The 55990-nt window shown below is 69.5% G+C and carries 54 protein-coding genes and 1 tRNA gene; 27 read left to right on the forward strand and 28 right to left on the reverse strand.

Annotation, left to right across the window (positions count from 1 at the left end; all coding sequences use genetic code 11):
- Positions 1-620: 620 nt before the first annotated feature.
- Positions 621-697: transfer RNA gene (locus tag MFF24_RS21530), tRNA-Arg, on the forward strand.
- A gap of 92 nt (positions 698-789) precedes the next feature.
- On the opposite strand, the gene MFF24_RS28885 is transcribed toward MFF24_RS21530, so the two are convergent.
- The 5 genes from MFF24_RS28885 to MFF24_RS21550 form a co-directional block, all read right to left on the reverse strand.
- A complete protein-coding gene (locus MFF24_RS28885) occupies positions 790-921 on the reverse strand; it encodes a hypothetical protein (protein ID WP_283214535.1) in 132 nt (43 codons plus the stop codon).
- Positions 922-1061: 140 nt separating this feature from the next.
- Complete coding sequence (locus tag MFF24_RS21535) at positions 1062-1607, reverse strand: hypothetical protein (protein WP_238227439.1); 546 nt, start codon at positions 1605-1607, stop codon at positions 1062-1064.
- The gene (locus MFF24_RS21540; RefSeq protein ID WP_238227441.1) at positions 1552-2322 is read right to left on the reverse strand and encodes an anti-sigma factor family protein; all 771 of its coding nucleotides are present in this window, start codon (positions 2320-2322) and stop codon (positions 1552-1554) included. The genes MFF24_RS21535 and MFF24_RS21540 overlap by 56 nt, the downstream gene beginning before the upstream one ends.
- A gap of 81 nt (positions 2323-2403) precedes the next feature.
- Complete coding sequence (locus tag MFF24_RS21545) at positions 2404-2976, reverse strand: sigma-70 family RNA polymerase sigma factor (RefSeq protein WP_108939375.1); 573 nt, start codon at positions 2974-2976, stop codon at positions 2404-2406.
- Positions 2977-3214: 238 nt separating this feature from the next.
- On the reverse strand, positions 3215-4519 hold the full coding sequence (locus MFF24_RS21550; protein ID WP_133087857.1) for a L,D-transpeptidase family protein: 1305 nt from the start codon (positions 4517-4519) through the stop codon (positions 3215-3217).
- Between the two features lie 342 nt (positions 4520-4861).
- Here MFF24_RS21550 and MFF24_RS21555 point away from each other — a divergent pair, with 342 nt between their 5' ends.
- The 8 genes from MFF24_RS21555 to MFF24_RS21590 all read left to right on the forward strand — a co-directional run bounded on the left by MFF24_RS21555 (position 4862) and on the right by MFF24_RS21590 (position 11210).
- A complete protein-coding gene (locus tag MFF24_RS21555; RefSeq protein WP_238227450.1) occupies positions 4862-5260 on the forward strand; it encodes a hypothetical protein in 399 nt (132 codons plus the stop codon).
- A gap of 49 nt (positions 5261-5309) precedes the next feature.
- Positions 5310-6323 (forward strand): copper chaperone PCu(A)C domain-containing protein, encoded by a 1014-nt coding sequence (locus MFF24_RS21560; protein ID WP_238227452.1) that lies wholly within the window; start codon positions 5310-5312, stop codon positions 6321-6323.
- A gap of 187 nt (positions 6324-6510) precedes the next feature.
- A complete protein-coding gene (locus MFF24_RS21565; protein WP_238227454.1) occupies positions 6511-7065 on the forward strand; it encodes a copper chaperone PCu(A)C in 555 nt (184 codons plus the stop codon).
- Positions 7055-7699: an SCO family protein gene (locus tag MFF24_RS21570; protein WP_238227456.1), complete on the forward strand. Its 645-nt coding sequence runs from the start codon at positions 7055-7057 to the stop codon at positions 7697-7699. The genes MFF24_RS21565 and MFF24_RS21570 overlap by 11 nt, the downstream gene beginning before the upstream one ends.
- 145 nt (positions 7700-7844) lie before the next feature.
- Positions 7845-8195, forward strand: coding sequence for a hypothetical protein (locus tag MFF24_RS21575; protein ID WP_238227457.1), 351 nt, complete (start codon positions 7845-7847; stop codon positions 8193-8195).
- A 42-nt stretch (positions 8196-8237) separates the two neighbouring features.
- Positions 8238-10412 carry a TonB-dependent receptor family protein gene (locus tag MFF24_RS21580; protein WP_238227466.1) on the forward strand — a complete coding sequence of 725 codons (2175 nt, stop codon included), beginning with the start codon at positions 8238-8240 and terminating at the stop codon, positions 10410-10412.
- 153 nt (positions 10413-10565) lie between these two features.
- On the forward strand, positions 10566-10808 hold the full coding sequence (locus MFF24_RS21585) for a type II toxin-antitoxin system VapB family antitoxin (RefSeq protein ID WP_108939381.1): 243 nt from the start codon (positions 10566-10568) through the stop codon (positions 10806-10808).
- On the forward strand, positions 10809-11210 hold the full coding sequence (locus tag MFF24_RS21590; protein WP_238227475.1) for a type II toxin-antitoxin system VapC family toxin: 402 nt from the start codon (positions 10809-10811) through the stop codon (positions 11208-11210).
- A 45-nt stretch (positions 11211-11255) separates the two neighbouring features.
- Here MFF24_RS21590 and MFF24_RS21595 read toward each other — a convergent pair whose 3' ends face one another.
- Together MFF24_RS21595 and MFF24_RS21600 are read right to left on the reverse strand one after the other, a co-directional pair.
- On the reverse strand, positions 11256-12743 hold the full coding sequence (locus MFF24_RS21595; RefSeq protein WP_238227477.1) for a carbohydrate porin: 1488 nt from the start codon (positions 12741-12743) through the stop codon (positions 11256-11258).
- A gap of 86 nt (positions 12744-12829) precedes the next feature.
- Positions 12830-13489 (reverse strand): GntR family transcriptional regulator, encoded by a 660-nt coding sequence (locus MFF24_RS21600; protein WP_238227480.1) that lies wholly within the window; start codon positions 13487-13489, stop codon positions 12830-12832.
- Between the two features lie 177 nt (positions 13490-13666).
- Here MFF24_RS21600 and dctP point away from each other — a divergent pair, with 177 nt between their 5' ends.
- The 7 genes from dctP to MFF24_RS21635 all read left to right on the forward strand — a co-directional run bounded on the left by dctP (position 13667) and on the right by MFF24_RS21635 (position 19279).
- Entirely contained in the window at positions 13667-14689 is a 1023-nt protein-coding gene (gene dctP, locus MFF24_RS21605; RefSeq protein ID WP_108939385.1) for a TRAP transporter substrate-binding protein DctP, read from the forward strand.
- Positions 14686-15411, forward strand: coding sequence for a TRAP transporter small permease (locus MFF24_RS21610; protein ID WP_238227481.1), 726 nt, complete (start codon positions 14686-14688; stop codon positions 15409-15411). Before dctP ends, MFF24_RS21610 begins: the two co-directional genes overlap by 4 nt.
- On the forward strand, positions 15408-16760 hold the full coding sequence (locus MFF24_RS21615) for a TRAP transporter large permease (protein WP_108939387.1): 1353 nt from the start codon (positions 15408-15410) through the stop codon (positions 16758-16760). Before MFF24_RS21610 ends, MFF24_RS21615 begins: the two co-directional genes overlap by 4 nt.
- A 180-nt stretch (positions 16761-16940) precedes the next feature.
- Positions 16941-17129, forward strand: a complete 189-nt coding sequence (locus MFF24_RS21620; RefSeq protein ID WP_108939388.1) for a hypothetical protein — start codon at positions 16941-16943, stop codon at positions 17127-17129.
- Between the two features lie 536 nt (positions 17130-17665).
- Positions 17666-17896, forward strand: a complete 231-nt coding sequence (locus tag MFF24_RS21625; RefSeq protein ID WP_238227483.1) for a hypothetical protein — start codon at positions 17666-17668, stop codon at positions 17894-17896.
- Positions 17897-17964: 68 nt separating this feature from the next.
- The gene (locus MFF24_RS21630; RefSeq protein ID WP_238227492.1) at positions 17965-19011 is read left to right on the forward strand and encodes a cysteine synthase A; all 1047 of its coding nucleotides are present in this window, start codon (positions 17965-17967) and stop codon (positions 19009-19011) included.
- A 112-nt stretch (positions 19012-19123) separates the two neighbouring features.
- The gene (locus MFF24_RS21635; RefSeq protein WP_108939392.1) at positions 19124-19279 is read left to right on the forward strand and encodes a DUF3309 family protein; all 156 of its coding nucleotides are present in this window, start codon (positions 19124-19126) and stop codon (positions 19277-19279) included.
- 16 nt (positions 19280-19295) lie between these two features.
- On the opposite strand, the gene MFF24_RS21640 is transcribed toward MFF24_RS21635, so the two are convergent.
- Positions 19296-20747, reverse strand: coding sequence for a S1 family serine peptidase (locus MFF24_RS21640; RefSeq protein WP_238227495.1), 1452 nt, complete (start codon positions 20745-20747; stop codon positions 19296-19298).
- A gap of 223 nt (positions 20748-20970) precedes the next feature.
- Between MFF24_RS21640 and MFF24_RS21645 the strand changes: the two genes are divergently transcribed.
- The 3 genes from MFF24_RS21645 to sugE all read left to right on the forward strand — a co-directional run bounded on the left by MFF24_RS21645 (position 20971) and on the right by sugE (position 28868).
- Positions 20971-26277, forward strand: coding sequence for an alpha-2-macroglobulin family protein (locus MFF24_RS21645; RefSeq protein WP_238227496.1), 5307 nt, complete (start codon positions 20971-20973; stop codon positions 26275-26277).
- Between the two features lie 4 nt (positions 26278-26281).
- Positions 26282-28396 carry a penicillin-binding protein 1C gene (pbpC, locus tag MFF24_RS21650; RefSeq protein WP_238227498.1) on the forward strand — a complete coding sequence of 705 codons (2115 nt, stop codon included), beginning with the start codon at positions 26282-26284 and terminating at the stop codon, positions 28394-28396.
- 151 nt (positions 28397-28547) lie between these two features.
- Positions 28548-28868, forward strand: a complete 321-nt coding sequence (gene sugE / locus MFF24_RS21655; protein ID WP_166058853.1) for a quaternary ammonium compound efflux SMR transporter SugE — start codon at positions 28548-28550, stop codon at positions 28866-28868.
- Positions 28869-28877: 9 nt separating this feature from the next.
- Here sugE and MFF24_RS21660 read toward each other — a convergent pair whose 3' ends face one another.
- The 3 genes from MFF24_RS21660 to MFF24_RS21670 are packed head-to-tail and all read right to left on the reverse strand — an operon-like array spanning position 28878 to position 32523.
- Positions 28878-29669, reverse strand: a complete 792-nt coding sequence (locus tag MFF24_RS21660) for a helix-turn-helix domain-containing protein (RefSeq protein ID WP_238227500.1) — start codon at positions 29667-29669, stop codon at positions 28878-28880.
- Between the two features lie 50 nt (positions 29670-29719).
- Entirely contained in the window at positions 29720-30355 is a 636-nt protein-coding gene (locus MFF24_RS21665) for a class GN sortase (RefSeq protein ID WP_238227502.1), read from the reverse strand.
- Positions 30352-32523: a marine proteobacterial sortase target protein gene (locus MFF24_RS21670; protein WP_238227515.1), complete on the reverse strand. Its 2172-nt coding sequence runs from the start codon at positions 32521-32523 to the stop codon at positions 30352-30354. The genes MFF24_RS21665 and MFF24_RS21670 overlap by 4 nt, the downstream gene beginning before the upstream one ends.
- A gap of 245 nt (positions 32524-32768) precedes the next feature.
- On the opposite strand from MFF24_RS21670, the gene MFF24_RS21675 reads away from it, so the two are divergent.
- Positions 32769-33377 (forward strand): histidine phosphatase family protein, encoded by a 609-nt coding sequence (locus MFF24_RS21675; RefSeq protein ID WP_238227517.1) that lies wholly within the window; start codon positions 32769-32771, stop codon positions 33375-33377.
- A gap of 87 nt (positions 33378-33464) precedes the next feature.
- Here MFF24_RS21675 and MFF24_RS21680 read toward each other — a convergent pair whose 3' ends face one another.
- From MFF24_RS21680 to MFF24_RS21715, 8 genes are all read right to left on the reverse strand, one after another.
- Positions 33465-34196: a hypothetical protein gene (locus MFF24_RS21680; RefSeq protein ID WP_238227519.1), complete on the reverse strand. Its 732-nt coding sequence runs from the start codon at positions 34194-34196 to the stop codon at positions 33465-33467.
- A gap of 64 nt (positions 34197-34260) precedes the next feature.
- Positions 34261-35274 carry a nickel/cobalt transporter gene (locus tag MFF24_RS21685; RefSeq protein ID WP_238227521.1) on the reverse strand — a complete coding sequence of 338 codons (1014 nt, stop codon included), beginning with the start codon at positions 35272-35274 and terminating at the stop codon, positions 34261-34263.
- Positions 35265-35930 (reverse strand): DUF1007 family protein, encoded by a 666-nt coding sequence (locus tag MFF24_RS21690; protein WP_238227522.1) that lies wholly within the window; start codon positions 35928-35930, stop codon positions 35265-35267. Before MFF24_RS21690 ends, MFF24_RS21685 begins: the two co-directional genes overlap by 10 nt.
- Positions 35931-36160: 230 nt before the next feature.
- Positions 36161-36628: a cytochrome c-type biogenesis protein gene (locus tag MFF24_RS21695; RefSeq protein WP_238227525.1), complete on the reverse strand. Its 468-nt coding sequence runs from the start codon at positions 36626-36628 to the stop codon at positions 36161-36163.
- A gap of 104 nt (positions 36629-36732) precedes the next feature.
- Positions 36733-38733: a heme lyase CcmF/NrfE family subunit gene (locus MFF24_RS21700; RefSeq protein ID WP_238227527.1), complete on the reverse strand. Its 2001-nt coding sequence runs from the start codon at positions 38731-38733 to the stop codon at positions 36733-36735.
- A gap of 58 nt (positions 38734-38791) precedes the next feature.
- Positions 38792-39313: a cytochrome c maturation protein CcmE gene (gene ccmE, locus MFF24_RS21705; RefSeq protein ID WP_238227529.1), complete on the reverse strand. Its 522-nt coding sequence runs from the start codon at positions 39311-39313 to the stop codon at positions 38792-38794.
- A gap of 160 nt (positions 39314-39473) precedes the next feature.
- Positions 39474-41024, reverse strand: a complete 1551-nt coding sequence (gene ccmI / locus MFF24_RS21710) for a c-type cytochrome biogenesis protein CcmI (RefSeq protein WP_238227547.1) — start codon at positions 41022-41024, stop codon at positions 39474-39476.
- Positions 41025-41171: 147 nt separating this feature from the next.
- Positions 41172-42587: an ATP-binding protein gene (locus tag MFF24_RS21715; protein ID WP_238227548.1), complete on the reverse strand. Its 1416-nt coding sequence runs from the start codon at positions 42585-42587 to the stop codon at positions 41172-41174.
- 92 nt (positions 42588-42679) lie between these two features.
- Here MFF24_RS21715 and MFF24_RS21720 point away from each other — a divergent pair, with 92 nt between their 5' ends.
- A complete protein-coding gene (locus tag MFF24_RS21720) occupies positions 42680-42916 on the forward strand; it encodes a type II toxin-antitoxin system VapB family antitoxin (RefSeq protein WP_133087883.1) in 237 nt (78 codons plus the stop codon).
- Positions 42916-43314: a type II toxin-antitoxin system VapC family toxin gene (locus MFF24_RS21725; protein WP_238227550.1), complete on the forward strand. Its 399-nt coding sequence runs from the start codon at positions 42916-42918 to the stop codon at positions 43312-43314. The genes MFF24_RS21720 and MFF24_RS21725 overlap by 1 nt, the downstream gene beginning before the upstream one ends.
- A gap of 4 nt (positions 43315-43318) precedes the next feature.
- Here the strand turns inward: MFF24_RS21725 and MFF24_RS21730 are convergent, their stop codons facing one another.
- The 5 genes from MFF24_RS21730 to MFF24_RS21750 all read right to left on the reverse strand — a co-directional run bounded on the left by MFF24_RS21730 (position 43319) and on the right by MFF24_RS21750 (position 45493).
- Positions 43319-43996 (reverse strand): response regulator transcription factor, encoded by a 678-nt coding sequence (locus MFF24_RS21730; protein ID WP_012453322.1) that lies wholly within the window; start codon positions 43994-43996, stop codon positions 43319-43321.
- Positions 43997-44045: 49 nt separating this feature from the next.
- On the reverse strand, positions 44046-44417 hold the full coding sequence (locus tag MFF24_RS21735) for a PepSY domain-containing protein (RefSeq protein WP_162940486.1): 372 nt from the start codon (positions 44415-44417) through the stop codon (positions 44046-44048).
- Between the two features lie 196 nt (positions 44418-44613).
- On the reverse strand, positions 44614-44841 hold the full coding sequence (locus tag MFF24_RS21740; protein WP_238227560.1) for a hypothetical protein: 228 nt from the start codon (positions 44839-44841) through the stop codon (positions 44614-44616).
- A 20-nt stretch (positions 44842-44861) separates the two neighbouring features.
- On the reverse strand, positions 44862-45215 hold the full coding sequence (locus MFF24_RS21745) for a hypothetical protein (protein WP_238227561.1): 354 nt from the start codon (positions 45213-45215) through the stop codon (positions 44862-44864).
- A gap of 62 nt (positions 45216-45277) precedes the next feature.
- Positions 45278-45493: a hypothetical protein gene (locus MFF24_RS21750; protein WP_238227563.1), complete on the reverse strand. Its 216-nt coding sequence runs from the start codon at positions 45491-45493 to the stop codon at positions 45278-45280.
- Positions 45494-45992: 499 nt separating this feature from the next.
- On the opposite strand from MFF24_RS21750, the gene MFF24_RS21755 reads away from it, so the two are divergent.
- From MFF24_RS21755 to MFF24_RS21765, 3 genes are read left to right on the forward strand one after another with little or no spacing between them, the layout of a single operon-like run.
- Positions 45993-46316, forward strand: a complete 324-nt coding sequence (locus MFF24_RS21755; RefSeq protein WP_238227565.1) for a hypothetical protein — start codon at positions 45993-45995, stop codon at positions 46314-46316.
- Between the two features lie 37 nt (positions 46317-46353).
- Complete coding sequence (locus MFF24_RS21760; RefSeq protein WP_238227567.1) at positions 46354-47337, forward strand: AAA family ATPase; 984 nt, start codon at positions 46354-46356, stop codon at positions 47335-47337.
- Between the two features lie 58 nt (positions 47338-47395).
- Positions 47396-49966 (forward strand): S8 family peptidase, encoded by a 2571-nt coding sequence (locus tag MFF24_RS21765; RefSeq protein WP_238227569.1) that lies wholly within the window; start codon positions 47396-47398, stop codon positions 49964-49966.
- A 12-nt stretch (positions 49967-49978) separates the two neighbouring features.
- Here MFF24_RS21765 and MFF24_RS21770 read toward each other — a convergent pair whose 3' ends face one another.
- Positions 49979-51385, reverse strand: a complete 1407-nt coding sequence (locus tag MFF24_RS21770; protein ID WP_238227571.1) for a CHAT domain-containing protein — start codon at positions 51383-51385, stop codon at positions 49979-49981.
- Positions 51386-51544: 159 nt separating this feature from the next.
- Here MFF24_RS21770 and MFF24_RS21775 point away from each other — a divergent pair, with 159 nt between their 5' ends.
- A complete protein-coding gene (locus MFF24_RS21775) occupies positions 51545-51790 on the forward strand; it encodes a hypothetical protein (protein WP_238227581.1) in 246 nt (81 codons plus the stop codon).
- A gap of 64 nt (positions 51791-51854) precedes the next feature.
- Here the strand turns inward: MFF24_RS21775 and MFF24_RS21780 are convergent, their stop codons facing one another.
- The 3 genes from MFF24_RS21780 to MFF24_RS21790 form a co-directional block, all read right to left on the reverse strand.
- The gene (locus MFF24_RS21780) at positions 51855-53219 is read right to left on the reverse strand and encodes a lipase/acyltransferase domain-containing protein (RefSeq protein ID WP_238227583.1); all 1365 of its coding nucleotides are present in this window, start codon (positions 53217-53219) and stop codon (positions 51855-51857) included.
- Between the two features lie 251 nt (positions 53220-53470).
- Positions 53471-53680, reverse strand: coding sequence for a hypothetical protein (locus MFF24_RS21785; protein ID WP_238227584.1), 210 nt, complete (start codon positions 53678-53680; stop codon positions 53471-53473).
- Positions 53680-55449, reverse strand: coding sequence for an AAA family ATPase (locus MFF24_RS21790; protein ID WP_238227596.1), 1770 nt, complete (start codon positions 55447-55449; stop codon positions 53680-53682). The genes MFF24_RS21785 and MFF24_RS21790 overlap by 1 nt, the downstream gene beginning before the upstream one ends.
- Positions 55450-55494: 45 nt before the next feature.
- Here MFF24_RS21790 and MFF24_RS21795 point away from each other — a divergent pair, with 45 nt between their 5' ends.
- Positions 55495-55827 (forward strand): hypothetical protein, encoded by a 333-nt coding sequence (locus tag MFF24_RS21795; protein ID WP_238227606.1) that lies wholly within the window; start codon positions 55495-55497, stop codon positions 55825-55827.
- The last annotated feature ends 163 nt before the right edge of the window (positions 55828-55990 follow it).

A 55990-nucleotide genomic window follows, 5' to 3' on the forward strand; every position in this document is an offset into this window, starting at 1 on the left:
TCACCCGGATCAGCTCCGCTCCACCAACAATCCCGAAGACCGCCAGAACCCCGCCCCACCAGCTGGTGGACCGCGGCGCCCGTCGGTGAAAATGGGTATAGGGAGCCCGGCGACCGACGTCAATCGGAAAATCGCGAAAAGCGCGGGGGACGCCGTCAGGAGGCGTTCTCGCCGCATGCAGAGCCCGGCTGCAGACGGAGTATGCCCCCCGGTCTGCGCATGGTGACGTTGTCTCGCGTTCAGACAGAGGCGTTGGCAGGCGCCCCTCTGCTGTGAGACGCTGATCGATACTGATAGGTAACAGCCTCCATCCTTGGCCCGGCCCTCGCCGACCCTGTGCTCGAGCACGCTCCGAGCGTCTTGCCCGCCGTAGCGGAGCGCGTCTCAAGCGGCCCCCTCGCATCGCGTCAGGCCGCTTGCCCATGCCCCACGATGCCGGGCGGATCGTTCGAACAGGCAGGCGTCGCCACGGCCAGAGGGTTGGCGAGGACGCTGGGCGTTGTGTCGTCGAGCTGGCCCGCGAGCCTGACTTTTCGGACTCGTTCCGGAGGAGAAAGCACGAGCCGGCAGTAAGGCTTGACCACGGCCCAGTCCCGTGCCTTTTGGCCCTCGTGGCGCCAGACTCCGTAGCTCAGCTGGATAGAGCAGCCGCCTTCTAAGCGGCAGGTCGTAGGTTCGAGCCCTACCGGGGTCGCCAAATTCAGCAGCCCACGACGGATCCCAGCCGACGCTTCGAGCGATGGGCGCCGGTGAAGCGGCAGACTGATCGGCCCGCGCCGCTTCGTCGTCTTACGGCGCGAGCAGCCGGTCGTAGAGGGCGATCAGATCCTCGCCCGGATCCGCAGCGGCCCGGGGCGGATGCGAAGGCTGCGGCGGGCTCGCACGGAACCGCTCGGGATCGGCATCGATGCGCTGGAACATGGCGCGCAGCCGATCCGGAGATCGGACATCGACCCGGAAGCCACTGAAGCCCTGGCCGATCGCTTCCTTGTGCGCTGTACGGCCGCCGATATGGCCGGGGCGGACGCGGCCCGTTGCACTCTCTTGCCGCGCAACCGGTGTCAGGCGCGGGACGCCGTTCGAAATCGCAACCGTCTACGGAAAGCTCGCCTTGCGAGAGATCTCGGTGAAGGGCTCCGATACCGCTGCGGCGGCCCATGCCGCGTCAAGCACCCGCGCCAGCCCGCGATGGAGCCTGTCGGGGTGACGGAGCAGCCCGTCGCATCAGCGAGGATGTCGGGCGTCGGCATCTGCACCAGCCCATCCTCGTCGATGAGGGAGTGAAAGTCCGAGATCCACCACACGTCGTGGACGGTGACGGTGTCGGGAATTTTCCTGTCCCGTACTGCCTCGACCGCGCTGGCGGTCAGTTGCTGCACGCAATGGACATAAACGAGGTCGGGCTCGAAGCGATCGAGCAAGGACTCGAATTGCGAGCGGGCGCTCGGGTTGAACGAGCGCCAGCCCATGTTCCGTTCGCGCGGCCTGGCGATGCGGAAGACGGGGATGCCGCGATAGGCGTCGATGCGGGACTGATAGGGAGGCTCGGCCTTATTCCCGGATTGCTGCGAGCCGGGCGGCGGCGGCGTGGAGGGCCGGATCGTCACGCGAGCCGCTCAGCGCGTAGGCCGTCTTGCCGTTGCGCCAATAGGCGGTCGTCCCATCGCTCGAACGGGCCACCGGCTCGCTCCCCTCAGCCAGCGCCAATCCGCTGCTGTTCTTGGCAAACAGAGCCAGCTCGCCGATCTCGGCCGATTGGATCGACACCTCGATCCCGGTGCCCTTGCGGCTCGGGAAGATTTGCACGTCCCGGACCACCCAGCCTGCCGGAAGCGGCGGCAGATCGACACCGGTCGCGACTTCGAGGTCTGCGGGATCATAGACAGAGGCGACGGGCTGGCTGGTCACGCGGGCGCGGATCTGAACCGCCTCGCGGGCCTGCTTCGCTTCCTCGGCGAGCGACGGATCGATCGGCGAGGCGAAGGAGCCGGGTACGCCGAAGCTGCCGCTCTCGGTATGAGCGAGCCAACCCGCCCCGACCAGCACCACGACCGCCGCCGCCCGGCGCAGTCGAGAGCGAACCCTCTGCCACGCGAAGGCGCGATCGATCCGGCGCGCACCCGCGCGCAGCCGCTCCGGCGGCAGGCTCGGCACGGACAGGAAGGCTTCGCGCAGGGCATCGCGGTCGCGCAGATCGGCCATGACCTGCAGCGCATCCTGGGGATTGCGCGCGAGATGCGCCTCGACCTCGACGCGACGCATCGGGTCGAGTTCGCCATCGACATACGCGATAAGATCGGTTTCCGTGACTGGATCGACCATCAGCCCACTCCGACTGCCCTGCCCACCACCGTCCAGCCCGTCGCTCGCCGGTGATAGCTTGTTAACGGTTTGCCCGGCCCATCAATTCCCACCGACGACGCGCAGATGCGCACGGCCGCGCTCGGGACCGTCGTCGGAAGAACTCGCCTTGCCCTTCTGGTTGCCTTCCTCGAAGGCGCGCAGGGCGGCCCGGCCGCGACCGAGCCGCGACATCAGGGTGCCGATCGGAATGCCCAGCACGGCCGCCGCATCGGCATAGGCCATACCTTCCAGGGTCACGAGGTGAAGCGCGGCGCGCTGCTCCTCGGGCAGGCTCTCGAAGGCCTTGCGGATCTGCATCAGCCGCACCTGCCCTTCCTGGGCGGGCGGAGCCACCTCTTCGGAGAGCTGCACCAGCACGTCGGCGTGGCGCGCCTCCACCCGCTTGCGGCGCTGCTCGTCGATGAAGACGTTGTGCAGCACCGTCATCATCCAGGTGCGCAGGTTCGTGTCGGGCCTCAGGTTCGCGCGCGATTCGAGGGCGCGAACCATGGTATCGTGAACGAGGTCATCCGCCTTGAGCGAATCCCGCGTCAATGACCGGGCGTAGCGCCGCAAGGGCACCAGCAGGTCGACGATCTCGGAGCGTTTTGAGCGCGTTCTATCGAGCACCATAAACCGTTGACGTCTGCCTGAAGCCTTTAATCCGCCCGGCCCGCTCCGAAGGCGATAATTCTCGAAAAAATTTCGGCCGGCCGAGCCTTCCGGATATCCCCTGCCCCCCTGACGAACCGGCCCGCCAAAAAGAACACGGCCCCGCCCCGGATGTCGAATCCGGGCCGGGGCCGTGTTCTTTCCGGCTCGCCTCGACCGGTCATGCCGGCGAGGCCGCAGCGTGAGAGAGAGTGCGCTCTCAGTTCTCCTCGTCGCCCGGCTCGAACACTTCGGGCTGGGTCGAGGCCGCGCTGGCGACCGGCGTCGGCGCCTCAATGGTCGAGGGCACGTTCACGCCGTCGCGCTTGTAGATGTCGTCACGGAACTGCACCGTGCCGTCCGGTGTCGCCCAGGCGGTGATGTAGGTCCAGTAGACCGGCACGGGCTGCGTCATGCGCGCGTCGATGCGCTGGCCGCTCTCCACCGCGCGCTCGACCGCGGCGCGGTCCCAGCCGGGCGTGTCCTTCAAGAGCCACGTGATGTACTCGCGCACGTTCTGCACGCGCACGCAGCCCGAGGAGATGAAGCGGAAATCGTCGCCGAACACGCCGCGGGAATTGGTGTCGTGCATGAACACGCCGTGCGGGTTCGGGATGTTGATGCGCACGACACCCATCGAGTTGAAGTCGGCGCCCGAATCCTGGCGGTAGGTGTAGCGGGTGCCCTCGTCCGAGTTCCAGTTCACGGAGCGCGGCGAAATCTCCTGCCCCCCCGAGAGGATGCGGATCTTGTTGTCCGTGAGGTAGTTCGGATCCTTCTGCATCTTCGGGATCAGGTCCTTCCTCACGATCGAGGCCGGGACCGTCCAGGTCGGGTTGAAATTGATCTCGACCGCCTTGGCATTCATGATCGGCGACTGACGGTCGATCTTGCCCACACCCGCGGCGTGCAGCGTCACGACCTGTCCGTTCTCCACCGTCTGCACCAGCGCGGCGGGGATGTTGGTGATGACGAAACGCCGGCCGAGATCGCCCGAATAGGAGCGCAGGCGGATCACGTTGGTCTCGAGCTGGCGCAGGCGCACGTCGGCGGGCACGTTCATGGCGGCCTGCGTCGCCGGGCTCATCTGGCCGGTCTGGGACAGGCCGTGCCGGGCCTGGAAGCGCTTCACGCCGGCCGCGACGTAGGAATCATAGGTGCCCGCGCCACCGGCGTTGGCGTCGAGGTCGCCGGTGACGATCAGGCGCTGGCGCACCGCCGCCACCGCCGGGCCGCGGGAGCCGATGCGCAGACCCGCCGCGCCGGACACGGCCTGCCAGCCGCCGCGCGAGACGATCGAGCGGTACTTCTCGACCATCGCCTCGGTCGCCGCGATGGTGTCGGGCGAGAGAATCGGCGTCGAGGAGCGATGCACCTGCATGGTGGTGGGCGAGGCGTAATCCTGCGCCCACTCGGCCTGGGCGAAGCCGGCTTCGCGCGCGAGCGCCGGGCCGGCGAGCAGCGTCGCCCCCAGGAGAGCGGCAGCGAAGGGACGGGAGTGGGGGTGGCGCGCGGTCTGCAGCATCGATCCGGGCTCTGATGGAGGGTGCGGTCGGTGAATCCGGCCAAGGCGCCCGGCTCGCAACGCTCCGGTGTCCAAACCAGGGCGTGAAAGCCAAGTCTCGGCCAAGTTCTCGTGCCGCGGTTGTTGCGATCTCGTGGTTAAGAAGCCATGCCGTTCCGGGCCATATTGTGGCGTTCGGGTGTGACGGCGCACGCGCAAGAGATCCCGGCAAGGGATCCCAGGAGATTCGAAGACGCTTCCGCAGAGGTTTCGAGCAGGCGTAACGGCGCGGCGAAGAGCGGCGGAATGGCGCCGGCCGGTCCCTCTACCGGAGCGGCGCGAAGCGGCGTAAGGCTCATGTCCATGCCGAGCCCACGCCGCGACCGGACCGGAGGAGCGCCGCGCGTCCTGCGCGGGCTGACCGCCGTGGCCGCCCTCTACGCGCTGGTGCTTCAGGCCCTGCTCGGCGGCATCGCGGCCCTTCCCGTCGCGGGTGCCCCCGCCTTCCTCTGCTTCTCGGCCACGGGAGAGGCCCTCTCCGCCGACGCCGAGAACGACAAGCTCCCGGCCCCGGCCTCCCATCACGCCGGCTGCTGCACCGCCGCGCATCACCCGCCCGCCGCCCTTCCGCCGCCCCTTTCGGCCGCGAGCACGTGGCCTGATCGCGAGGCGGCCCGCGCCGGCTGGTCCGGTGCCCGGAGCCGGACCGCCCGGCCGCCGCCCTTCACCCTTGCCCATGCCCGGGCCCCGCCGGTCGCCTGACGCGCCCGATCACCGCGATCCTTCGACGTCAGACAACCGGAACCATCCCATGCCCCGCTCGCGTTCACGCGCCTCTCTTCGCGCAGCCCTGCCGCTCGTCCTGATCGGCCCCGCCCTCGTCTCGTCCGCCGCAGCCCACGCCGTGCTCGAACGCAAGGAGGCCGCGCCCAACGCCGCCTATCGCGGCGTCCTCCAGATCATGCATGGCTGCGACGGCCATCCGACCACCCGCGTCAGCGTCACCATCCCCGAGGGCGTGACCGGCGCCAAGCCGATGCCGAAGCCCGGCTGGACGATCGAAACCGTCAAGTCGGCCTATGCCCGCGCCTACCCCTCCTTCCACGGACAGGTCTCGGAGGGCGTCACCCGGATCACGTGGAGCGGCGGCAGCCTGCCGGACGATCAGGTCGACGAGTTCACCTTCTTCGCCCGGATCTCGGACGCGTTCGCGCCGGGCGCGACGATCCACTTCCCCGTCGAGCAGGACTGCACCGAGGGCAGCTACCGCTGGAGCGAGGTTCCGGCCGAGGGCGCGTCGGCGCGAGGGCTGAAGGCGCCGGCCCCGGCGGTTCGGATCGTCGCCGCCGCAGGCGCTGCGTCTCAGACGATGCAGGCCCCCGCCGCGCCCGCCACGAAAGCCGGGGCGATCGCGATCGAGACACCCTGGCTGCGGGCGACGCCGGGCGGGGCGAAGGTCGCCGGCGGCTACGTGACCCTGCGCAACACCGGCACCGAGCCCGACCGGCTCACCGGCGCGGCGATTCCGCAGGCGGGCCGTGCCGAGATCCACTCGATGACGCATGAGGGCGGCGTGATGAAGATGGCCCCCGTCGAGGGCGGCCTCACCCTCGCGCCGGGGACGAGCGTTGCGCTCAAGCCCGGCGGCTACCACCTGATGTTCCTCGACCTGAAGGACGGGCTGAAGGCGGGGGAGACGGTCGCGGGCACACTGACCTTCGAGCGGGCCGGGACGGTGCCGGTGAGCTTCACCGTGGCGCCGATCGGCGCCCAAGGGCCCGGCACCGCCGCGCCCGGTTCCGGCGGCCACCCGCACCACCACTGAGCGGCCGCACCGGCTGGCCCTAGATTATTGTTTTTGCATCGTCTTTCCCCGAAAGCCGGGGATCACCTTTCGGGACGATGCTCGATCAGCCGCGCGGACCCGCGCCTCACCGGATGACCGCCGACACGGGCGGGGTCCGGGGCCCAAGTCCGCGCGCCCTCTCTCCTCCGCGAATGGAGACACGACCATGCGCCTTCACGCCTTCCCGTCCGCCCTCCTCGCCCTCGGTCTCGCCGTGACGAACCTCGCCGCGACGAGCCCCGTCCAGGCCCATGACTACGCCGCCGGCCCGCTCAAGATCGGCCATCCCTGGTCGCGCGCGACGCCGGGCGGGGCCAAGGTCGCGGGCGGCTACCTCACGGTCACCAATACCGGCACGGAGCCCGACCGGCTCACCGGCGGCATGATCGAGGCGGCCGGGCGCGGCGAGCTGCACACGATGTCGATGGAGGGCGGCGTGATGAAGATGGCGCCCCTCGCTGACGGCTTGGCGATCCCGCCCGGCCAGACGGTGACGCTCGCCCCCAGCGGCCACCACCTGATGTTCCTCGACCTGAAAGCCCCGCTGAAGAAGGGCGAGCGGGTGAAGGGCACCCTGACCTTCGAGCGGGCGGGCCGCGTCCCCGTCGAGTTCGCCGTGGAGAGCCTCGCGGCCAAGGTGCCGGAGAAGGCGCCGGAGGCGGCGGGCGGCAAGCCTGCCCCTTCCGGACACGATCATGCGGGGCACGACCATGGCCACTGAACCTCGCCCGGACCGATTTTCCTCCCCCGCCTCGAAGCGGGGGAGCGCGCTGATCCTGATCGCCTTCGCGCTGGCCCTCGTCGGCATCGTGGCGGCGACGGTCGCCTTCCTGCCGTGGGGGGACAAACCCTCCACCCTGTCGGTGGTGGGCGGTCCGTTCCGGCTCGAATCCTCGAAGGGCGGCACCGTCGATTCGCAGGCGCTGAAGGGCAAGCCCTTCCTCGTCTTCTTCGGCTTCACCCAATGTCCGAACGTCTGCCCGACGACGCTGGCCGATCTCGGCACCCTGCTCGACGAGTTCGCGGCCGAAGGCGGCGACCTCCAGGCCTACTACATCACCCTCGATCCCGAGCGGGACACGCAAGCTGTGATGCAGGAGTACATGGCCTCGTTCACCGACCGGATCACCGGATTGACCGGCACGCGGCAGCAGATCGAGGCGGTGACCCGCGACTACCGCGCCTTCGTGAAGCGCGTGCCCCTGCCCGGCGGCGACTACACCCTGGAGCACACGCTGATGGTCTACATGATGGACCGCGACGGCGGCTTCGCCGGACCGCTCGACCTGAATGCGGGCCACGCGCTCGCCCTGAAGCAATTGCGGAAACTGGTCGCCGACGGCCGCAGCACGTGAGGGTCGCGGGTCCTGTGACGGCACGGCGCCCGCCTTGCTGCCGGCCAAGACGGAAAACAGGACTGCCCCGGGAGCGCATCCATTGACCTCCGCGCGAGCTTGGCCGTAGCTGGCGGCCATGCGAGGGCGCCTGCCGGGATGGACCGTGTGCCGCGCGGTCATCGCCGTGGCCGCGCTCTACGCGCTTGCCCTGCAGGTCGTCCTCGGCGCGGCGGCGCTCGCCGGAACCGTCGGCCCCGACGGCGGCCTCGTCCACATCCTCTGCGCACCCGATGCGTCGGATCCCGACGCGCCCGCGAAGGGGCACACGGCGCACCTGCCCTGCTGCCAGGCCGCGCACGTCCTGCCGAGCCTCGACGTTCCGGACCCCGCCCACGCCGTCGTGGTCTGGCCGCCGGAGCGGATCGCGCTGCCCGCATGGCGGCCTGAGATCGTCGCCCTGCCCCGCGCCCCGCCCGGGACGCGCCCGAGCCCGCGCGCCCCACCCGTCGCCTGATCGATCGCACTTCCCGATCCTTCAGACCACGGACCTTTCCTCATGCCTTGCCGCCAACGGGCCGTGCCGCGTGCCGCCCTGTCCTCCACTCTGCTCGCCTCGACCCTGCTCGCCGCCGGCCTTGCCTTTGCCGCCCCTGCGCTTGCAGAACCCCTCGTCGCGCCGGAGAGCGCGACCCCTTCCACGACCACACTTGCCGAGATCAGCGTCTCCGGCACCGGTCGCCCCTCCGCTCCGGGTGAGACGGCCGGCTCGCTGACCGTGCCGGGCGTGGCCGCGCAGCGGGCGGCGGTGAACGCGACCGTCGGCTCCGTCGCCTTCGTCGACGCTGCGAGCTTCCAGAACCGCTACGCCAACACCGTGCGCGACGTGCTCAAAGACGTGCCCGGCGTGTTCGTGCAGGAGCGCTACGGCCAGGAGATGCGCCTCTCGATCCGCGGTTCCGGCATCGCCCGCGGCTTCCATGTCCGCGGCATCGAGCTGCTGCAGGACGGCATCCCGCTCAACCTCGCCGACGGGAGCGGCGACTTCTACCAGATCGACCCGCTCTCCTTACGCTCGGTCGAGGTCTACAAGGGCGGCAATGCGCTCACCTTCGGCGCGACCACGCTCGGCGGCGCGGTGAACTTCGTGACGCCGACCGCCTACACGGCCCTGGCGCCGAACACCGCCCGGATCGACGGCGGCAGCTTCAACACGATCCGCGAGCACTTCCAGGTCTCGCGCATCTCGGGCCCTGCCGATGTCCTGATCTCCGGCACGGCGACCAATTCCGACGGATTCCGCGATCACGAGACGCAGCGCACCCGCAACGTGAACGCCAATATCGGCTACCGGCTCGCGCCGGGGGTCGAAACCCGGTTCTACCTCGGCTTCTACGACACCGACCAGAAGCTGCCCGGCTCGCTCTCGCTGTTCAACGCCCTGAACAATCCCCGCCTCGCCAACCCGGCGGCGATCACCGGCAACCAATCGCGAAAGGTGACGACGGAGCGGATCGCCAACCGCACCTCGTTCGAACTCGAAGTCGGGCGCCTCGACATCGATTCCTGGGCGATTCACAAGAACCTTGAGCATCCGATCTTCCAGGTGATCGACCAGGACGGCTGGACCTACGGCGTCGCCCCGCGCTGGGCCGGCACGTTCGATCTCGGCGGCTTCCGCAACGATCTGATCCTCGGCCTGCGGGCCTTCGCCGGCATCAACGAGGCCCGGCAATTCGTGAACGTGGCGGGCCTGCGCGGGGCCCAGACGCTCGACGCGCGCCAGAGCGCCTCGAACTACGAGGCCTATGCCGAGAACCGGTTCTGGTTCCGGCCCGACATGGCGCTGATGACCGGCGTCAAGCTGTTCTCCTCGAACCGCACCTTCAGCGACAGGGGCGGCCTAGCCGCGAACCCCGCCGCGCGCTTTGCCAACATCACCTATGAGGGCATCAACCCGAAGCTCGGCCTGCTGTGGCAACCGCTGCCGGACATCCAGGTGTTTGCCGACGTCACCCGCTCGCGCGACGTGCCGGATTTCTCCGACCTCGTGCAGACCAACCTGCTACGCACCACCTTCGTGCCGCTGGAGGTCCAACGCGCCTGGACCTACGAGGCCGGCTCGCGCGGCCGGATCGACCGATTGGCCTGGGACGTGACGCTCTACCGGGCGGACGTGCGCGACGCGCTGATCAACTTCACGCCCAATCCCGGCCTGAACATCCCGGCGGCGACCTTCAACGCCCCGCGCACCCGCCATCAGGGCGTCGAGGCTGCCGTGACCCTCGACCTCGCCGCGGATCTGACCGGCATCGGCGACGGGCTCAGCCTGACCCAGATCTGGACCCACAACGACTTCCGCTTCGTCGGCGACCCGGTCTTCGGCAACAACCGCATCGCCGGCGTGCCGGTGAACGTGCTGCGCACGGTGCTCGGCTACCGGCATCCCAGCGGCTTCCACTTCGCACCCACCCTCGACTGGGTGCCAGAGGGCGCGTTTGCCGATCACGCCAACACCCTGAAGGTACCGGGCTACGCCTTGCTCGGCCTCCAGACCGGCATCGACTTCGCCAACGGCGTCTCGCTGTTAGTTGATGCCCGCAACCTGACGGACGAACGCTATGTCTCCGACATTGCGGTCGTGACCAACGCCGCGACCGTGGCGGGCGGGCCGGTGGCGTTCTTTCCCGGCAACGGCCGCAGCGTGTTCGGAGGCGTGCGGGCCTCGTTCTGAGGTCGACCCTCGTCGCAGTCGGGCAGCTTTCGAGGAAAATGGGGCGATGGCAGCCGTTGAGAATGGCCGCCATCGATTTTGGGCAATGCAGGTTTTGTATGCACAGCCACCAAGCTTGCGTATATACAAGATCCGTCTCTACGAAAGTTCGTCATGCTCAGCATCAGGGATGAGGAAGTCAGAACCCTCGCCGAAACCGTGATGAGGAAATCGGGCGCCCCCAACCTCACGGCCGCGATCAAGCTTGCCTTGCAGCGTGAGATCAAACGCGCCGACGAGGCTCTTCCCTTGATCGAGCGTGTGGCCGCGATCCGCGCCGCAGCCCTGGCGAAGGCCGACCGGCCGCCCGCGCCTCCTCTGAGCGAGGACGAGCGCGACGCCTTGTGGACGCGCTGAATGTTCATCGACACGTCGGCGATCGTCGCCATTCTGGCCGGCGAACCCGAGGCACCGGCCTATGTCGCCTGTATCGAGGGCACTAAGCATCGGGCGACCGGCCCGCATGTCCGCCTCGAGGCGACGATCAATCTTGCGCGCATCCTTGGGCTTCCGATTACGGCGGCCCAGGAAATGTACGACGCCTTCCTAGTGACGGCCGAGATCACCGTCCTCCCGATCGACGACGCCGTCGCCCGCCGGGCCGTGGAGGCCTTCGATCGCTACGGCAAGGGCCGGGGCCACCCGACGCAGCTCAATTTCGCCGATTGTCTATCCTACGCCTGCGCCGCCGCCAGCCGCGCTCCGATCCTCTTCAAGGGCCGGGATTTCATCCACACGGACCTGAAGGTCGCCTCGTAGGCGGCTGGATGCGAGGGAGCCGTCCGAGCCGTAAAGGCTCCCGCCTCAATACTGAACCGTCGCACGAAGCCCCAGCACGGCGGCGTTGCGCACGCGGCGCCCTTCCGGGTCGCGCGGATTGGCGATGCCGCCGCCGGGATGCAGGATCAGTTGCACGTCGGGCTGCACGGTGAAGCCCGGCACCACCACGGCCTGATAGGTCGCCTCGATCACCGTCTCGGCCCGCCGCCGCGGCATTGCCGTACCGGTCAGGATAATGGTGTCGATGTCGGACCGGCGGGCGTCGTCGGAGAGGCGGGCATGGGCGAGGCTGAGGCCGAGCGTGTCGTCGTCGCGGCCCGGAAACAGGCCCTTATAGGCGAGCCCGGCATCGAGATAGGCGGAGACGAGGCTGGAGCGGGTCGGCGACCACGCCGCCCGCACGAAGAAGCCGAGCCCCTCGTCGTCCTTGCCGGTTTCCCGGTAGAGTGTCTGGTCGTAGACCGCGTAGATCCCGGCATTGCCGCGCAACGGGCGGCCGATGCCGGTCGAGTTCGGGTCGGCGAGCGACAGGCCGGTGTTGTCGATGCGCAGGCTCTCGAAGCGCCCGAAATGCTGCCAGCCGCCCAGCGTGATGTCGCCGGGCAGGCTTTTGGCATCCGTCTCCGTGTTGAAGGCATAGGTGGCCTCGGCTACGACCAGGGCCGGGTCGCGGGTGCGGAAATTGGTGCCGGTGCGGTCGAGGCGTTGCGCTTCCGGGTCGTCGCCGGGACGGTTGGCGCCGGCCGGATCGCCATTATAGAGCCCGGCCTGGAGCGAGAAGCCGTTGCCCGGCACGTATTTGGCGCGGATCGCGGGCGAGGCGAGCGGATAGGCCGGGCCGCCGCTCGGCAGATCGAGCCCGGTGATCGCCGGCCAGCCGAAGGTCGAATTCACGAACAGCGTCGCGGTCTGGCTGACGAAGAATTCGGTGTCGGCCGCCTGCTGGCCGATGCGGATGCCGAGCTGGCCCTCGAAGAGCTGCTGATCGAGCCACAGCACGTAGAGGCGTGAAGACGGCAAGGCCTCGATCACGCTGGTGGCCAGCAGGTTGCCGACATAGTAGCGCGACAGGCCGGTGCCGTGGATGAAGTAGGCGTTGGCGTGGACCGTGGCGCCGTCCCAGCCGGCGAGCCGCTGCAGGTCGAGGTTGAGCCGCAGGTTCAGCCGGTCCTCGACGATCGCGCCCTGGCGGATGCCGCCGACGGGATTGCCCAGCGTCTCGGCGATGTAGGTGAGGCTGTACTCGATGCCCCGCTCCTTCAGTAGGGGCCGCCACCCGAGCGGATCGCCGAAGGGTCCGAGCGAGGGCTCGATCGAGCGCACGTAGCCGCCCGAGGCCTGGCTCGTCGATTCCGGCTGGGACACCGAGATCCGCGGATCGCCGCCCGCGCCCTCGTAGATCGGCCGTCCGGTGGGCTGTGCGAGGGCGGGCGGTCCGGCGAGAGCCGTCAGAGCGAGCGCGAGGGGCGGGATGGCCGAGAGCCTGCGTGATCGATCTGTTCCGGCACTCATGACAATCCTCATGCCGAGCAACCGTTATGCGGTTGCGCAGCATGAGGAGCGATAAGCTTGCCGAAGCAGTACAGTCAAACGGGCGCTCAAGCCGCGCTGTGATCCAGCGTCCGCAGGTTGGCCACCAATTCCGAGAAGCCGTCGCCCTGGATCAGCACGTGGCGGCGGAGCTGGTCGGCCGCCGCGGCGCCGTCGCTGGCGAGGATGGCCGCGACGACCGCCTCGTGCTCGGCGAGCGATTGCGCCACCCGGTGGCGGGTGCGCAGTTGCAGCCGGCGGTAGGGCGAGAGGCGGCGGTGCAGCGCCAGCGCTTGCCCGCACAGGAAATCGTTGCGGCAGGCGCGGTAGATCACCGTGTGGAAGACGTAGTTCTCGCCGTAATAGGCTTCCGGATCGCCCGTCGAGGCCGCCCGCGCGCAGGCGTCGAGCGCGCCCTTGAGTTCCACCTCGAGCTCCGGCGTCAGACGCCGCGCGGCGAGCCGACCGCAGGCGGCCTCCAGCTCCGCCATCGTCTCGAACATCTCCAGGAGATGCCCTGGCTCGGGGGCGCTCACCACCATGCCGCGACGCGGCTTGGTCTCCACGAGGCCGGTCGCGGCGAGCTGCAGCAGCGCCTCGCGGATCGGCGTGCGCGAGACGCCGAAGCGCTCGGCGAGCTGCGTCTCGTCGAGGCGCGCGCCGAGGGCGAGACGCCCTTCGACGATCTCGTCCTCGATCGTCTGCCTGAGGCGCTGGGTCTGGTTCATCGGTCGAATCATCGTCGGATCCCTGCCGACACATATTCAAGGGCGTTGACAAAATATGCAAGATGACGCGATCTTGCATTAAATGCTGCGGTGAAACGTATATTGTGCGCCGCACAAAAGTCCGAAGCAACGGACTCGATCAGAATCCGCGAATGCGGGATTCGAAGAGGAAACGCCATGACTCTGAACCGCCGCCACCTCCTCGCGGCCGGCCTCGCCGCGCCTGCGCTGCTCAAGCTCGGGGCCGGCCCGGCCCAGGCCGCCACGACGCTGAAGCTGTCGCACCAGTTCCCCGGCGGCTCGATCGACGAGGGGGATTTCCGCGACCGGATGTGCCGGAAGTTCGCCGCCGCCATCAAGGAGCGCTCGAAGGGCGCGATGGAGGTGCAGGTCTATCCCGGCTCCTCGCTGATGAAGACCAACGCGCAGTTCAGCGCCATGCGCAAAGGGGCGCTCGACCTCTCGCTCTATCCTTCGCCCTATGCCGGCGGCGAGGTGCCGGAGATGAATATCGGCCTGATGCCGGCGCTCGTCTCCTCCTACGCCCAGGCCGTCGCCTGGAAGGACGCGCCGGTCGGCCGCAAGCTCACCGAGATCCTGGAGGCCAAGGGCATCGTGCTGGTCTCCTGGGTCTGGCAGGCCGGCGGCATCGCGAGCCGCGAGCGCCCGCTGCTGACGCCCGAGGACGCCAAGGGCATGAAGGTCCGCGGCGGCTCGCGCGAGATGGACCTGATGATGAAGCAGGCCGGCGCCGCCACCCTGTCGCTGCCGTCGAACGAATCCTACGCCGCGATGCAGACCGGCGCCTGCGATGCCGTGCTGACCTCCTCCACCAGCCTGATCTCGTTCCGCCTTGAAGAGATTTCGAAGGCCCTGACCTCGGGCCGCGAGCGCTCCTACTGGTTCATGCTGGAGCCGATCATGATGTCGAAGATCGTGTTCTCCGGTCTGCCTAAGGACCAGCAGGACCTGATCATGGCGGTCGGCACCGAGCTGGAGAGCTTCGGCCAAGAGGGGGCCAAGGCCGACGACACCCGCGTCGAGGAAGTGTTCGGCAAGGCCGGCGCCAAGGTCGTGCAGCTCGACGAGCCGACGCTGGGCAAGTGGCGCGATATCGCCCGCGACACCGCCTGGAAGGACTTCGCCAACAAGAACGCGAGCTGCGCCGAGTTGCTCAAGCTGGCGGAGAAGGTCGCATGAGCCACGCCTTCGACGCGGCTTCGGCCGCATCCGAGACGAAGAAGGCCGAGGAGCCGCGGATTCCGGGGCTGCTCGGGGTGATCGACCGGGCCACGCGCCGGCTCAACCACCTCATCCTGGTGCTGGGCGGCATCGCGCTCGTCGCCGCCTGCCTCGTGCTCAGCTACTCGGTGCTGATCCGCTACGTCCTGCACGAGCCGACCGAGTGGCAGGACGAGACCGCCGTGTTCCTCATCGTCGGCGCCACCTTTCTGTCGGCGGCGGGCGTTCAGGCCAAGCGCGGCCACGTCGCCATCGAGGCGCTCACCGGCCTGCTGCCGCCGGCCGCCAACCGGGCGCGCCTCGTCCTCGTCGACATCATCAGCCTCGCCTTCGTGACCTTCTTCGCCTGGAAGAGCTGGAGCCTGTTCCACGAGGCCTGGGAGGACGGCCAGATCTCGCAATCGACTTGGGGGCCGCCGCTCTGGATCCCCTACCTGCTGATGTCGGCGGGCATGAGCCTGCTGGCCATCCAGTTCGTGCTGCAGATCGCCGAGGCGCTGCTCTACGGCCCCCGCGCCGCCGGCTGGGCCAAGCCCAAGATCGGCATCGGGGCGGACGTCAACCGCGACATGCGCGACCGCCCGGACCTAACGCCCGAGGGGCCTGACCCTCTGGAGAGCACGATCACACCGAAGGCGGCCCCGGTTCGGCCGGTCACGACCACGGGAGGCAAGGCATGAGCACCGCCGCGATCGGCTTCCTCTATGCCGGGGCGACGCTGGGGGCGATGCTCTCAGGAATTCCCATCGCCTTCGCGCTCGGCTTCGTGGCGCTCGCCTTCATGTACGCGTTCATGCCCGCCGCCTCGCTCGATACGGTGGCGCAGAACGTCTACGAGGAGATGGCCTCGATCACCCTGCTCTCGATCCCGCTCTTCATCCTGAAGGGCGCGGCGATCGGAAGGAGCCGGGCCGGCCAGGATCTCTACTCGGCGATGCATGCCTGGATGCACCGCATCCCCGGTGGGCTCGGCATCGCCAACGTGTTCGCCTGCGCGCTGTTTGCGGCGATGGCCGGCTCCTCGCCCGCCACCTGCTCGGCGATCGGTTCGGCCGGAATCCCGGAGATGCGCAAGCGCGGCTACTCGCCGGGCTTCGCCGCCGGAATCATCGCCGCGGGCGGCACGCTCGGCATCCTGCTGCCGCCCTCGATCACCATGATCCTCTACGCCGTGGCAGCCGAGCAGTCGCTCGGCCGGCTGTTCCTCGCCGGGATCGGGCCGGGCTTCCTCCTGGTCGCCCTGTTCGCCGCCTGGTCGGTGTTCCGCTTCCGCTCGGAATTCGCGGCGGCCAAGCTCGCCTACGAGCGGACCGGCACGCAGCACCCGATCCTGAAGGAGGACAGCTACAGCATGCGCGAGCGCTTCTCGACGCTGCCGCGGGTGCTGCCCTTCGTGGTGCTGCTCACCGGCGTCATGGTCGCGCTCTACGGTGGCTACGCCACGCCTTCCGAGACGGCGGGCCTCGGCGGCCTGCTGGCGCTCGCCCTGATCGCGGTGATCTACGGCGTCTGGCGCTTCCGCGATCTCGACCCGATCCTCACGGCGACGCTGCGGGAATCGACCATGCTGATGCTGATCATCGGCATGTCGCTCCTCTACGCCTACGTGATGAGCTACCTCCACATCAGCCAGGCGGCGGCTCAGGCCATCGTCGAGATGCAGCTCTCGCCCTGGGTCCTGCTCGCCACCATCCTGTCGCTGGTGATCGCGCTGGGCTTCTTCCTGCCGCCGGTCTCGATCATCCTGATGACGGCGCCGATCATCCTGCCGCCGCTGAAGGCCGCAGGCTTCGACCTCGTCTGGTTCGGCGTGGTGATGACGATCACCATGGAGATGGGCCTGATCCACCCGCCGGTGGGCCTCAACATCTTCGTCATCAAGAACATCGCCCCCGACATCCCCTTGAAGGACATCATCTGGGGCACCCTGCCCTTCGTGCTCCTGATGGGCGTGGCGATCGTCCTGCTCTGCCTCGTGCCGGGCATCGCCCTCTGGCTGCCGGACCTGCTGCTGCCGACGACGCGGTAGGGATCGCAACCGCACCCGGAGCGGTGCTGGCGACGAGAAAAAACCCTCCGTGCCCTGGGCACGGAGGGTTCTTCGTTTGGTGAATCGTTTCTTTATCGCGGCAGTAAAACTCGCCTTAACCCTCCTGCGCCCAAGATCGTCGCCTCACAGCCGGTTCCGGCACCGGACGGGAGACGATCCGTGACGAAGCCAGTCGCCGAGACCAAACCCGCGAGCGGCACGCCGCCGCTGAGCCCGAGCGTACGCCGCCACCTCGGCAAGAGCCTGCGCAGCCATTACGCCGACAGCCTCACCGAGCCGGTCGGCGAACGCCTCGAAACCCTGATCGGCCGCCTGGACACGACGCAGGGCCGGGCGACGCGACCCTGATCGTCCCAACACGGATCTCGCACGATCCCGACACGCCGAAAGTCCCGGCCGCGCAGGGGCGACCGGGGCGTTCAGACCTCACGGTGCGGATGTGGTTCGAGGCGCGGCGCGCTCAGTCGAGGGCGACGGCGACCAGTGAGAACAGGCCGGCCAGCAGCAGGTTGCAGGCGATGAGGACGACGACCGTCATGGATGGGCTTCGCGGCTGAGAGGAAATCGGGCAGGCGTCGAGGGCGGCGGATACCGCCGCGTGGAGAGCGTCTAGCGGGAGAAGCTTGACGGAGTGCTCATCCCGCCCGATTGCGGCGGCGGCGCGGCCCAATTCGCCGAAAACGATGCAGGAAGATCACAGAACCCGTCCTGCGCGGCCGTGCTTGAACCGGTCCTGAACCGAGCGGCAACACATGCTGCCGTGCGGCCACAGTCGCCAGCTTGCCGAAAAACGGTTCACTGTTTTCCGTGCACCCCCGCAATATTGCCAAGATTTGGTTAACGGATTAAACTCGTGACGTCCCGTTTCGAGACAGGATCCGGCCATGATCTCCCTGAACGAGACCCTCCTCACCGCCGCCGGCCTGTTCGGTCTCGGCGCCGCCGCGGCATCGGCCGGCACGGCGGAGCTGCGGGCCATCCCAAGCTTCTCCGCGGACGACGACGCGCCGCTGGCCGAGGGAAGAGATCGGTCGCCGGAGGAGGCCGAGGCGGATGATCCCTTCTTTACTGCGGTCGCCGACGCCCTGCGGGAGGCGGGCTACCTGGATTCCTGAAAATCCGTTGGTGTAAGCCTGCCTGATCCGCCGCCCCGCGCGGACGTCCAGGAAGGCCGCTGTCCCGCATGTCCCGCTCCTCCGCCGTCTCTCCCGACGTGCTCGCCGCCATCGGCGGCACGCCCCTGATCCGGCTGCGCCGCGCCTCGCAGGAGACCGGCTGCACGATTCTCGGCAAGGCGGAGTTCCTGAATCCGGGCCTGTCGGTGAAGGACCGGGCGGCGCTCTCGATCGTGCGGGATGCCGAGGCGCGCGGCCTGATCCGGCCCGGCGGCACCATCGTCGAGGGCACGGCGGGCAATACCGGGATCGGGCTGGCGCTGGTGGCGTCCGTGCGCGGCTACCGCACCGTCATCGTCATCCCTGAGACGCAGTCGGCGGAGAAGAAGGAGACCCTGCGGCTGGCCGGCGCCCGGCTGGTCGAGGTGCCCGCCGTCCCCTTCTCCAACCCGAACAACTACGTCCACGCTGCCCGCCGCCTCGCCGAGCGGCTGGCGGGCAGGGAAGCGGCCGGCGCCTTCTTCGCCGACCAGTTCGACAACACCGCCAACCGCCGCGCCCATATTGAGGCGACCGGCCCCGAGATCCTCGCGCAGACCGATGGGGCGGTCGACGGCTTCGTCTGCGCGGCGGGCACCGGCGGCACGCTGGCGGGCGTGGCCGAGGCGCTACGGGCGGCCAAGCCGGGGGTGAAGATCGCGCTCTCCGATCCCGAGGGTTCGGCGCTCCACGCCTATTACAGCACCGGCACGCTGAAGGCCGAGGGCTCCTCGATCACGGAGGGGATCGGCCAGGGCCGCGTGACGAAGAACCTCGAAGGGTTCACCCCCGATCTCTCGTTCCGGATTCCGGACACGGAAGCGCTCGGCATCATCTTCGCCCTGATGCGCGAGGAGGGCCTATCGCTCGGCGGGTCGTCCGGCATCAACGTCGCGGGCGCGATCCGGCTCGCCCGGGAACTCGGGCCCGGCCACACCATCGTGACGATCCTCTGCGACGGGGCCGCGCGCTACGCCTCGAAGCTGTTCAACCCCGCCTTCCTGGGCGAGCGTGGCCTGCCGGTGCCCGGATGGCTCGCCGAGACCGGAGGCGCCCTGCCCGATTGGCGGGCCTGAGGCCCGACGATCCTCGGATCAGATTCGAGCCGGCTGAACGAAATCGCCGGCAGAAGCGTTGCTGTGGGCGCTCAGGCAAAGGGGTCTGGGCGGACCGGAGAGGCTTCCGCCGATGACCATCACCACCATCCTCCTCATCCTGCTGATCCTGCTGCTGTTCGGCGGCGGCAACTTCTACGGCGGCGGACGCTTCCGCGGCCCCGGCTTCGGGCTCGGCGGCATCCTGATCATCATCCTGATCGTCCTGCTGGTGACAGGCCGAGTCTGAGGCCCGGCCCAGCCCCTTACCGGGTGCAGGTGATCGCCACGACCGCGCCGAGAACCGGCGCCGCCGCCCCGCCCAGCGTGGTCGCGGCGCCCTTCGCGGGACCCGTGCCCGCCCCGGCCGGCACGCCGCTCTCCGCCAGGAACGCTGCCACGGCCTTCCCCGGCACGATGCCGTAGCGCGTCGGCGGCATCACCCCGGCGATCAGGCGGGGAGCAGCGGGAAAGCGGGCGACGAGTCCGACGAGCCGGCCCGCCCGGTCGAGCACCGGCGCGCCGCCTGCGCCGGGCTGAAGCGGGGCGTAGACGCCCTCGACCGCGGCGCTGGCGGGGGCGACGCTCGGGCGTCCCTTGGCCTGAGCACCGAGCACGAGCAGCGCCTCGCCCTCACCCACCGGTTCGGTGCGCAGCGGCGGCGGCGCGCCCGCGAGCCCTTCGGCGGACAGCAGCGCGAGGCTGCCCGCCGCGTCGCGCCGCTCGATCCGCGCCGTCACTCCGCCGATGCGAGGCGCGCCGCAGGCATCGAGGGCAGAGGCCGCCGTCAGCACACGCCCGCCGCCGAGGAGAAGGCCGGTCGCGGCGGGACGCGCCTCGACCTGCGCGCCGGGCAACGGTGCGGCGGGCGCGGCCGCCAGACCGGGGGCGGCCGGGCGCGGTGCCGGGCCGGCGACAGCGGGTGCCGCGGCAGCGGGTGCCCCATCGGGAAACGGCGTGAAAGTGTTGGCGATCGCGATGACGAGACGGTCGACCGTCACCGACACGCTGCGATCGTAGCCGATGGTGAAGCCGCGGATCCCCGCTAGCCCCTCGGCGTAGCGGATGTAGGAGCGCCCGCCCGCCGTCTCGGCGGTGATGACGATGAAGTCCGGCTTCTTCAGCTTGTAGGTGACCTTGCGGCCCGGCATCGCGGCGGTCGCCCGCTCGAACAGGGCGTCGAGGCTGGTTTCCCCTTGCGGGAACGACTTGGTGTCGAGAGTCACCCGCCCGTCGGCGCTCTGCCAGCGGCTGCCGCCGGGGATCGCACTCTTTTTCGGCAGCAGCGCCTCCGGCACGCCGACCACCGCGCCGCTCGCCGGATCGGGCTGGACCTTGAAGCGCGCGGCCCGGCGCGCCGCCTCCGCCTCGCGCTTGAGCGCGATCCGCTCCGGCGGCGTGAGCAGGCCGGTCGGCGCCGCGCCGGTGCGGGTCTGGTAGGTCTGAATTCCCTCGAAGCTGCGCTTGCCGAAGGCGCCGGTCGTCACACCGTTGTAGTCGCCGGTCCAGACGAGCGCGTCCTGCAGGCCCTGCCGCTCCGCCTCGGGCAGGGCCTCGAAGGCCGCCCGCGCCGCCTCGAAGGCGGGATCGGGCGCGGGCGGGACCGAGGCGGCGGGTTTCGGCCGCGGCAGAGCGGGCGGGGCCGGCACCTGGGCAAGCGCCCCCGTCGCGAAGCCGGCGGCGAGGAGAACCGGCAGGCCGGTGCGAAAAGCGTTCATCCGTCCTGTTGCCCGCCGTTCGATTCGAAGTGCCAGTGATGATGCCAGCGGGGATGGGCCGTCCACAAGTCGCGGCAGATCCGCCGGTAACCGGGCGTTCCGTGAGGCACTCCGAACCATCCCTCCGCCTCACGCGGAGTAAGCGTTGCGGCCGGCGCGGCAAGTGGTAGCTTGCCGGCCGCGGACGCCCCTGCTTCGGGCACCGGTCGGAGGAGACGAGCGCATGTCCCAAGGCAAGAGTCTCGGGCGCATCGGCGCGGCCTTGATCGGCGCGACGCTGCTCGGCGGGTCCGCCCTGGCGCAAGCCCCCGCGCAAGCCCCGCCCGCCAGATCGGCAACCGCCCCCGTCACGAAATCCTTCCTACGCGAGGCGCTGGCGAGCGCGGGCGTCCGGCTGGAGACCACGCTCAGGAGCGAGGCGCCCCCCGGCGCCAAGACCGCGGCGCAGTGGCGCCGCGAGGCGGAGATCGCGGCGCGCAGCGAGGGCGCCGAACCGGATGCCGAGCTGAACGCCTACGCCGCCGCGGTGGCCGCCGACCCGAGCGATCCTCGCAACTGGCTCGACTACGCGCGCGCAGCGAACGCGGCGGGCAACGACGAGGAGCGCTCCGATTACTCCGCTCGGTTTAAGCTGAAGAGCCGCGCGAGCGCCGCCGCCTATCAGGGCTACCTGCGCGCCAGAAATCCGGCGGACGAGGCGCGGGCGCTGGCCCGGCTCGGTGAGATCCAGGCGGCGCAGGCCGAGTGGCGGCCGGCGCTGGAGGCCTACCGCGCGAGCCTCGCGATCCGAGACGAGGCGCAGACCCGCGCGGCCTACGAGAAGCTGCGCGAGGAGCACGGCTTCCGCATCCTCGACTACAAGGTCGATTCGGACGCCGCCGCGCCGCGAGTCTGTTTCACCTTCTCGGAAAGCCTCGTCCCGAAGACCGATTACAGCCCCTACATCGCCGTCTCGGGCGCGACCAACGCCGCCGTCACGGCGGAGGGCTCCCAGGTCTGCGTCGATGGGCTCAAGCATTCCGAGCGCTACGCCTTCGTCGTGCGCCAGGGCCTGCCCTCGTCGGTCGGCGAGAATCTGCTGAAATCGGCCGATTACGAGGTCTACGTCCGCGATCGCTCGCCCCAGGTACGCTTCACCGGCCGCAACTACGTCCTGCCGCGTACCGGTCAGGCCGGTGTGCCGCTGATCTCGGTCAACGCGAATAAGCTCGATGTCGAGGTGCTGCGCATCGGCGACCGCGGCCTTCTGCCGGCGCTCCGCTCGGAGGAATTCCTGAGCCAACTCAGCGGCTCGACGGCCAAGACCATCGCCGACCAGAAGGGCCAGCGGGTCTGGAAGGGCACCCTCGACACGGCGAAAGCCGAGACCAACCGCGAGGCGGTGACCGCCTTCCCCGTGCTGCAGGCGGTCGGCAAGCTGGAACCCGGCCTCTACCTGATGCTGGCCAAGCCCACCGGCACCACGGACTCGTCGGAAGACGAGTACGGCGGCTACGAGACGCAGGCGACACAATGGTTCGTCGTCTCCGATCTCGGGCTCACCGCCTTCAAGGGCCGCGACGGCGTCCACGTCTTCGCCCGCTCGCTCGCCAGCGCCAAGACGGTCTCCGGCGCCGAGATCCGGCTCGTCGCCCGCAACAACGACGTGCTCGCCACCGCCAAGACCGACGGCCAGGGCCACGCCGCCTTCCCCGCCGGCCTCGCCCGCGGCGAGGGCGGTCTCGCGCCGGGCCTCGTGGTGGCGCAGGTCGGCGACGATTACGGCTTCCTCGATCTGGCGCTCGGCGCTTTCGATCTCTCCGACCGCGGCGTGAGGGGGCGGCCGGCACCCGGCGGGGCCGAGGCCTATGTGTTTCCCGAGCGCGGCGTCTATCGCTCCGGCGAGACGGTGCAGCTCACCGCGTTGCTGCGGGATCCGCAAGGAGCGGCGGTCAGTGGGTTGCCGCTGACACTGGTGGTGAAGCGGCCCGACGGCGTCGAGTACCGCCGTGCAGCGGTCGCCGACGAGGGGCTCGGCGGGCGCTCGCTCGCCCTGCCGCTGATGGCGGGAGCCATGCACGGCACGTGGCGCGTCTCGGCCTATACCGATCCGAAGGCGCCGCCCGTCGGCGAGGCGAGTTGGCTCGTCGAGGATTACGTGCCCGAGCGGCTGGAGGTGAACCTCACCACGAAGACGCCGACGCTGACCCGCGGCGAGCCGGCGGTCATCGATGTCGCCGCGCGCTACCTCTACGGCGCGCCGGGCTCGGGGCTCGATGTCTCGGGCTCAGTCGCGGTGCAGGCGGCGGCCAATCCCGGCATCAAGGGACTCGACGGCTTCTCCATCGGCCTCGACGACGAGGCGGTGGAGGCGACGACCGCCGAGATCGACGCCAAGGCCACCACCGACGCGCAGGGGCGTACCAGCCTCACGGTGCCGGTGCAGGAGGTGGCCGCCCCCCGCGCGTTGGAAGCAAAAATCACCCTCGCCGTCGGCGAGCCGGGCGGCCGGGGCTTAAGCCGCAGCGTCACCCTGCCGATCCTGCCGGCCCAACCGGTGCTGGCGATCCGGAAAAACTTCGGCGGCGACCTCGCCGAGAACGCGACCGCGACCTTCGACGTCGTGATGGCCGCCCCCGATGGCCGGCGGCTTGCGCAGGACGGCGTGGCCTGGACGCTCTCGAAGGTGGATCGGACCTACCAATGGTACCGCGCCGACGGGCGCTGGAGCTTCGAGCCGGTGAAGTCGAGCCGCCGTGTCGCCGACGGGCGCGTGGCGACCACGGCCGACGCGCCCGCACGCATCGCCGTGCCGGTCGGCTTCGGTCAGTACCGCCTGGAGGCCAGCGTGGCGGGCCAGCCGCAGGCGGCGGCGAGCGTCTCCTTCACCGTCGGTTGGGGCGGCTCGGAGACCGCCGACGTGCCCGACCTCCTCGACCTCACCCTCGACAAGCCGGCCTACGCGGCCGGCGAGCGGCTGCGCGCCCGGCTCGCGCCAAAATTCGCCGGCACCGCGACGCTGGCCATCGTCAGCGACCGCGTCCACGAGATCCGCGACGTAACGGTTTCCGAGGGCGGCACCAGCGTCGACATCCCGGTCAAGCCGGAATGGGGCGCGGGCGCCTACCTCGTCGCCACCGCCTACCGGCCGCTCGACCAGGCGGCCAAGCGCATGCCGGGCCGGGCGCTCGGCGTCGCGTGGTTCTCGGTGGACAAGGAGAAGCGCGGCCTCTCCGTCGCGATCGAGGCGCCGGAGAAGGTGCGTCCCCGCGGCACCCTCACCGTGCCCGTCAAGCTCGCCGGTCTCGCCCCCGGCGAGGAGGCGCGGGTGACGCTGGCGGCCGTCGATGTCGGCATCCTCAACCTGACCCGCTACGAGGCGCCGAACCCGTTTGCGTATTTCTTCGGCCAGAAGGCCCTCGGCCCCGAGATCCGCGACCTCTGGGGCTACCTGATCGACGGCATGCAGGGCACGCTCGGCGCGATCCGCTCCGGCGGCGACGGCGGCGCGACCGAACTCGCCGACGCCCCGCCGACCCAGGCGCCGCTCGCGCTCTATTCGGGCGTGGTCACGGTCGGCCCGGACGGCACGGCAAAGATCCCGCTGGAACTGCCCGCCTTCAACGGCACCGCCCGGCTGATGGCGACCGCCTGGACCAAGGCGAGGGTGGGCCAAGCCCAGGCCGACGTGATCGTCCGCGATCCGGTGGTGCTCACCGGCACCCTGCCGCGCTTCCTCAATGTCGGCGACCGCTCGCGCTTCTTCGTCGCCCTCGACAATGTCGAGGGGGCGGCCGGCGACTACACCGTCGATCTCGACCTCACCGGCCCCGTCGTGGTGGCCGGCGAGGCGGTGCGCTCCACGATGCGACTGGAGGCGGGCGCCAAGGGACAGCTCGTGATCCCGATCACCGCCGCCGGCCCCGGCACCGCCCGGCTCGACCTGAGCCTGACCGGCCCCGGTATCCAGGGCAGCGCCGGCCAGTCCTTTGCGCTCGGGATCAATCCCGGCACCGGCGCGCTGGTCCGCCGCGATGTGCGCCCGCTGGAGCCCGGCGCCGGCCTCGACCTGACGCCGGATCTGCTCGCCGACATCCTGCCCGGCACCGGCGCGGTGTCCGTCTCGGCCAGCCGCTTGGGGGGCATCGACGTCGCGGCCCTGCTGCAATCGCTCGACCGCTATCCCTACGGCTGCTCGGAGCAGATCGTCAGCCGGGCGATGCCGCTGCTCTATGTCAACGCGCTCGCGGCCGGCGAAAAGCTCGGCCTCGACGGCGGGCTCGACGAGCGGATCCGTGGCGCGATCGAGCGGGTCCTGGCGCGCCAGGATTCGAGCGGCGCCTTCGGAGCGTGGTCCACGGAGAATGCCGGCGATACGTGGCTGACTGCCTACGCCACCGACTTCCTCACCCGCGCCCGCGAGCGCGGATTCGCCGTGCCGCAGACCGCTTTCAACAGCGCGCTCGACCGCCTGCGTAACACGGTGGCCAACACCACCAACGTTGAGAACGGCGGGATGGATCTGGCCTACGCGGCCTACGTGCTTGCCCGCAACGGCCGGCCGGTGATGGGGGATCTGCGCTACCTCGCCGACACCAAGCTCGCCGATTTCGCGACACCGCTCGGCCGCGGACAGCTCGCCGCAGCCCTGGCTTTGCTGGGAGATCGCGGCCGTGCGCAAAAGGGCTTCGAGGCGGCGGTGCAGGCGCTCCAAGCCGAGCGCGACAAGGGCGTCTACCGGGCCGATTACGGCTCGCGCCTACGCGACGGCGCCGCCCTTCTGGCCCTCTCGGGCGAGTCCGGGTTCACTCAGGCGACGCTGCAGCCGGTCGCCGCCGTGCTCGGCCAGGAGCGGGCGGAGGGCCGCACGACCAGCACCCAGGAGAACGCCTGGATGGTGCTGGCGGCGCAAAGCCTCGCCAAGGAGTCCGACAGCCTCGCGCTGACCATCGACGGAAAGACCGAGACCGGTCCGCTGTCGCGGCTCTACCGGGCGCCTGCCCTGGAGGCGCGGCCGGTGCGGATCGTCAACGCGGGCCGCGAGGCGGTGCCCGTCGCAATCGGCATCCAGGGCAACCCGATCGCCCCGGAGCCGGCGGCCTCGCACGGCTTCACCGTCGAGCGCGGCTTCTACCGCCTCGACGGCGCGCCGGTGGATCTGGGCAAGCCGCTGCGCCAGAACGACCGCCTCGTCGTGGTGCTGAAGGTGACCGAGGCCAAGGCCAGCGCCGGGCGCCTGCTTCTGGTCGATCGCCTGCCCGCGGGGCTCGAGATCGACAACCCGAAGCTGCTCGATGCCGACGCGCTCTCGGGGCTGAGCTTCGCCAAGTCGGACGTGGCACTGGCCCACACCGAGTTCCGCGACGACCGGTTCGTGGCCGCCTACGACCGTACGCCGGAGCAATCGGCCTTCTTCTCGGCGGCCTACACCGTGCGCGTGGTCTCGCCCGGCACCTATGTCCATCCGGGCGCCAGCGTGGAGGACATGTACCGCCCCGAGCGGTTCGGACGCACCGCGTTCGGATCGGTCGAGGTGATGTCCGCGAAGTAGGAGCATGGCCTCCGGACAACATGCCCTCTCCCTGCACGCGGAGAGAGGGAGACGCATCGGCGCGGCTCTCGCTTTCTCCGTTGCCCTCGTCGCTCTGATAGCGGGCGCACTTTGGCGCTACGCCGCCACCCTCCCGCCCCTCGACCTCACCCAGGCGAAGCTCCGCTCCACCGTCATCCTCGACCGGAAGGGCCAGTTGCTGCGCCCCTTCGCCACCGCCGACGGGCGCTGGCGCCTGCCCGTCACCGCGGACGCGATCGATCCGCGTTACTTGGCCATGCTGAAGGCCTACGAGGACCGCCGCTTCGACAGCCATCCCGGCATCGATCCGGCGGCGACGGCCCGCGCCGCGTGGCAGTGGCTCGCCCATCGAAGAATCGTGTCGGGCGGCTCGACCCTGTCGATGCAGGTCGCCCGCCTCGTCGAACCACGGGCCGAGCGCTCGCTTGCCGCCAAGCTCCGACAGATGGTCCGCGCGGTCGAGTTGGAGCGCACGCTCGGCAAATCGGGCGTGCTCGACCTCTACCTCGCGCTCGCCCCCTATGGCGGTCCGGTCGAGGGGGTGCGGGCGGCAAGCCTCGCCTATTTCGGCCGCGAGCCGGCCCGGCTGTCGTTCGCCGAGAGCGCGCTCCTCGTCGCCCTGCCGCAATCGCCCGAGGCGCGCCGGCCCGACCGCTTCGCCGCCAACGCCCGGCGCGCCCGCGACCGGGTGCTCGACATCGCCGCAGCGCGCGGCGTGCTGACCGCCGCCGAAGCGCAGGCTGCCAAGGCCGAGCCGGTGCCAAGCACGCGCAAGCACTTCCCGGTGCTGGCAGCCCATGCCGCCGAGCAGGCCCATGCCGCCGATCCGGAGGCACGGGTGCAGCACCTCCCCCTCGACGCCCGCCTCCAGGCGAGCCTCGAGGCGCTGGCGGCCGAGCGCGCGGCTGCCACCGGCCCCGCGCTCTCCGCCGCGATCCTCGCCCTCGACAACCGCACCGGCGCGGTCCTCGCCCATGTCGGCAGCGCCGGCTATCTCGACGTCGCCCGCGCGGGCGCGGTGGATGCTACCCAAGCGGTGCGCTCGCCGGGCTCGGCGCTGAAACCCTTCATCTACGCGCTCGCCTTCGAGAACGGGCTCGCCCATCCCGAAACGCTGCTCGACGACCGCCCGGCGCGCTTTGCCGCGAGCTACGCCCCGGAAAACTTCGACATGGGGTATCGCGGTACGGTGACGGCGCGGGTGGCGCTCCAGCAATCGCTGAACCTGCCCGCCGTCGATCTTTTGGACGCCGTCGGCGCCGCCCGCTTCGTCGCCCGGCTGCGGGGCGCGGGCGCGACGATCCTGCTGCCGCGCGACACCGCGCCGGGCCTGCCGGTGGCGCTCGGCGGGCTCGGCATCACCCTGACCGACCTCGCCCGGCTCTATGCGGGGCTCGCCCGCGGGGGCAGCGTGCCGGCGCTCGCTCGGCGCCTCGACGGTCCGCCGGCCGCGCCCGAGCCGGAGCGGCGGGTCGCCGACCCGGTCGCAGCTTGGTACGTCGCCGACATCCTGCGCGGCGCCCCGCCGCCGGAGAACGCCCTGCCCGGCAGGATCAGCTTCAAGACTGGCACCTCCTACGGCTACCGCGACGCCTGGGCGGTAGGGTTCGATGCCCGCGTGACGATTGCTGTCTGGATCGGCCGCCCCGACGGCGCCTCGGTGCCGGGCCTCGTCGGGCGGACCCACGCCGCGCCGATCCTGTTCGACGCCTTCGCCCGGCTCGGCGGCGAGCCGGAAGCCCTCCCCCGCCCCCGCGACGCCCTCATCGTCGCGACGGCGGCCCTGCCCCCGCCGCTCCGCCACATCCGCCGGGACGCGCCCAAGACCTTCGCGGCGACGCTCGGCGTGCCGCTCAAGATTGCCTACCCGCCGGACGGCGCCCGGGTCGATCTCGGCCTCAGTGAGGGCGCGCAGGCCCGCCTCGCCCTCAAGGCGCTCGGCGGCCAGCCGCCCCTGACCTGGATGGTCGACGGTCTGCCCGTGGCCGAGGCGATGCGCCGGCAGTCGGAATGGAGTCCGGAGGGCGCCGGTTTCGCCCGCATCTCGGTGATGGATGCGGTGGGCGCCAGCGACAGCGTGGTGGTGCGGCTGGAATAGCGCAGCGCCTGCCGCCGTGCGATGGCACACGTGACTCCCGCGCCGCAAACTTTAGCTGAAAGCGGGAGAGGCAACGTCCTCGCCCCCACCTCCTCTGCGCAGTGGGGCCCAAGTCCGGGACGGCCCGGCCCATGAACCGCATGAGGCTACCGTGCCCTGGATCGTTCTCGTCGTCGCCGGTTTGCTGGAGGTCGTCTGGGCCTTCACGATGAAGCAGTCGGAAGGGTTTTCCCGCTTCTGGCCCAGCGTCGTCACCCTCATTGCCATGGTGCTGAGTGTTGTCTGCCTCGCATGGTCGATGCGCAGCCTGCCGCTGGGCACCGCCTACACGATCTGGACTGGCATCGGCGCTGTCGGCGCCTTCATCGTCGGCATCGCCTTCCTCGGTGAGGCGATGAACGCGACCCGGATCCTGGCGGCGGTGCTGATCGTCAGCGGTCTCGTGCTGATGAAGCTGTCGAGTCCAGCCTGAGAACGAGCATCAGCCCTCGCAGCCAGGAAACACCGCGAAGACATCCTCGCGCACGCGGGTGAGGATCTGCCGGTAGGCCGGTTCGCAGGCCATGCCGGCGGTGATGCGCCCGTACTGCGCCCCGTCGGCCAGCGCCCCGCGCTCCGGCACCAGGGCGAGCGGGCTCGCGGCGGGCGTGAGCTGCGTGCCGCGGCCGGAGAACAGGGTGGTGAGGATGCCGAACATCTCACCCTGGATCGTCGGCCGCCCGAGCACGGCGAGCCGGTACTGCCCCTGGAAGTTCGTGACGAGGTAGATCTGGCCCGACTGGTTCGGCACCGAGACAGTGCCGGACTGGGCGAAGGGCGCATCGAGCCGCTCGGCCTCGCGGAAGACGAGTCGAGCGTTGTCGGCGTCCCAGGCGATCTCGGTGCGGTAGGCGAAGATCGCCCCCGCCTGCCCGAAGGAGGGACGCAGCGTCAGGTAGCGTCCCTCAAGAAAGGCCACCGCCTCGCGGGTGTAGGAGCCGAACTCCTCCGGTGCATGGCGCGCCTTGTCCACGCTCGCCACCGGCGGCACGGCGATTGGGACCCTCAGGGGGAGGCCGAGCGCCTCTTCCAGGCGCAAGGTGGTCGCGAGGGTAAAGGGCCGACGGCCGGAGAGCGCCTTCTCCAGGGTCGAGATGCTGATGCGGGCCGCGTCCGCCAGCGCCTGCCGCGACATCCGGCGGCGGGCTAGCGCCTCGCGCACCGCCGCGGCGATGAGACGGCTCTGCGCATCAGGCAGCTCGGTCTCGGGAAAATCGGCCTCGATCGGCGGCATGATGCGGGTTCCGGACGGATCCGCACAGAACCGCACCGAGGCGGGAACCGTCAAGGTTCGGCGACCGCCTCCACCAGCAATCGTTCCGGTCCGGGCTTCACCGCATCGAGCGGCCAGCAGGTGGCGAGCACGAGGCGGCGGCCTGGCGCGTCGGGGTCGAGGCCGGAGGCGTCCCAGCGCACGACCCGCCGGCCGATGACGCGGAACCGCACGGTTCGCCCATCGCGGCGCACGACCTCGATCGGATCGCCCGCGGCAAGCTGGCCGAGGCTGCGGAACTGCGTGTCGCGGTGGGCGGCATAGACCGCAATGCCGGGCTCGCCCGCCTCCGGCGTGCCTTCGACATGGCCGGGCCCAAAGGCCAGCGCCTGCCCGCTCGATCCGGCGAGCGCCACGTAGCGCTCGTTCAGGCCCGGAAAGACGATGCGGGCGACCGGTACCGTGTCGGCCCAGGGCCAGGGGCGCTGGCCCATCCCCTCGGCGAGGCTCCGGGCGAAGGCGCGCTCCAGAAGCACCTGCGCCAGGGCAGCCTTGGCCGGGATCCAGGCGGCCTGCGCGAGCAGGACGAGGCCCGCCGCGACGAGCAGGAGGGCCGGCCAAGGGGCTGGCCAAGGGGCCGGCGAGGTTCTGACGCCCCACCGGCCGGGACGCCACGCGACGGCGTCCCGCTTCGCGATCGCGCTCATGCCGCGGCCCGGCGGCGGAGGAACAGGCCCAGGCCGAGCGCCAGCAGCAGGCCGCCGAGCCAGGCGCGGATCTCGAAATCCGTGGCGGTCTGCGGCAGCGCGACCGGCTGGGCGGCGGCGAGTTGGGGAGCCGGGGCGCTCGCGCGGCGCTGGCGCGGCGGTGGGGCAAGCGGCTGCGCCGCGCCCTCGCCGAACAGGCTCGCGAAATCCCATCCGGCCGGCAGGTTGAGCGGCAGCTCGGTGCTGACGAGGCGCGCGCCCTCGGGCCGGCGCGGGGTGGCGTCCACCGCCACCAGCGAGGTCAGGCGGGTGGTGAGCCCGTGGTCGAGGGCGAGCTGCAGGATCGCGGCATCGGCGGCGTCGGGCGAGAGCCGGCCGGTCAGGCGCGCCGTCTCGGCCTCGGCGATCTTCGCCCGCGCCCAGAGCTTGCCGATGCCGGTACCGGCCTGCGCCGCGTCGAGCGACAACACCGCCTGCCAGGGCTCTCCACCGATCCGCCCGGCGAGGGTGAGCGTCCCGCGCGCCTGTGCCATCCGGGCCGGCAGGGTGAGCGGCTCGCCGCGATAGAGGTCGGGCAGGCGGGCGGGGGTGGCGTCGACGCCGGGCTCGGAGAAGGTCGCAGTCAGGTCGGTGACGGCGGGGTTCTCCAGCTTCATCAGCAGGGCGCGCATCCGCTCGGTCACCTGATCGGGCGTGCCGATCTGGGTGAAGCTGCCCTGCCCGAGTTCGGCGGCGTGGCTCATCAGGTAGCCGTTCGGGGCCGAGCCGATGCCGACCATGAACAGCCGCGAGCGCCCGCGCTCCGCCGCGATGGCGGAAAAGATCTGCGCCTCGTTGCCGATGGCGCCATCAGTGAGAAACACGACCTGCCGCAGGCGGCCGGTCTCGCCGGGCGCCGCGTCCCGCAGCGCGGCGCGCAAAGGCGCCAGCATCTCGGTGCCACCGCTCGCCTCCAGGCTGGCGACGAAGCGCTTCGCCCGGTCGAGATGGGTCTCGTCGGCGGGGACAAGGTCGGGGAACAGCGTGTCGAAGCTGTCGTCGAAGCGGATCACGTTGAAGCGGTCGCCCGCGCGCAGCCGGTCGAGACCGATCAGCAGGCTCGCCTTGGCCTGGCGCATCGAGGCGCCGCCCATGGAGCCGGAATTGTCGATCACGAACACCACGTCGCGTGGCACGGAGGCGGCCGGGCTTGCCGCCGCCGGCGGAGTCACCACGGCGAGCACCGCCTCGCCCCCCGCAACCTGCTCGCGGAACAGGCCGAGAGCGGGGGCCTCGCCGGGGGCAGCGGTCCAAGTCAACTCGAAATCGCGGTCGGCCGCGGTGGCGCCGTCGACGAGCGTGATCCGGCGCTCGGCCTCCGACAGCTCCTCGACGCGGATCGCGTGGGTGGCGCTGCGCACCTGGCCCAGCGGGAAGCCGGCCTTGAGATCGATGGTGAGCTTCAGCGGGTTGACCGGCGTGTGGCGGGCCGGATCGAGCACCGGCGCCGCGATCTTGTCGCGGTCGGGGACGGGATCGGCGGCGGGGACGCCCTCCGCGACGGACCTCACCGCCGTCGGAGCGGGGTTGTAGCGCGGGGCGGCGACGGTCGGCAGGCGCAGGGCGTAGGTGCCGGCGGAAGACCGCACCGGTTGCTGGTACTCGATCTGCACCAGAACCGTCTCGCCGGGACCGATATTGGCGACCGCGTTGGTGAACAGGTTGGGCCGCTGCTGCTCGGTGAGCGCGGCAGCCTTGCCCTCGGCCTTCGCCGCCTCGTAGGCGCGCCGCGCCGCCTCGCGCTCGCGGATCTCGGCGACGATCACCCGGTCGCCGACCACGAGCTTCATCGTATCGACCGCCGCATCCTCCGGAAGCGGGAACAGGTAGGTGCCCTCGACCCATTCGGCGGTGGTGTTGCGGAAGGCCTGGGTGATCGTCGCCCGCGCGGTGGGGCCGCTGACAGTGATCGCGGCATCCGCTCTGAGGCGGGGCGCCTCGACCGGCGCGCCACCCTCGGAGCGCAGCAGCAGCGTGCCGCTGCCGTCCCCCGCACGAGCCGGTGCGATGCCGGCAACGAGGGCGAGCAGGAGGGCGATCAGCGGGCCGAGCAGCAGGTTGCGCGTCAGGCCCGGCGCCGGGCGCGCGAGCGGCGTCGGATGATGCGGGGACAGGGGGATCGGGAGCATGGGAGCCTCCATCGGCGGATGCCGGCCGGGCGGCCGGTTCCTGCCAAGGCTCCTCCAGTGACGGCCGCGCCGCCACGGGACGCTTTGCCCAGCTTCGGCCCCGCCCCGCACCAGGCTTGCGACCGATGTCCGGAAAGCGGCGCAGTTCGCCGCCTCAGGTGACGCTTCGTCCGGATCGGTGCGGGAACCGGGCGCGGCGTCGCGGCCCGCTGTTCGGCGCGCGGGAACCGCCTACATCGGGGCCCATGTCACGCCTCTCCGAGCCCTCCACCCGCATCGTCTGCATCCGCCACGGCGAATCGACCTTCAACGCGCATCACGAGGCGACGGGGCGCGATCCCGGCCATATCGATGCCCGCCTGTCCGAGCGCGGCCACGATCAGGTCGCGGCGGCCCGCAAGCGGCTCAGCGACATTCCCTTCGAACTCGTCGTCACCTCACCGCTGACCCGGGCGCTCCAGACCACCGCCGGGATTTTTTCCGACCACCCGGCCCGGCCCGATGTGCTGGTCGAGGTGCTGCACCGGGAATGCCAGGAGAGCAGTTGCGACATCGGCCGGGCCGCCTCGGTGCTGGCGCGGGAATTTCCGGCCTTCCGGGTCGATCACCTGCCCGAGACATGGTGGTACGCGGACGGAGAGGCCGGGCCCGAGGGTTGGCACGTCGAGCCGCGAACCCTGTTCGACCAGCGGGTCTCGGGGTTTCGCGATTGGCTGCGGGCGCGGCCGGAGCGGACCATCGCGGTCGTCGGCCACTGCACCTTCTTCTACCACCTGACCGGGCGCTGGCTCGCCAACTGCGAGTCGCTCGACGTCGATCTCGCGGACGAACCGCTCCCGCGCGCCTACGGCTGATACGGTCTCCGCTTGATCAGTGCGGGGAGCGTATCAGCAAGCCGGCGCGGCGCTTGAGCGATACTCAAATCTGCCATCCCGAAGGGATCAAACGGATTTGGTATGAGTCCGGGCCGCTTCGAGGCGGTCGCGGGCGGAGACGAGATCGATCGCAGGCGCCTGCCGGCCGATGCCGAGCGCGCCGTCGAGGATCGTCAGCGCGATCCGCCATGTTCCCTCCGTGAAGGGAGCGGCGCCCTCCGCCACCTCGGCGGCGCTGCGCGGATCGGTGAAGGCGCGCAGGGCCGCCGTAGCGGTGCGCGCGGCGGCGGCGGCGCGGGCACCCGCGATCCAGGCGTGGCGGCCGGCGGCGGCGTAGGCGAGCGTGCCGCCCTGCATCTCTGCGGCGCGCAGCGCGACCATGGCCGATTGCGCGTCGGAGGCCGTCTCGCAGCGGGCGGCGAGCGCCGGCAGGCCGGCCGCGTCGAGGAGCGGGGGCAGGATGCGGCGGGCACTCTCGAGCGCGAGGAAGGCGGTGCGGGCGGCCTCGATCGCGGGCGCATCCGCTGAGCCGGAGAGCCGCAGCACGAAGGCCATCAACCCCTGACGCTCGGCTTCCGGCATGGCATCGTTGAGTCCGAGTGCGTAGGCCGCGAGCGGACGCGAGAAGCAGGGCGGGCAATCCTCGGTGGCCGTGATCGCCCGGTAGGGCAGCCCCGCCGCGACCATCGCCGCCTCGTTGATGCAGGTGCCGCCGTCCGGACCGGGGAAGCTGTGCGACCCCTTCAAGAGCCGCCAGTTGAGGATGGGCGCGAAGGCGTCGAGGGCGTGGTCGCTCAAGCAGGGCTCCTCCCGATCCGGAGGGGAAGCTTGCACGGCTTCACGGGGCTTGGCGAGGGGGCGTTTAGCCACCCAAGCCCGTGGCCAGTCCGGAGAGCATCGCGACCCCGAGCACCAAGACGAAGGCCCCTGCCAACAGTTCGAGCCCGCCCACCGCGACGGCCCCGGTCTGCCCACGTCCGCCCGCGAGGCGCAGCGCCAGCGCCTTGGCGAAGACGGCGAGACTTGCCAGCGCGCCGGTCGTCAGCGCGGTGCCGAGCGCCATGGCGAAGGTCGCGGCGATGCCGGCGGCGAGCATCCCCTGCGCGGCGCAGAACACGAGGATCAGCACCGCCCCGGCGCAGGGGCGCGAGCCCGCGGCGAGGACGACGCCCGCCCGCTCACGCCAGCCGCCGAGCCGGTCGAGGGCGGCGGCATCCGTCAGGTGCGCATGGCCGCAGCCGGGTCCGCAGGCCTCGGCCGGGGTATCACTGACGAGACCGGCGAGCCGCCCGGCCTTGCGCCACGTCACCGCGGCGCCGAGCGCCGCCACGAGGGCGAAGCTCACGGTCTCGATCAGCGTGCCGGCCCGCGTCATCCCCGAAGCGGTCGCCTTGAGGATGAAGACGCCGACCCCCACGATGGTGATGGCCACGAGAGCCTGAAGCAGGGCCGCGGCGGCGCTCAGGGCGAAGCCGCGCCGGAGCGTGCGCTCGCCCGCCACGATATAGCCGGCGATCACCGCCTTGCCGTGGCCGGGTCCGGCGGCGTGGAACACGCCGTAGGCGAAGCCCATCACCACGAGCGGCGTCCAGGGGCCGCCGGCCTTCAGGGCCGTCACGGCGGCGCGGAGATGGCTCGAAAAGTTGGATTGCACCGCGAGCAGCCAGCCGCCGAGCCCGGTTGCAGTCGGAGCCGCCTCGCGAAAGCCAATGCCAAAGGGCGAGCGCGGCGGCGGGGCGGCCACGGGCCCGAGCGCCGCGGCGACGGCGGCGAGGAGGCCGGCGGCGGCCAGCACCGCCACGGCGGCGAGCGCCAGCCCGAGCGGCCATCGACTGCCCGTTGCGCCTCCGGGGCGCAGGGCGGCGGTCAGGGACATGCGACGATGGCCCGGTTGGCGAATTGCTCGCCGTAATTCGAGGCGGTGGTGAGCGCCTCGAACATCGCCTCCGTCATCGACTGGCCGGCGGACGCGACCGCGGACTCGGCGTTCTTGGCCCGCGTCACCGTCATGCTGCAACCGGGGGCGGCGCCGGCCAGGCGCACCGCATCGGCTCCCTCGGCAAGGCTGAAGGCGATGAAGTAGGTCGGATCGTAGACTTCGACCGCCGCGACGCCCCTGCCCTGGGCAACGGGGGTCTTGAGCGGCAGCAGGAAGCTGAGGGTGAGCTTGCCGCCCTCCATCGCCATCCGCGCCTCCTGCGGCTCGGCGAAGGCCTGCTCCTTGCCCGCCACCTTGAGCTTGGTGAAGTAGGCGAACTCGGCGAGATTGGCCGCTTGCTCCTTGGCCGAGCCCTGAAGCTCCTCGGGCGAGAGCGTGCCGTCGCCGTTGGCGTCAAGCCCTTGCGTTAGGAAGGCGGTGTATTCAGGGTCGAAGGTCCAGGCATGGCGGATACCGGTGACACGGCCCGCCTCGTAAGCGAGCTCGGCCTTAGCCGTGATCCAGACATGAGGGTGGGCGAGGGCCGGCGCCACGGCGGCGAGGCCGAGCGCGGCGGCAAGAGCGAGACGTCTGAGGAGGGCGGCGATCGGCATGGCGCGCGGGGTGAGGCTCGCTGCGGGTCGGACGGTGACGACGTTGCCGATGACCCTGCCCGGACGATCGGGCGAAAGCAGGGCGTGCCGGCCCGGACGATGCGCTTGCTTCCTGTCTCTGCATCGTCTTGTTCCGAAAGCTGGTGGCCACCTTTCGGGACGATGCGCACGCTCCTTGTCTTTGCATCGTCTTGTTCCGAAAGCCGGTGACCACCTTTCGGGACGATGCACTATGGCCGCTTGAGCAGCGCCTCGACCTCGGCCTTCTCCGCGGCGGACAGGTCGTCGGTCTTCGGCGTGCGGCGGCGCGACAGGCGCCAGATGCCGAAGGCGCCCAGCCCCACCGCAAGCAGCGGGCTCAGCCAGAGCAGCAGCGTGTGCCAGCCGAAGACGGGGCGCAGCAGCACGAACTCGCCGTAGCGGGCGACGACGTAATCGACGACCTGACCGTTGCTGTCGCCCTCTTTCAGCCGCTCGCGCACCAGCACGCGCAGATCCTTGGCGAGCGGCGCGTCCGAATCGTCGATCGACTGGTTCTGGCAGACGAGGCAGCGCAGACCTTCCGAGATCTGCCGCGCCCGCGCCTCCATGGCAGGGTCCTTCAGCACCTCGTCCGGCTGCACGGCGAGCGCCGGGAGAGCGAAGAGGCTCAGGGTAAGCGCGACGGAGAGGACCAACCGACGATGATCATATCTCATCGTCGGTTGCCCCTGCGACGGCGGGGCGGCGGTCGTCCGCCGGACGCTCGGACCAAGGCCATCGGTCATGGTCCGAGCCGCACGATCAGAAGAGCGAAGCCGGGTCATTCGGCGGGCACCGCGGAGGGGGGCAGCTTGGCGCGCGCCTTGACCGGGGCGCCGACGCGCATGCGCCGGTCGGTGAGCGAGAGGCCGCCGCCCGCCGCCATGATGAGCGAACCGATCCAGATCAGCAGCACCAGCGGCTTGTAGTAGAGCCGCATGCCGATCGAGCCGTCGGGCATCACTTCGCCGAGGCTGGCGTAGATCTGGCTGACCCCGACCGTCTTCAGGCCGGATTCGGTCACCGTCATCCGGCGAGAGGGGTAGAAGCGCTTTCCGGTCTCGGTCGTGCCGACATAGTCGCCCGCGCGGTTGCGCAGCGTCAGGAAGGCGGTGGTCTCCTCGTAGTTCGCGCCCTTGGTCGGGCCGACCCGGTCGAGGGTGGCGACGTAGGGGCCGGAGGCGACCTGTCCGCCCGGTCGGATCGTGGCCAGCCCCTCCGTCGCCCAGCCCTGCCCGGCGATGCCGAGGACGACGACGCCGACACCGGCATGGGCCAGAGCCGTGCCCCAGGCCGAGCGCGGCAGGCCGATCGCCCGGCGCCAGGTCGTGCCGAGGTCGTGCGTCCGGTTCTGGCCGTAGCCGCGGGCTCGCGCCCAGATCTCCAGCGCCGAGCCGATGATGAGGTAGGCGCCGAAGCCGAGGCCGACCGGCGCCATGACGGGACCGCCCCAGGTCCAGGCGGCGGCGGCCAGGCCCACGACGAGCGCCACCGCGAAGGCCGCGAGCAGGCGCTGCGCAGCCGCGGCGGCATCCCCCCGCTTCCACGCAAGCGCCTGCCCGAACGGCACGATCACGAGGAGCGGCAGCGCCAGCGGGATGAAGGTCCAGTTGAAGAAGGGAGGGCCGACCGAGATTTTTTCACCCGTCAGCATCTCGAGAAGCAGCGGGTAGAGCGTGCCGACGAACACCGTGGCGCAGGCGGCCACCAGGAACAGGTTGTTCATCACCAAGGCCCCCTCGCGGGAGATCGGCGCGAACAGGCCGCCCTGGCGCAGGCTCGGCGCGCGCCACGCGAACAGGCTGAGCGCCCCGCCGATGAACAGGGCGAGGATCGCGAGGATGAACACGCCGCGGCTCGGATCGGAGGCGAAGCTGTGCACCGAGGTGAGGAGCCCCGAGCGGACGATGAAGGTGCCGACCAGTGAGAGCGAGAAGGTGAGGATGGCCAGCAGGACCGTCCAGACCTTGAGCGCGTCGCGTTTCTCCATGACGACGATGGAGTGCAGGAGCGCGGTGCCGGCGATCCAGGGCATCAGCGAGGCGTTCTCGACCGGGTCCCAGAACCACCAGCCGCCCCAGCCGAGCTCGTAATAGGCCCAGTACGAGCCCATGGCGATGCCGAGCGTCAGGAAGCTCCAGGCGATCAGGGCCCAGGGCCGCACCGCCCGCGCCCAGACCGCGTCGATGCGGCCCTCGATCAGGGCCGCGACGGCGAAGGCGAAGGTGACCGAGAAGCCGACATAGCCGAGGTAGAGCAGCGGCGGATGGATCGCGAGGCCGAGATCCTGGAGCAGCGGATTGAGGTCGTTGCCCTCCAGCGGCGCGGGGGCCACGCGGGCGAACGGGTTCGACGTCATGATGATGAACAGCACGAACACGAAGGTGACGCTCGCCTGCACCATCAGCGTGTTGGTGCGCAGCACCGGCGGCACCGAATTCTTGGCGGTGGCGACCCAGGCGCCGAACAGGGCAAGGATCAGCACCCAGAGGAGCATCGAGCCCTCGTGGTTCCCCCAGACGCCGGAGATCTTGTAGATCAGGGGCTTGGCGGTGTGCGAGTTCTCGACGACGTTCTGGACCGAGAAGTCCGAGGTCACGTGCGCGTAGGTGAGCGCGCAGAAGGCGAACAGGATGCAGGCGAAGGTGCCGAGCGCGGCAGGCCCCGCCACCTCGCGCAACGCGGCATCGCCCGAGCGGGCGGCCCAGGCCGGCATCACCGCCTGCACCAGGGAGAGCGCCAGCGCGAGCGCCAGCGCGTAATGGCCGATCTCGACGATCACCGGCGGCTCCCTCGCGCGGATTCGGTCCGGATGGTCATGAAATTCCTCACCGAAGCTTTCACCGCTCGCTGCGCTGGCCCAGGGCGGCGTCGGCCGAGGCCGGTTTCGCCGCGTCCTTCGCCGCGTCCTTGGGGGCTTCCTTGCCCCCGCCTTCCTGCCAGCGTCCCTGCGCCTTGAGGGCGTCGGCGACCTCGCGGGGCATGTAGTTCTCGTCGTGCTTGGCCAGGACCGTGTCGGCCCGGAACACGCCGCCAGCGTCGAGCTTGCCCTCGGCGACGATGCCCTGGCCCTCACGGAACAGGTCGGGCAGCAGGCCGCGATACTGCACCGGAACCGTGGCGTTGGTGTCGGTCACGGAAAACTCGACGTTCTGGTCGGGCCCGCGCTTGACCGACCCCTCCGTCACGAGACCGCCGAGGCGGAAGCGGGTGCCCGGCGCGACGCCCTGCGCCGCCACCTCGGCGGGCGAGCGGAAGAACACGATCGAGCCGCTCATGGCCGACAGGATCAGCCCGAGCGCCAGCGCCAGCACGGCACCGCAGGCGGCGATGAGGATCAGGCGGCGGCTCTTGCGGGTCACGACGGTTCCGTCCCGGTTCGTCGGCTTCTTCTCGACCCTTCAGGCTGACGCATGCCTGAAGGCGGTCCGACGTCTGCGATTGATCAAGACCGGTTTCGGCCCGACCGCCCGCCGGGTCAAGGTTGGGCGGGCGGGACCGATTGTCAGGGGATACGGCGGGCTACGGCTGAGCCGGGTTCAGGCCGAGCTCCTTGCCCAGCGCATCGAGGCGCTCCACCGCAGTCGGATTGGCGGCGAGCGCCATCTTGGCCCGGTCGAGCGCCTGGGCTGCGGCGGCGCGGTCGCCGAGGACGCCGTAGGAGCGCACGAGCCGCATCCACTCGTCGGCGGAGCCGCCCTTGGCCGCGAGCCGCCGGTCGAGACTTGCGACCATGCCGCGGATCGCCGCCTCGCGCTCGGCCGGCGGCATCGCCTTGATCGCGGCGGCCGCGGCGTCGGGCTCGGCGGTCTTCTCACCGGACCTGTCGCCAATCTTTTCTCCAGCCTCCGGCTTCGGCGGCGCGCCGGCTCCGGGCAGGCCGAGTTCGTGGGCCTGCGTGTCGAGGCGGGCCAGCGCCTCGGGATCGTCGCGAAAGGCCTTGCGCGCCCGCTCCAGGGCGTCGAGCGCCTTGTCGCGCTCGCCGAGCACCGCGTGGGAGCGCACGAGGCGCAGCCACTCGTCCGCCGAACCGCCCTGCTTGGCCAGGCGCCGCTCCAGCCCCTCGACCATGCCGCGGATCGCGTCGATCCGCTCGGAAGGCGGCAGGGCCTGAATGTTGCTGCCGGGCCCGGCCACCGGAGCCTCGGACATCGGACCGTCCTTGGCCCCCTCCCCGCTCCCGTCGGCCTTCGGCGCGGCGGTGGTCTCGCCCTTCAGCCGGGCGAGGTTGTCCCGCACCGTCGGCAGCCAGGGCGCATCCGCGGGGGCGGAGGCCGCCATCGCCTCGAGCCGCCGCACGGCCCCAGCCACGTCGCCGGACTGCTCGTCGCCGCGGGCGAGATAGAACTGGGGCTTGGCCGCCTTGGGATCGGCGGCGAGCGCCCGGCCCAGCACCTTGCGCGCCTCCGGCGAGACCGTGCCGTCGGCCGCCGCGACCAAGGCCTCGCCCCAATCGGACAGAGCCTGCGCATCCTCGCCCTTGAGGCGGGCGAGCGCCGCGTAGGCACGGGCCGCGTCGTCGAAGCGCCCGAGCCGCATGTAGACCGGCCCGAGCACGCTCCAGCCGCGGGCATCGTCCGGGTGGTTGGCGAGCCGCGCCTCGATCTGGCCGATGGCGGTCATCAGATCCTGCGCGCCGGCCCGCGTCGCCTTGCGGTCGGCGTCGGTCTGCGAGGGGAGGTTCGGCGAGCCGTAGAGGCCGTAGACGACGAGCGCGACGAGGGGAATCGTGGAGAGCGCGAAGGCGGAGGCCGCCCGGCGCTGGCGCAGATGCGGCTCGGCGATCGGCGCGGCGCCCGACGCCTCGGCCCGCTCCTCGCGGCTCGCGCGCAGCAGCCGGCGCGCGGCCTCGGCGCGCGCCGCCTCGGCCTCGGCCGGAGCGATGAGGCCGCGGCCGAGATCGCGCTCGATCTCGGCGAGTTGATCCTCGTAGAAGCCGGTTTCGGTGGCGAGGCCGTCGCTGCCTTCCGCCTCGGGCGCGGCACCGTGCCGGCGGCGGCGCGACATCGGCCAGAGCAGCGCGAACACGGCTGCGCCGGTCATGGCCGCCAGGATGAACCAGATCGCCGTCATCAGACCCAAAAATTTAAGCTCGGCCCCGTGTAGAGCCCGAGTGGAGCCCGCACGACATCGATTCCGGGTGACACGTCGTCACGCGGGGGCGAAGCAGGGCCATAACACAGGCGGGATGCGGCGTAACCTTCGCCGGTCCGCCGCCACTCAACGTTGCCCCGCCCCGGCGGGCGCGTCGCCCGGCACCTCGATCACGGCGCGCAGGCCCCCCAGCGTCGCCGCCTCAAGCCGGAAGCGGCCGCGGTAGAGCGCGGCGAGATCGGCAACGATCGACAGGCCGAGGCCGGAACCGGGCTTGGTCTCGTCGAGGCGCCGGCCGCGCTTGAGCACCGCGGCGCGGTCCTCTTCCGGCAGACCGGGTCCGTCGTCCTCCACCGCCACCAGCAGGTGGGGATAATCGTGCTCGCCCGTCGGCGCGGCGGAGATCGAGACCCGCCCCGTCGCCCATTTCGAGGCGTTGTCGACGAGATTGCCGATCATCTCCTCGAAATCCTGCTTCTCGCCGCGGAAGCGCAGGCCCGGCGGCACGTGGACCTCGTAGGCGATGTCCTTGTCGCGGTAGATCTTGCCGAAGGTCCGGACCAGGCCGGCCAGCGCCGGCTCGACTTCGGTGGAGGTGCCGAGGGTGCCGGCGAGCGCCGCGGCGCGGGCGCGGTCGAGGTGGTAGTTCACCTGATCGCGCATCACCGCCGCTTGCTCGCGGATCTTCTCGGACAATTCGGGCGGGGCGTCGCTGCCGCCGGCCTCGTTGACGATGATCGAGAGCGGGGTCTTCAGCGCATGGGCGAGGTTGCCGACCTGGGTGCGGGCGCGCTCCAGGATCTCGCGGTTGGTCTCGATCAGGAGGTTGATCTCGCCCGCCAGCGGGGCGATGTCGCGGGGATACTCGCCGTCGATCCGGTCGGCCTCGCCGCGGCGGATCGAACCGAGCGCCGTGCGCAGCTTGCGCAAGGGCGCGAGGCCGAAGCGGATCTGCAGGAGCGCAGTGGCCGCGAGCGAGAAGCCGAGCAGGCCGAAGGTCATGAATAGCGAGAAGCGGAAACGCTCGACGTCGTTGACGATCTCGTCGGCGGGTCCTGCCACCCGCACGGTATAGCGGCCGTCCGCGCCGACATCGACGTCGCGCTCAACGATGCGCAGCGTCCGGTCATCCTGGCCGCGGCCGTAGCCCTGGCGGATCTGGCCGATGGTGGCGGTGCCGGCCTGATCGGGGCCTTTCAGCGGCACGCCGACGAGCGAGCGCGAGGTGCGCAGGTCCCGCGGTTTGGCATCGGCGCGCCCGACCTGCCAGTACCAGCCCGACAGCGGCAGGTCGAAGCGGGGATCGCCGAGCGAGAACGAGCGGGTCTCGGGCTCGCTCGGGGAGACGAGATCGGTGGCGAGGTTGTTGGCGAAGACGAGCAGGCGGCTGTCGAAGGCGCGCTCGGTGTTCTCGCGGTAGAGCGTGGTGAGGATGAAGGCCGCGATGACGAGGATCGCGGTGCTCGACAGGAACGACGAGACCGCGAGCCGCACCGCGATCGAGCGGCGGCGCAAGGGGAGCCAGGCGAGGCGGTCGGTCATGGGCCTTCACTCGAAACGCCGCTCGCACGCGGAGACGCCGGCATGTACATCATGCGCGACGGCTTTCTACACAGCGACGACGCGAGACGCTCATGGCCCTGCACATCCGCGATGCGGAAACGGACCGCCTTGTCCGCCTACTGGCCGAGCAGAAGGGCATTCCACTCACCGAGGCGATCAAGGTCGCCGTACGCAACGAGCTGGAGCGGGAAGCGCAGCGGCCCGCCCTCTGGGAGCGGCTGAAGCCGCTGCACGAGCGCGTGGCTGCCCGCCCCTCCACGGGCCTTGAGGCCGACAAAGCCTTTTTCGATGGACTGAACGACGAGTGATGTTCGTCGACGCCTCTGCCCTCATCGCCATCATCACGGAGGAGCCTGAGGGGCGGGCCCTCGCTGGGCGCCTCGAGAGGACGGGAGCCGCGATCACCTCGCCGATTGCCGTCTATGAGGCGACTCTCGGCATCGCCCGCAAGAAGCAGGGCGGACTCAAGGCGGCCCGAGCGGATATCGAGATGCTGCTCGACCTTGCGCGGATCCGCCTCGTCCCCATCACCACGGACGATGCGGGTCGGGCGCTCGACGCCTTCGCGCGCTACGGGAAAGGAACAGGGCATCTGGCCCGGCTCAACATGGGCGACTGCTTTGCCTACGCGGTCGCTCGGAATCACGGCGTGCCGCTCCTCTACAAGGGCGAGGATTTCGCACTCACCGATCTCGGCGGCCAATGACGGCTCACCCTCGCCCGGGCGGCTGGTTCGGATCGATCAGGTAGCCCAAGCCCCGCACCGTCTGGATCAGATCGACGGCGAGCTTCTTGCGCAGCCGCCCGACGAACACCTCGATGGTGTTGGAATCCCTGTCGAAATCCTGGTCGTAGAGGTGCTCGGTCAGCTCGGCGCGGGAGACGACGCGGCCGGTGTGGTGCATCAGGTAGGAGAGCAGGCGGTACTCGTGGCTCGTCAGCTTGATCGGGGCGCCGTCGACGAAGACGCGGCCCGAGCGGGTGTCGAGGGTGACGGGACCGCACGAGATCTGACTGCTGGCATGACCGGCCGCGCGGCGAAGGATCGCGCGCACGCGGGCCATCAGCTCCTCCATGTGGAAGGGCTTGGTGACGTAATCGTCGGCGCCCGCGTCGAAGCCGTCGACCTTGTCGGACCAGCGGTCGCGGGCGGTGAGGATGATGACGGGAGTCTTCACTCCGGCCCGGCGCCAGTTCTGGAGCACGGTGACGCCGTCGGCCTTAGGCAGGCCCATGTCGAGGATGATGGCGTCGTAGGGTTCGTTCTCGCCGAGATAGCCGCCCTCCTCGCCGTCGAACGCCTTGTCGGCGACGTAGCCGGCCTCCTCCAGCGCGGCGACGACCTGTCGGTTGATGTCACGGTCATCCTCGACCACGAGCAGACGCACGGTCGCTACTCCTCATCCGGGGCGGCGAAGGGCGCCCTGACCGGCCGCCTTACCACTGCCCGCTCACTTGCCCCGACTGGGCATCGACCATGACGTGCATGAATTGCCCGTCCCGGCGCAAGGCCGTCAGCAGGTAGACGAGCCCCGCCTCGTGCCGGCACAGGCTCGCCCGCTGGATCTCGGCACGGGGGATGATCTGGCGTGCCGCGCGGATTGCGGCGATGGGCGGCACGACGCGTTTCTCGGCCACCGCCTCGCGCAGATCGGCGGGCGAGAGGCAATCGTCGCCGCGGTTCAGGGGCTCCTGCCGCGCCGGCGCGGGCGAAAGCGCTCCGGTCTCCTCGGCAAGCGGGCCGACCGCCCCCGCCGCGAGAACCGCGGCGGTCGAGACGACGATCAACAGGGCGAGAGCTTGGCGCATCGGGGGTGACTGTCGCGCCAGCGCACTGAATGCGTCCTGAATGTTCGCGAGCGCGGACGCCCTCGATGGTGCAGGCGGCGTGAAATCTGTCTTACGGTCGAGGGCCATGTCCGGGTCGGCAATGTTGCCGAGAACAAGGCGGAACCGGTCCCGGGGGTTCCCCGTCGGAAGCGCGCGGCACATCCGTAGCGGGCACTCACTCGGCGCCCGCGCGAAGGCGGCGCTCGCCGCAGACGCGCAGGGCGAGGATCGCGAGATCCCCGCTGTCGACGGCGTCGAGCGCGGCCCGGCGCAGGGCGATCAGCGAGCGCTCGAAGCCGTGACGGGCCGCCGCCAAGCGCCCGACAGCGGCGCGGGACCGGCTTCGGCGGGAGGACCGCCGTGCGGGCCGGTCTGGGCCGGCGGCGGAAGCAGGGGCAGGCATGGGAGATTTCCTGTGACAGGTCAGAGGCTTGGCCGGTGCTGCAGCTCGCCGATGCGCCGCAGGAGGTCCTCGAACCGTTCCCGCGCACGCTCGTCGCTGCGCGCGACGGCGCCGGCGGTCTCGCCCGTGAGCCGGACCAGATCCTCCAGCACGCGGGTGCGGCTCTCCAGGGCGGCAGCCACCGCGGCGTTGGTCTGGGAAGCGCGCTCCAGGGCGGCGGCGGTGGCCCCCGTCTCGGCGATGCGCGCCTCCAGCATCCGCAGGCCGTCGCGGTAGAGGTGGAGACAGGCCACCCCCAGCAACACCGCGACGATCCAGCCGGCGCCTCCGTCGGCGAAGAGGAGGCGCGCGGCTTCTGCGGCGATCTTGTCCATGGGTCCCACTCCCGGCACGAACACCCGGATCATCGCGTCCGGTGGTGCGCGACACCGGAGGATCAGGCCGTCTCGCGGGCCCCGCGCGCGGGCCGCTGCCCCAGGGCGTGCTCCAAAGCCGGTGCGAGGGTGTTTCCGGTCGTCGCCGCCGCCTCGAGAGGCAGGGACCGGAACACCTTCTCCGCGACCCCCTCGCCCCCGCCGGCCGCCCGGAGCAGCCAGCCCGGCGCCTGATCGAGGGCCCGCTGCACGGCGCGGGCTGTAGCGCGACCTAACATTTAATTCCTCAAATCCGGTAAGCCATTGATGCGGCTTGCGGAGCTTTATCTATTTTCTATTCCTACCATCACGAAGTCGTGTCTTCAAATAGCTCAATGACTTATATCTATAATTCATCACTATTTCTCATATTTTGGCATCTAAGAAAAACTCCTATCGACTGGTCGATGCATAAAGCGGACACTTGAGTGCTTATAATATTGCTGAATCCATGAAGGCGTTTCTGATCGGCTGTCCGTGCACGAAAGGGCCGATCGAAACGCCTTCGAGGCGGATGGCTGCCGACGCACGACCGAGCTTGCTCGGTCCCGGCGTTCGTATCGTAGCCCCGGCGCAAGCGGGGGCGGCCGCTGGCAGCGGGACGAGCCGCCGCACGCACTGCCGTGATCTTCCTTTGCCGCAAATCGAGTCGCTGTTGCCGCCTGTAGGAGGCTCTGAGTCGCCTTTCGCCGCACGAATATCGTTGCGTTTATGTCAAATAGATGCAACGATAATTGCATGGGCCGCCGGAAGGGAATCGAAGATCCAGACCTCGCCGATCGAGTCGGTGCTGCCTGCAGCGATGGTCGAACGTCCTTGTCGAAGATATCTCGCGACATTGGCGTCGCGCCCTCGACGCTCTCACGCGCAGTCCGAAGTCGGCGCTTCTCGAGGAAGCTGCAGATCAAGCTCAATCATCACCTCGGCCGAGGCCTTGCTCCGAAGGGAGGCGAGAATGCCGCACTGGCCGTGTCATTGCAAAAAGCGTTGCAATTAATTAATGAATTGCAGGATCTGATGCCCGATCTGCAGAAGCGGCTTGTCGCCGCTCTCGACACGTAGACGGGGCTGGGGCAGACCCCGGAGTAGCGAGGCGGACATGGCAAGCGCGCAGCAACTCATCCAGATGATCCGCAGCCATGCGGCGGGAGACGACGACCGCTTTCTGTCGATCGCCGAGGAAATCGCCGAAGACGCTGCAAAGGCAGGGCGCGGACGGATGGCGGCGGACCTGTCCGCGATCGTCAATCACCTTCGAAGCGCGAAGCAGACCTCGCCTGACCGCAACAAGCCGGTTCCTCTGGTCGCGCCGCGGGGCGAGCTCGCTTCTCTCATGCGAGCGGCCTATCCTGAACGAAGGCTCTCCGATCTCGTCGTCGGCGAGAACCTCGATCAACGACTGCGTCGGGTCGTCAGGGAACATCGCGAGCGGGAGAAGCTCGAGCAGAGAGGTCTGGCTCCCCGCCGGAAGTTCCTGTTCTCAGGCCCTCCGGGAACCGGCAAGAGCCTGACCGCGGCGGCGATCGCCGGCGAACTCGGCCTTCCGCTATTCACGATCAAGCTCGACGGCGTCATCACGAAATACATGGGCGAGACAGCCGCCAAGCTGCGACTGGTCTTCGATTCGATGCAGAAGGCGCGCGGCGTCTATTTCTTCGACGAGGTCGATGCACTCGCCACTCGGCGTGGGCGAGAGCACGATATCGGCGAGGCCCGCCGCATGCTGACGTCGCTTCTGATGCTGCTGGAGGATGACGACTCCTCGAGCATCATCGTCGCCGCCACGAACCATCGGATGCTTCTCGATCCTGCCATCTTCAGGCGTTTCCACGGCGTCTTCAGCTATGCGTTGCCTTCTCCGGAGGAAGCGCGCCGGGTGCTGCGGAACCATCTGCTTCTTTTCGATAGCGAATCCTTCGATTGGTCCGTCTTGGACGAGGCCGCCCGCAATCTGAGCCATGCCGATCTGACTGCGGCTGCCGACGATGCCGCGCGCGATGCGGTACTCGATCACGATGGCAGAATGGACACGAAGCTTCTCGTTTACGCCCTGAAGGAGCGTTTGGCCCAGCATCGCGATTGACCCGCCCCGGGCCGCTCACACATAAGCTCCACTCAAAGTTGAGGGTGGAACGTCAAGTATGCCTCGTTACAGGCACATCCATATCCGAGGGCTCGGTGAAGCACCGCTGAAATTCCAGGGAAAAGGTGGTGGAACGACGAAACGACCGTCGGCCGTAACCAATCGGGAGGCCCACGCCCAGGCGTTGAGAGCCGATCTCGAGAGCCTGCGGGAAGAACTGAAGGCTGTGCGGCAACTTCAGACCGCCATCGGCGTCGAGCGCAAGAATAGCGGTCTCCCGATGACTGCCGAAGGCCGTAGCGGCGAGGCCCTTGTCCTCGGAACGATGCGGTCGACCACGCCAGGAGTGAAGCTGCTCGCCGTCCGGCGGCAGGATCCTCCCATGGATGCCAAGTTCGAAAACGGGGCAAGGCAGGATCAGGCGACGTTCTTCATCAACGCCAAAAGCCTCGACTCGCTGCTGAAGGCGCTCGACAAATACGAGGCATGGACCGATGGCGCCGTCGGCCCCGAAGAGGCTACGGCTGACGACGACGAGCAGGGCGGTTCCGACAACCGGCCGCAGCGCTTCTGGCTCTTCGAAAGCGCAGAGCAATTCCGCCTCGCCACGATCGAAGATCTCTGGGCGGATGCGGCGCAGCGGCTCCCCGAGGAAGGGCTCGTTGCCGAATGGGAGGTCTGGCTGCGGCGAGGCTTCGAGCAGCTGTTCATCGACGAGGTCGTGAGACGCGAGATCCTCATGTCGGGCGAACCGACGGAGTTTCTCGAGACGGTCCTCGTCAACGTCATCGCCACCAGGGAGCAGATCTCCGAACTCGTTCGGATCACGACAGCCGTGGTCGAGTTGCGTGGCGCATCGAATTTCGCGGCCGACGTTCTCGATCTCGTTCCCGAGGGACGGCTGGATCTGGTCGGCGACGTCGCATCGAGACTGCGTCCGCCTCCTGCGACCGCGCCCCGCACGACCATTCTGGATACCGGCGTGAACCGGAATCATTCTCTTCTCGCATCGGCCTTGCCGAGGCAGCGCTGCCATTCGATCGAGACCGACTGGGGAACGGGGGATCACGACGGGCACGGGACGAAGTCCGCAGGTATCGCACTCTTCGGCGAGAATCTCGAGCGGTACCTTCAGGAAGGAGCGGATGGGGATCCCATCGAACTGACCACCGCACTCGAATCCGTTGCCGTCATCGCTCCTTCGGGAGCGGCGCGCGTTCCGGCACGGGACGCGATCACGCGCGCGGTCGCACGCGTCGAGCAGGCTCCGCATCCTCGGGTGTACTGCCTGGCGGGGACCGCGGTGGGAGAGGAGGACAACGGACGTCAGACGAGCACGTCGGCCGCTCTGGACAAGCTTGCCTGGAACGACGGCGAATCCACGCGCCTGTTCTGCGTCGCGGCCGGCAATGTGCCGACGAGCCCGGAGACCCCCTATCAGCATGCTCAATACGAAGGCCGAAACCTCGACCATCGGATCCAGCCGCCGGGCCAGGGCATCAATGCACTGACCGTAGGCGCGAACACGGACAAGACCGCCGAGGGTCTTCGCCTCGTCGCTCCGAGAGGAGATCTCAGCCCGACGGCACGCACCGCCCAGGGATGGAGCCGCCGCTACGCGTTCAAGCCGGACATCGTGATGGAAGGCGGAAACCACGAGAAGGACCCGGACGGCCTCTCATCGCGGTATTCCCACAGTCTGATGGTCCTGACGACCAACAGGAACCTCCCCCAGCACCCACTCGGCCTGACCTGCGAAACGAGCGCCGCCACGGCGAATGCCGCAGGCCTCGCCACCCGTCTGCTGGCCCGATATCCGCGCTACCGGATGGAGACGCTCCGTGGGCTGATGATCCATTCCGCAGAATGGACGCCTGCGATGCAGGAGCTTCATGCCTTCGGACTCAAGCAGGGCGACACCGAGCAGATGGCGTGGTCGCGCGTCCTGAGCTGCTACGGCTGGGGTGTCCCGAACGAGACGCGGCTGTTCTCGAGCGCGTCCAACGTGCTCACGCTCGTCATCGAGGACGAGCTGACGCCCTACAAGCGCGTCGAGAGCCGCATGGCCCTTAACGAGATGAAGTACTTCAAGCTGCCCTGGCCCAAGGAGGCGCTGGCAAGCCTGCGCAACGAGGAGGTCGAGATGCGGTGCACCCTCTCGTACTTCGCTGACCCGGATCCACTTGCCGACAGCAGGGATCGGCGTGAACGCTATGCGTCGCATGCTCTGCGCTTCGACTTGAAACGCGCAGGGGAATCCGACGAGCGGGCACAGCTGCGCGTCAACGAACTCGCGGAGGTCGATGTCGACGACATTCCTTCGGGAGCCACGCTGGACCACGGATGGATCGTCGGGTTCCAGAGGCGTCGGCTCGGCTCGGTCCACCACGACATATGGAAGGGCCGCGCCCATCAACTCGCAGAGCGTGACGGCATCTCCATCTTCCCTGTCAAAGGATGGTGGAGCGATCGGGCACGAGGCGGTTACGAGAACAAGAGCGTGCGCTTCAGCCTGGTCGTCTCCATCCGCACGCGTCCTTCCTCGCTCCAGCTCGATCTGGTCACCGAAGCAGTTGCCAAGGTGCCTGCGGGACTTCTGGTCGAGGCCCTCGCCACGACGGACTACTGACCGCTTCGATCGCTAGACTGCGCGTGCCAGCACATCACCGTAGCAGACGTAGGCGAAGGGGGTCGGCGATAGATCCGCCGTAGCTTCCCGGCTACGGCGCATTGCTTCGCCGAGTTCCAGTTGGTCGCTATGCAGTCCCTTCACGAACGTTCGAACGAACTCGGACGCATGCCTGTCGGCGACGCGCCAGAGCGGCGCGACGAACCCGCTGAATTTGCGCTGCGTGAACAAGGACGCCCAGCCCTCCACCATGCCCAGCGTGTATGTGACGTTCCCGACGTCGCAGGCATTGAACACGACGAAGGTCCCGTCCTTCTCGCCGAGCTTCGTCCCGCGATGATCGACTTCGATACGGCGGACCCAGGCATCGTCCATCAGAATGCCGTTCACGTCGGACCCGTCGAAGCTGCCGTGACCGGCGAAGTGGAGGATGCCGATCTTCTCGTCCGGCAGGCCGTCCGACATGATCTTGAGAAAAGACGCGCGATCCCCGGTGCACCGGATCGCGCCGAATTCCGTGCAGAGCCACACGGATTCCGAGACGGCGAAGGGCAGGCGGTACTGGGGGGTGTCGGGGTAGCCGGGCGCGAAGGTGGCGATCGCTCCCCGCGGGAGCCGCTGGCTGAGATTTCCGTCGGATTTCCGAACCCATCGGGCGATCGGGTGATCAAGCATGAGATGCTCCGCCTCCTCGCTCGTCGCGGAGTTGAACGGCTTCATGAGCTCCCACTGGATGTGGGGCTCGTCCGTGACGAGCTGGATCGAGAAGTTCGCTCCGAGCCGTTGCCGGAACGCCCAGTAGACATCCCGGAACCCGGAGGGCGTCAGGTTCCAGATCAGATCTCCGAATCCCCTGAGGGCGGCCAGATGCTGTCCCGGCTGCAACTGGACGACTTGCGACCGCAGTTGGGCCGCATGCTCCGTGGCGCTCTCGTCGATCGTGATCTCGCCTGAACGATTCCCGGGACCGAATGTCCAGTACGATAGGGCCTCCCAGTCGTATGCGTCCTTGGCGCGCAGGGACAGGATCCGGATGGTCATGTCAGGGGGGCGGCGGGATTCCTCGATCACGACTTCGCCGACCGTCCTCTCCTTCGGGTCCGGAGCAGCTTGCTTCCGTACGAGTTCGATCGCCCGCTCGGCATCGCCGTAATGCCCGCCCTTCCCGTCGAAGAAGGCGCGCACATGGATCATGTCGAGATCCGCGTCGTCGACGACGATGCCCTCCACGCAGGTCGGCAGGGAAGTTTGATTTCTTCGCACGATGACCGTGCCGACATTCGCCCCCTTTTCGAACGTCATGTGGGCGCTGACGAGCCGGACCCGGATCGCGACGTCCTCCCAATCCTCGTCCAGATCGGACAGCACCACGGCCTCGCCACGGGTCGTATCGTTGGGCTCGAGGGCCAGATCGATCATGATCCGCAGCTTCCGGCCGGCCACTGCCTCCCCTTGAGGGGTGATCGAGGGATGGCGGATGATCCGCGTACCTTCGTCGTCCCGCGGAGCCGCCTTGGTCTCCAAGGCCTTGTCACGACCCGTCTCCGGCGGCGGTTCGCCGCTCAGCGGATCCCAGGGATGGGCCGGCCGGAGAGGAGCCGAGACGATCAGCAGGTCGAGGACATCGCGGATGCCGGGCATCTGTCTCAGACGGGCGACGATACGGGTCTTGGCATCGACGCTCGGGACTTCACCGCTGACGACGGCGCGATCGCCGTACTGCGACACGGTGATCCGGTCGAAATAGTCGGGATACGCCTCGTCCAGCTCGGCGAAGAAGACCCGCCAAGCGTCGCCCGAGAGACCAGAGCCGGATCCGTCTGACACGCTTCACTCGATCGGAGGGTGAAAGGATCGCCGGCGGCAGCCGGTGTCCGTGGAACGACCGTCAGAAGACGGTGAAGATATCCGTGACGGGCGACACTCCCTCGCCCGTCACCCGTAAGCGATACACGCCGGGTCCCAGCATGACATCGCCGCTCAACTCCTTGCCTCCGCAATTCCAAAGCCAGCCTTCGGCCGCGATCGCGTCGGTTTCCGTCTCGTGGATCGAGAATTGCAATCGCTGCCGGTATGCACTGCAGGACGCTTTGAGTTCAATTGGCTCGTCGGCGGGGTACGCATCGTCGACTTCGAGGCTCAGCGTAGCGAGGACTTCGTCGCGGAATTTCCCGTAGTCGATCGAAACGCCTTCGAGGCGTGCGCAAAGGTGAGCCAGTGCGGCGTTCGAATTCTGGAGCGAGGCGTGCCTGTCGGCGATGAAGAACGCCCCTTCGTCGGTGAGCATCTCTCCGGGCAATGCCGAAACCCGCGGGACCGTACCGTCGCCGCCGTGGTTCTGCCCGGCGTGCTGCCTCATCAATTCGACGCCCTCGCTGGACGCGCGGGCGAAGTTGAAGGTTGGCTGCTGCGTCCCGATGAAGGGGATGATGCGGAAATCGCGCGCGTAGGCCTCGTTCGCCGCGTTCGAAGCCTGCGCGTCTCTGATGGCATCATGGAACGCCTGGGCGGCGGCGACGCGGTCCGCCAAGAGGTTCGGAATACCGGAGACATTGCCAATTCGCGCCGTCGAGAAATCTGCCTCGACGAAGGCTTCGTAGGTTGGGAGGAGCTGATAGACCGAGGTCAGGCTGCGGACGAGCGCCGAAACATCGGCAGCCCTGGCCAGCATCTGACCGTTGGCGAGCGCCTTGAGTGCATTCGGAGCGCCGCGATACGGCGTTCCGAACGTCACGAGCATGGCGGTATCCTGCCAGCCGCCAGCCACCTCGAGGAAGTGTCTTGCCACGAGACCCCCCATCGAGTGGGCGATCAGGACCAACCGCGCAGACCCGTTGCCGCTCTTCTCTCGCCAGTCGGCCAACCACGTACGGGCTTGGCGTTCGAGCGCCCGTGCCGCGACCCGATTGTCTCGCCGCCAATCATAGGCGAACTCGAAGTAGTTTCCTCCCGGCTGCAGGCCGAGTCTGTCGACGAGCGTCGTCCTGATCGTGGTGTAGCCGTCGATCTTCCAAAGCCCCGGCAGCAGATGGAGATCGGTAATCGGCGAAGTGGCCTTGATGCCGTCTCCAAGATCATCGATCGCGGGATCGTCCCCAGCCAGCATCAGCGCATCGAGTCTGCGGCCGAGCGTCGCCACGTTGCGGAAGAGCGCCGCTGCCGACGTGCCCCAGAGCGTCGTTCCATCGGGGCCGGACAGGGCGGATCCCAGGATGCCGGGGATCAGGACGACGACGTTCGAGTATCTAGCCATGCCTGCTCCGATACGAAAACACTGGCCGGTCCGAATACCGCGTCGGCGCGACTCCTGTGGAAGGGCATCGTCCACGCTAGCATGCGTTCCTGTTTTGTTCCAACAGCAGGTTCTGGCTTTGTGAACGAGGCGGTCTCCCGAGTGACCCGCCCCCCGTGGGAGGGGCTACCTTCCGGCATGCCTTTCGCACCCCTGATCCTCGATCCTGACCCTGCACCCATTTGGAATTCGAGCCATCCGATAGAGGCGGATCACGGACGCTCGTCGGTCGATCGCTGCGCCCGACGATGGTCCGATTCCAGCCTGCGGTCCTCGAACTCGGCTCTCTTCCGGACGATCTCGGCTAGAGCCTCGATGACCACCTCGCGGTCGCCGTCTAGGATTTCGCACAGCGCGTCGATCGCTTCCGAGAGCGGTTGCAGGTCGCCGATGTCCAGGGCGGATGGTGGCAGCGCGAACATCACCGCTCCTCCTCGACACGCCCGACAGGCCCGATGGCCTCCCGGCTCATCTGCATCCCCGCTGAAGCCAACACGTGCTCCAATCCTTCTCGAGCGAGGTAGCCGGTTTCCTCGAGCCGGTGGGCGATCGCCTGCAGTGCCGGCCTATGCTCCATCAGGATGCTCCGAGCCCGGTCGCTGGCGCGACGCAAGCGCTCGGCGACAGCCGGCAGCAAGCCCGCGATCGGAATCATATGGGTGGCGACGGCCTCCACATGGACGTTCCCAAGGTGGCCGAGGCCATAGCTCAGCTCGATGTCGCGCGCGATCCTGGTAGCCATGGCGAGGTCGGAACCCGGGCCGAACCCGGCGCCGATCGAGCCGGAGCCCAGTTCGATCTCCTCGGCGATCCGGCCGGCCAGGAGCGATGCCAACGCCGCCTCGAGTTCCTGAAGCGTCGCAGAACCATCGACCGCAATCTCAAATCGGGCTCGCCCGCCACCGTCATGAAGCGACAAGTCCAGGAGAGTGCCGAAGCCGAGCGCTCGGCTGACGACCGCATGGCCGGCTTCGTGGATCGCGACGCGACGCCTGACCGCGGGTGGCGCCGCCGTCCGGCGCTGGCGGATCTCGCTCAGCACGTCCTCCGCGGTCACGGCTCTGCCGTTGCGACGCGCCGTGCCTTTGGAACGTCGCACGAAGGCCTCCACGTCAGCGCCCGTCATGCCGCTCGCTGCCAGTGCCAGAGGGAGCATCGGTGTGTCGGGAAGGATCTCGCGACCGAGGTGATGGCGGAAGATCTTGGCGAGCGCGGCTGTGTCCGGTTTCTCGATGGCAATCTCCCGATCCAAGCGCCCAGCCCGCTTCACCGCAGGGTCGATCTTCTCCGGATGGTTCGTGGCCGCTACCACGACCACGCCTGGCCGCTCGTCGGCCCCGGCGAGAAGCTCGAGAAACAGATTCACGATCTGCGTCCAGTACTGCACGTACTCGCCCCGGATCTGGCCGCGGTCGGAGATGCCGTCGAGTTCGTCGATGAACAGGATGCAGGGCGCCTGAGCCTTGGCTTGGGCGAAGACCTTGCGGATTGCCTGCAACGTGCCTGAGAGGTAGTCGGCCGCGTTCCACTCGGCGACCGAGGTTGCCACCAGCGGCACGCGTGCGCTCTTGGCCAACGCGCGGGCGAAGCTAGTCTTGCCGACACCGGGCGGGCCAGAGAGCAGCATCCCACGGTTGTCGATTTCGGGCCAGTTCAGCTGGCCGTTGCGATATGCCCGCAGGTCGGCTGCCACGGCCAGGCCCCAGATCTTGGCCTCGCCATAGCCGTCGAGCTCCTCCAGCGCAGGTCCGTCGCCGAGGTAGTCTGCCTTGGCGCCGACAATCCGCTCCACCGCCTCGATGCAGGCATCGGGCGTGCCCATCCTGCGGAAGGCGACGGGCAGATCGGCAATGTCGATCATGCGGAGAAGATCGGGATCGATCCTGCGCGCAGGCGCAGCGCCCGTGACCGCCTCGACGACGAGAGCGAGGCCGGATTGATCAAGACTCGGCAATGCGATCCTGTGCTCGGCGGACCGCATCAGGTCGCGCGGCAGCTGACGCTTCGGATCCGGCGCAATGCCGACGATCGGGACCCGGACATGCAAGGCGGCGGCGATCACCTCGTTGCCCTTCTCCGGTCGAGCATCGCGGCCGATCCCGTCGCAGACGAACAGGGCGGCGTGCCTGCGGGTCAATTCACGACTTCGCCCGGCAGCGAGATCCACGACCTTGGTGTCGGGCCGGAACAAGCACTTCTCGGCGACGATTCGGAGGGGTTCGACGAGATCGGCGACATGGGTGGCGAGTGCGACGACGGGAGCCTCGCGGCGCAGCCGGCGCGCGAGATCGGGCTCCGCCGCGACCGCGCGGGCGAGCATGACGGCCACGGCGGCGAGATCCGCGGGCACAGGTACATGCGTACTTTCAGGGCGGTTCGCCTCGTCCTGCGCGATGATCTGCTCCACGGCGTCGCTTTCGTCGATCAGCGCTTCGTTCTCGAAGTCGTAGGAGTTGGAGCGGTGGTTGGCCTTGAGCCGCCTGCGCTCGTCCTGTGCGAGTTGCTGCAGAAAGGCGCGGGCGAGTTGGTCGACGAGCCCATCGTCCGGAGGAATCGAACTGATGGGTGAAGAGCCGAGGGATAGGGCGAGCATGCGAGATCTCCCACGGCCGAACACGGGAGCTTCGGCCGTCAGCTTGGGTGCTGGGATGGGTGCGGCGACGCGGCTGGCTCGGCGAGGTCGAAGGGCTCGGCCGGCGTCGGCTTCAGGAGACCGCCTGCGTCATAGGCGA

Origin of the sequence: Methylorubrum aminovorans, assembly GCF_022179725.1 — a bacterium.
Classification (GTDB): Bacteria; Pseudomonadota; Alphaproteobacteria; order Rhizobiales; family Beijerinckiaceae; genus Methylobacterium; species Methylobacterium aminovorans.

Coding starts and splice junctions, on each gene's coding strand:
- MFF24_RS28885 (WP_283214535.1), bottom strand. CDS start 921: ATGTTCCAGCGCATCGATGCCGATCCCGAGCGGTTCCGTGCGAGCCCG.
- MFF24_RS21540 (WP_238227441.1), bottom strand. CDS start 2,322: ATGGTCGATCCAGTCACGGAAACCGATCTTATCGCGTATGTCGATGGC.
- MFF24_RS21545 (WP_108939375.1), bottom strand. CDS start 2,976: ATGGTGCTCGATAGAACGCGCTCAAAACGCTCCGAGATCGTCGACCTG.
- MFF24_RS21550 (WP_133087857.1), bottom strand. CDS start 4,519: ATGCTGCAGACCGCGCGCCACCCCCACTCCCGTCCCTTCGCTGCCGCT.
- MFF24_RS21555 (WP_238227450.1), top strand. CDS start 4,862: ATGCCGAGCCCACGCCGCGACCGGACCGGAGGAGCGCCGCGCGTCCTG.
- MFF24_RS21560 (WP_238227452.1), top strand. CDS start 5,310: ATGCCCCGCTCGCGTTCACGCGCCTCTCTTCGCGCAGCCCTGCCGCTC.
- MFF24_RS21565 (WP_238227454.1), top strand. CDS start 6,511: ATGCGCCTTCACGCCTTCCCGTCCGCCCTCCTCGCCCTCGGTCTCGCC.
- MFF24_RS21570 (WP_238227456.1), top strand. CDS start 7,055: ATGGCCACTGAACCTCGCCCGGACCGATTTTCCTCCCCCGCCTCGAAG.
- MFF24_RS21580 (WP_238227466.1), top strand. CDS start 8,238: ATGCCTTGCCGCCAACGGGCCGTGCCGCGTGCCGCCCTGTCCTCCACT.
- MFF24_RS21585 (WP_108939381.1), top strand. CDS start 10,566: ATGCTCAGCATCAGGGATGAGGAAGTCAGAACCCTCGCCGAAACCGTG.
- MFF24_RS21590 (WP_238227475.1), top strand. CDS start 10,809: ATGTTCATCGACACGTCGGCGATCGTCGCCATTCTGGCCGGCGAACCC.
- MFF24_RS21595 (WP_238227477.1), bottom strand. CDS start 12,743: ATGAGTGCCGGAACAGATCGATCACGCAGGCTCTCGGCCATCCCGCCC.
- MFF24_RS21600 (WP_238227480.1), bottom strand. CDS start 13,489: ATGAACCAGACCCAGCGCCTCAGGCAGACGATCGAGGACGAGATCGTC.
- dctP (WP_108939385.1), top strand. CDS start 13,667: ATGACTCTGAACCGCCGCCACCTCCTCGCGGCCGGCCTCGCCGCGCCT.
- MFF24_RS21610 (WP_238227481.1), top strand. CDS start 14,686: ATGAGCCACGCCTTCGACGCGGCTTCGGCCGCATCCGAGACGAAGAAG.
- MFF24_RS21615 (WP_108939387.1), top strand. CDS start 15,408: ATGAGCACCGCCGCGATCGGCTTCCTCTATGCCGGGGCGACGCTGGGG.
- MFF24_RS21625 (WP_238227483.1), top strand. CDS start 17,666: ATGATCTCCCTGAACGAGACCCTCCTCACCGCCGCCGGCCTGTTCGGT.
- MFF24_RS21630 (WP_238227492.1), top strand. CDS start 17,965: ATGTCCCGCTCCTCCGCCGTCTCTCCCGACGTGCTCGCCGCCATCGGC.
- MFF24_RS21635 (WP_108939392.1), top strand. CDS start 19,124: ATGACCATCACCACCATCCTCCTCATCCTGCTGATCCTGCTGCTGTTC.
- MFF24_RS21640 (WP_238227495.1), bottom strand. CDS start 20,747: ATGAACGCTTTTCGCACCGGCCTGCCGGTTCTCCTCGCCGCCGGCTTC.
- MFF24_RS21645 (WP_238227496.1), top strand. CDS start 20,971: ATGTCCCAAGGCAAGAGTCTCGGGCGCATCGGCGCGGCCTTGATCGGC.
- pbpC (WP_238227498.1), top strand. CDS start 26,282: ATGGCCTCCGGACAACATGCCCTCTCCCTGCACGCGGAGAGAGGGAGA.
- MFF24_RS21660 (WP_238227500.1), bottom strand. CDS start 29,669: ATGCCGCCGATCGAGGCCGATTTTCCCGAGACCGAGCTGCCTGATGCG.
- MFF24_RS21665 (WP_238227502.1), bottom strand. CDS start 30,355: ATGAGCGCGATCGCGAAGCGGGACGCCGTCGCGTGGCGTCCCGGCCGG.
- MFF24_RS21670 (WP_238227515.1), bottom strand. CDS start 32,523: ATGCTCCCGATCCCCCTGTCCCCGCATCATCCGACGCCGCTCGCGCGC.
- MFF24_RS21675 (WP_238227517.1), top strand. CDS start 32,769: ATGTCACGCCTCTCCGAGCCCTCCACCCGCATCGTCTGCATCCGCCAC.
- MFF24_RS21685 (WP_238227521.1), bottom strand. CDS start 35,274: ATGTCCCTGACCGCCGCCCTGCGCCCCGGAGGCGCAACGGGCAGTCGA.
- MFF24_RS21690 (WP_238227522.1), bottom strand. CDS start 35,930: ATGCCGATCGCCGCCCTCCTCAGACGTCTCGCTCTTGCCGCCGCGCTC.
- MFF24_RS21695 (WP_238227525.1), bottom strand. CDS start 36,628: ATGAGATATGATCATCGTCGGTTGGTCCTCTCCGTCGCGCTTACCCTG.
- ccmI (WP_238227547.1), bottom strand. CDS start 41,024: ATGACGGCGATCTGGTTCATCCTGGCGGCCATGACCGGCGCAGCCGTG.
- MFF24_RS21715 (WP_238227548.1), bottom strand. CDS start 42,587: ATGACCGACCGCCTCGCCTGGCTCCCCTTGCGCCGCCGCTCGATCGCG.
- MFF24_RS21720 (WP_133087883.1), top strand. CDS start 42,680: ATGGCCCTGCACATCCGCGATGCGGAAACGGACCGCCTTGTCCGCCTA.
- MFF24_RS21725 (WP_238227550.1), top strand. CDS start 42,916: ATGTTCGTCGACGCCTCTGCCCTCATCGCCATCATCACGGAGGAGCCT.
- MFF24_RS21735 (WP_162940486.1), bottom strand. CDS start 44,417: ATGCGCCAAGCTCTCGCCCTGTTGATCGTCGTCTCGACCGCCGCGGTT.
- MFF24_RS21740 (WP_238227560.1), bottom strand. CDS start 44,841: ATGCCTGCCCCTGCTTCCGCCGCCGGCCCAGACCGGCCCGCACGGCGG.
- MFF24_RS21745 (WP_238227561.1), bottom strand. CDS start 45,215: ATGGACAAGATCGCCGCAGAAGCCGCGCGCCTCCTCTTCGCCGACGGA.
- MFF24_RS21750 (WP_238227563.1), bottom strand. CDS start 45,493: ATGTTAGGTCGCGCTACAGCCCGCGCCGTGCAGCGGGCCCTCGATCAG.
- MFF24_RS21755 (WP_238227565.1), top strand. CDS start 45,993: ATGGGCCGCCGGAAGGGAATCGAAGATCCAGACCTCGCCGATCGAGTC.
- MFF24_RS21760 (WP_238227567.1), top strand. CDS start 46,354: ATGGCAAGCGCGCAGCAACTCATCCAGATGATCCGCAGCCATGCGGCG.
- MFF24_RS21765 (WP_238227569.1), top strand. CDS start 47,396: ATGCCTCGTTACAGGCACATCCATATCCGAGGGCTCGGTGAAGCACCG.
- MFF24_RS21770 (WP_238227571.1), bottom strand. CDS start 51,385: ATGATCGATCTGGCCCTCGAGCCCAACGATACGACCCGTGGCGAGGCC.
- MFF24_RS21775 (WP_238227581.1), top strand. CDS start 51,545: ATGGGCCGGCCGGAGAGGAGCCGAGACGATCAGCAGGTCGAGGACATC.
- MFF24_RS21780 (WP_238227583.1), bottom strand. CDS start 53,219: ATGGCTAGATACTCGAACGTCGTCGTCCTGATCCCCGGCATCCTGGGA.
- MFF24_RS21785 (WP_238227584.1), bottom strand. CDS start 53,680: ATGTTCGCGCTGCCACCATCCGCCCTGGACATCGGCGACCTGCAACCG.
- MFF24_RS21795 (WP_238227606.1), top strand. CDS start 55,495: ATGGGTGGCGAGTGCGACGACGGGAGCCTCGCGGCGCAGCCGGCGCGC.